Origin of the sequence: Pseudomonas libanensis, from assembly GCF_001439685.1 — a bacterium.
GTDB lineage: Bacteria > Pseudomonadota > Gammaproteobacteria > Pseudomonadales > Pseudomonadaceae > Aquipseudomonas > Aquipseudomonas libanensis.
In genome coordinates this window covers 284,352-326,504 of sequence record NZ_JYLH01000007.1, presented here as the reverse complement: position 1 = coordinate 326,504, position 42,153 = coordinate 284,352, and the positions used below count along the sequence as shown (strand labels likewise).

Annotated in this window: 35 protein-coding genes and 1 pseudogene (1 of these 36 cut by a window edge); 18 read left to right on the top strand and 18 right to left on the bottom strand. The window is 60.4% G+C overall.

The window, feature by feature from the left end:
* Positions 1-209 (top strand): annotated as a pseudogene (locus TU73_RS28340) (IS3 family transposase); the annotation flags it as partial.
* Between the two features lie 534 nt (positions 210-743).
* Here TU73_RS28340 and TU73_RS13975 read toward each other — a convergent pair.
* Both TU73_RS13975 and TU73_RS13970 read right to left on the bottom strand, forming a co-directional pair.
* Entirely contained in the window at positions 744-1,106 is a 363-nt protein-coding gene (locus TU73_RS13975) for a hypothetical protein (RefSeq protein WP_057012727.1), read from the bottom strand.
* 104 nt (positions 1,107-1,210) lie between these two features.
* Positions 1,211-2,965, bottom strand: a complete 1,755-nt coding sequence (locus TU73_RS13970) for a dermonecrotic toxin domain-containing protein (RefSeq protein ID WP_057012726.1) — start codon at positions 2,963-2,965, stop codon at positions 1,211-1,213.
* Between the two features lie 469 nt (positions 2,966-3,434).
* Between TU73_RS13970 and TU73_RS13965 the strand changes: the two genes are divergently transcribed.
* Positions 3,435-8,294, top strand: coding sequence for an NAD-glutamate dehydrogenase (locus tag TU73_RS13965; RefSeq protein WP_057012725.1), 4,860 nt, complete (start codon positions 3,435-3,437; stop codon positions 8,292-8,294).
* A gap of 94 nt (positions 8,295-8,388) precedes the next feature.
* Here TU73_RS13965 and TU73_RS13960 read toward each other — a convergent pair whose 3' ends face one another.
* The 4 genes from TU73_RS13960 to TU73_RS13945 all read right to left on the bottom strand — a co-directional run bounded on the left by TU73_RS13960 (position 8,389) and on the right by TU73_RS13945 (position 12,263).
* Positions 8,389-9,387 (bottom strand): SEL1-like repeat protein, encoded by a 999-nt coding sequence (locus tag TU73_RS13960; protein ID WP_057012724.1) that lies wholly within the window; start codon positions 9,385-9,387, stop codon positions 8,389-8,391.
* Positions 9,388-9,458: 71 nt separating this feature from the next.
* Positions 9,459-10,154, bottom strand: coding sequence for a GntR family transcriptional regulator (locus TU73_RS13955; protein ID WP_057012723.1), 696 nt, complete (start codon positions 10,152-10,154; stop codon positions 9,459-9,461).
* Between the two features lie 17 nt (positions 10,155-10,171).
* The gene (locus TU73_RS13950; protein ID WP_057012722.1) at positions 10,172-10,873 is read right to left on the bottom strand and encodes a FadR/GntR family transcriptional regulator; all 702 of its coding nucleotides are present in this window, start codon (positions 10,871-10,873) and stop codon (positions 10,172-10,174) included.
* A 79-nt stretch (positions 10,874-10,952) separates the two neighbouring features.
* Positions 10,953-12,263 (bottom strand): C4-dicarboxylate transporter DctA, encoded by a 1,311-nt coding sequence (locus TU73_RS13945; protein ID WP_057012721.1) that lies wholly within the window; start codon positions 12,261-12,263, stop codon positions 10,953-10,955.
* A 230-nt stretch (positions 12,264-12,493) separates the two neighbouring features.
* Between TU73_RS13945 and TU73_RS13940 the strand changes: the two genes are divergently transcribed.
* Entirely contained in the window at positions 12,494-13,123 is a 630-nt protein-coding gene (locus tag TU73_RS13940) for a DNA-3-methyladenine glycosylase I (RefSeq protein ID WP_057012720.1), read from the top strand.
* Between the two features lie 66 nt (positions 13,124-13,189).
* Here the strand turns inward: TU73_RS13940 and TU73_RS13935 are convergent, their stop codons facing one another.
* The 5 genes from TU73_RS13935 to TU73_RS13915 form a co-directional block, all read right to left on the bottom strand.
* The gene (locus TU73_RS13935; RefSeq protein ID WP_057012719.1) at positions 13,190-13,591 is read right to left on the bottom strand and encodes a cupin domain-containing protein; all 402 of its coding nucleotides are present in this window, start codon (positions 13,589-13,591) and stop codon (positions 13,190-13,192) included.
* Between the two features lie 84 nt (positions 13,592-13,675).
* Positions 13,676-15,109, bottom strand: a complete 1,434-nt coding sequence (gene pdxR / locus TU73_RS13930; RefSeq protein ID WP_057012718.1) for a MocR-like pyridoxine biosynthesis transcription factor PdxR — start codon at positions 15,107-15,109, stop codon at positions 13,676-13,678.
* A gap of 70 nt (positions 15,110-15,179) precedes the next feature.
* The gene (locus TU73_RS13925; protein WP_043050946.1) at positions 15,180-15,947 is read right to left on the bottom strand and encodes an SDR family oxidoreductase; all 768 of its coding nucleotides are present in this window, start codon (positions 15,945-15,947) and stop codon (positions 15,180-15,182) included.
* 21 nt (positions 15,948-15,968) lie between these two features.
* Positions 15,969-17,036: a phosphotransferase family protein gene (locus tag TU73_RS13920; RefSeq protein ID WP_057012717.1), complete on the bottom strand. Its 1,068-nt coding sequence runs from the start codon at positions 17,034-17,036 to the stop codon at positions 15,969-15,971.
* A 129-nt stretch (positions 17,037-17,165) separates the two neighbouring features.
* On the bottom strand, positions 17,166-18,119 hold the full coding sequence (locus TU73_RS13915; RefSeq protein ID WP_057012716.1) for a 2-hydroxyacid dehydrogenase: 954 nt from the start codon (positions 18,117-18,119) through the stop codon (positions 17,166-17,168).
* Positions 18,120-18,300: 181 nt separating this feature from the next.
* On the opposite strand from TU73_RS13915, the gene TU73_RS13910 reads away from it, so the two are divergent.
* The 3 genes from TU73_RS13910 to TU73_RS13900 all read left to right on the top strand — a co-directional run bounded on the left by TU73_RS13910 (position 18,301) and on the right by TU73_RS13900 (position 20,450).
* Positions 18,301-18,636: a hypothetical protein gene (locus TU73_RS13910; protein WP_156421228.1), complete on the top strand. Its 336-nt coding sequence runs from the start codon at positions 18,301-18,303 to the stop codon at positions 18,634-18,636.
* Positions 18,633-18,965: a hypothetical protein gene (locus TU73_RS13905; RefSeq protein ID WP_057012714.1), complete on the top strand. Its 333-nt coding sequence runs from the start codon at positions 18,633-18,635 to the stop codon at positions 18,963-18,965. The genes TU73_RS13910 and TU73_RS13905 overlap by 4 nt, the downstream gene beginning before the upstream one ends.
* Before the next feature lie 207 nt (positions 18,966-19,172).
* A complete protein-coding gene (locus TU73_RS13900; RefSeq protein ID WP_057012713.1) occupies positions 19,173-20,450 on the top strand; it encodes a serine/threonine transporter in 1,278 nt (425 codons plus the stop codon).
* A gap of 156 nt (positions 20,451-20,606) precedes the next feature.
* On the opposite strand, the gene acnB is transcribed toward TU73_RS13900, so the two are convergent.
* Positions 20,607-23,216, bottom strand: a complete 2,610-nt coding sequence (acnB, locus tag TU73_RS13895) for a bifunctional aconitate hydratase 2/2-methylisocitrate dehydratase (RefSeq protein ID WP_056846177.1) — start codon at positions 23,214-23,216, stop codon at positions 20,607-20,609.
* Between the two features lie 396 nt (positions 23,217-23,612).
* Between acnB and TU73_RS13890 the strand changes: the two genes are divergently transcribed.
* Positions 23,613-24,083 (top strand): DUF1289 domain-containing protein, encoded by a 471-nt coding sequence (locus TU73_RS13890; protein WP_057012712.1) that lies wholly within the window; start codon positions 23,613-23,615, stop codon positions 24,081-24,083.
* A 131-nt stretch (positions 24,084-24,214) separates the two neighbouring features.
* On the opposite strand, the gene TU73_RS13885 is transcribed toward TU73_RS13890, so the two are convergent.
* Positions 24,215-25,078 (bottom strand): universal stress protein, encoded by an 864-nt coding sequence (locus tag TU73_RS13885; protein ID WP_057012711.1) that lies wholly within the window; start codon positions 25,076-25,078, stop codon positions 24,215-24,217.
* A 147-nt stretch (positions 25,079-25,225) separates the two neighbouring features.
* Here TU73_RS13885 and TU73_RS13880 point away from each other — a divergent pair, with 147 nt between their 5' ends.
* Positions 25,226-25,828, top strand: coding sequence for a MiaE family protein (locus TU73_RS13880; protein WP_057012710.1), 603 nt, complete (start codon positions 25,226-25,228; stop codon positions 25,826-25,828).
* On the opposite strand, the gene TU73_RS13875 is transcribed toward TU73_RS13880, so the two are convergent.
* Entirely contained in the window at positions 25,784-26,983 is a 1,200-nt protein-coding gene (locus TU73_RS13875; protein ID WP_057012709.1) for an MFS transporter, read from the bottom strand. The two genes, TU73_RS13880 and TU73_RS13875, sit on opposite strands and share 45 nt — an antisense overlap.
* Before the next feature lie 157 nt (positions 26,984-27,140).
* On the opposite strand from TU73_RS13875, the gene TU73_RS13870 reads away from it, so the two are divergent.
* Complete coding sequence (locus tag TU73_RS13870; protein ID WP_057012708.1) at positions 27,141-27,848, top strand: response regulator; 708 nt, start codon at positions 27,141-27,143, stop codon at positions 27,846-27,848.
* Positions 27,849-29,126, top strand: coding sequence for an ATP-binding protein (locus TU73_RS13865; RefSeq protein WP_057012707.1), 1,278 nt, complete (start codon positions 27,849-27,851; stop codon positions 29,124-29,126). It begins immediately after the preceding gene.
* A gap of 79 nt (positions 29,127-29,205) precedes the next feature.
* Here TU73_RS13865 and TU73_RS13860 read toward each other — a convergent pair whose 3' ends face one another.
* The 3 genes from TU73_RS13860 to TU73_RS13850 form a co-directional block, all read right to left on the bottom strand.
* Positions 29,206-29,997 (bottom strand): MipA/OmpV family protein, encoded by a 792-nt coding sequence (locus TU73_RS13860; RefSeq protein ID WP_057012706.1) that lies wholly within the window; start codon positions 29,995-29,997, stop codon positions 29,206-29,208.
* Between the two features lie 16 nt (positions 29,998-30,013).
* Positions 30,014-31,837, bottom strand: a complete 1,824-nt coding sequence (locus TU73_RS13855; RefSeq protein ID WP_057012705.1) for a serine hydrolase domain-containing protein — start codon at positions 31,835-31,837, stop codon at positions 30,014-30,016.
* A 207-nt stretch (positions 31,838-32,044) separates the two neighbouring features.
* Positions 32,045-32,926 (bottom strand): LysR family transcriptional regulator, encoded by an 882-nt coding sequence (locus tag TU73_RS13850; protein ID WP_057012704.1) that lies wholly within the window; start codon positions 32,924-32,926, stop codon positions 32,045-32,047.
* Between the two features lie 243 nt (positions 32,927-33,169).
* Between TU73_RS13850 and TU73_RS13845 the strand changes: the two genes are divergently transcribed.
* From TU73_RS13845 to dctM, 8 genes are all read left to right on the top strand, one after another.
* Entirely contained in the window at positions 33,170-33,988 is an 819-nt protein-coding gene (locus TU73_RS13845; RefSeq protein WP_057012703.1) for an HTD2 family dehydratase, read from the top strand.
* A 28-nt stretch (positions 33,989-34,016) separates the two neighbouring features.
* Positions 34,017-35,180 carry an acyl-CoA dehydrogenase family protein gene (locus TU73_RS13840; protein ID WP_057012702.1) on the top strand — a complete coding sequence of 388 codons (1,164 nt, stop codon included), beginning with the start codon at positions 34,017-34,019 and terminating at the stop codon, positions 35,178-35,180.
* Positions 35,181-35,190: 10 nt separating this feature from the next.
* Entirely contained in the window at positions 35,191-36,540 is a 1,350-nt protein-coding gene (locus tag TU73_RS13835; protein WP_057012701.1) for an MmgE/PrpD family protein, read from the top strand.
* Between the two features lie 10 nt (positions 36,541-36,550).
* Entirely contained in the window at positions 36,551-37,744 is a 1,194-nt protein-coding gene (locus TU73_RS13830; protein WP_057012700.1) for a CaiB/BaiF CoA transferase family protein, read from the top strand.
* Positions 37,745-37,759: 15 nt separating this feature from the next.
* On the top strand, positions 37,760-38,575 hold the full coding sequence (locus TU73_RS13825; protein WP_057012699.1) for an HpcH/HpaI aldolase/citrate lyase family protein: 816 nt from the start codon (positions 37,760-37,762) through the stop codon (positions 38,573-38,575).
* A gap of 240 nt (positions 38,576-38,815) precedes the next feature.
* Complete coding sequence (locus TU73_RS13820; RefSeq protein WP_057012698.1) at positions 38,816-39,799, top strand: TRAP transporter substrate-binding protein; 984 nt, start codon at positions 38,816-38,818, stop codon at positions 39,797-39,799.
* Positions 39,800-39,936: 137 nt separating this feature from the next.
* Positions 39,937-40,569 carry a TRAP transporter small permease gene (locus TU73_RS13815; RefSeq protein WP_057012697.1) on the top strand — a complete coding sequence of 211 codons (633 nt, stop codon included), beginning with the start codon at positions 39,937-39,939 and terminating at the stop codon, positions 40,567-40,569.
* Positions 40,569-41,849, top strand: coding sequence for a C4-dicarboxylate TRAP transporter large permease protein DctM (gene dctM / locus TU73_RS13810; protein WP_057012696.1), 1,281 nt, complete (start codon positions 40,569-40,571; stop codon positions 41,847-41,849). The genes TU73_RS13815 and dctM overlap by 1 nt, the downstream gene beginning before the upstream one ends.
* Positions 41,850-41,958: 109 nt before the next feature.
* Here the strand turns inward: dctM and ampC are convergent, their stop codons facing one another.
* Positions 41,959-42,153 carry the 3' end of a class C beta-lactamase gene (gene ampC / locus TU73_RS13805; RefSeq protein WP_057012695.1) on the bottom strand. Its footprint extends 945 nt past the window's final position, so 195 of the gene's 1,140 nt are visible here — the last part of the coding sequence; its start codon lies off the right edge, out of view; it ends in the stop codon at positions 41,959-41,961.

The following is a 42,153-nucleotide window of genomic DNA, read 5'->3' as shown; positions in this document are numbered from 1 at the left end:
ACCGGCACAGCCGGATCCGCTTCGTCACCCCATCAGAGCGCCATGGAGGGAAAGATCATCAGATCCTGGCACTGCGCCATGAGCTGTATGAGCGGGAGCGCCGGAAAAGACCTGAACGGTGGTCAGGACAAACACGTAACTGGGAACCGGTAGGAACGGTGCTGCTGAATCCAGATCGGGAACAGCAGACCGAACAAAAAGCGGCATAGCAGAACGGTTGACGCGACAACTACCTTGAAAAACGCCGGGTGGGGCAAGAGCCCTTTGGTTACTTTGGGGCTCTTTTCCAAAGTGACCCGCTGTCAGAGCGGAACCCTAAGTGGCCGTTACCGCAGGAATGGATATGTACCCGGTATAGCTGTGTCGCCTGTCAGGCCGCCTTCGCGAGCAAGCCCGCTCCCACAGTTTGATTGCGGGGTGTCAGGTAGATTGGCATCGGCTGGCAGGCCGTCATCGCAGGCAAGCCAGCTCCCACATTTGGATCGCGGTGCGTCAGCTAGATCAGCGTCGGCTGTCAGCCCGTCACGGGAGCAAGCTCCCTCGCCACAGATTTAGCCTCGTGCCGAAGTTGTGTAGATACCTATGCCCCGATGGCGGCCTGGCTGGTTTAACGGAGCGCCTAAGATCAAAAGCAGATCAAGATCAACGGCGGCTCGCTTCGCATCGTGGTCACTGACGGTCGCTATGTCAGAGTTGTGTAAATACCCATGGCCATCCGGGGCAAGCCCCCTCCCACATTTGATCTATGGTGCAGCTTGAATCCGGATGAAAGTGCCAGTGCCCTTGAGGATGTTCTGCAAGGTTTCCTCCACTTCGGCCAGGTCGGATGCGGCCGTGGCGTGGGTGATCTCCAGATGATCCTCGCCACCCAATGCATCGGCATCGCCTGCGGCGAGATCTACCACCAAGGTCGTGTCACTCAGGGTGATCTTCAGGCCATCCAGGGTCGACGGCTGGTAATCCCAGGTCAGTTCCACTTCATCTTCATCCGGGTAACGACTGAGCATGAACATTTCGCCGTTTTTGCCGTGGCAGCAGAGCATAGCCATGTTGTCTTCTTCGTCATCGCAGGGGTTGACGAGCAGGTGGGTGGTGGTCAGTTGCATGGAAAGTCCTGTTTAAGCGCGGTAGCGCGTGATTCTGCCATTACCTGCGATCTCGTGTCGCTTTAAGTGGTTTTACGCAGGCTGACTGTTCTAGGTCTGCGGCCTCAGACCTTGAAAACAACATTTTTGATTGAATTCGTAACGGGAGTGAACGCTTTGCCGAAACCCTCGCTCACGAGGGGTTTGAGGGTGTTGGTTACGCCGCTGACTATGCGTTCAGAGGCGCCTGGCCGGTTGTTGATTTGGTCATCGATGCCGATCCCCAGCTCCGCTGCACCGAGTCCGACAGCGACTGCAGTGAGGGCCGCGCCCACAGGAGGGAAGGCCATGCCAAGGGGCGCAAGAAGGATCAAACCGTAGGAGGCCAGCTTCAACCAGCTCATTGCCGTGGCTTTTTGTTGGTCGCTATTGAGTACGAATTGCTGATCGGTCGCCGCCTTGGCCGCTTGTTCTGTGCGATGTTGCAGTTCTTCAAAGGGGTTGCCCTCGAATACTTTTCCATCGAACAAGCCGCCTTCTCTCCAATAGCCAAGGCGGGCCTGGACTTCTTCCGACATAGTCCGATCCAGATCATCGGCAACTCGATCGATGTGCTTGTCCACGCCCACACTCCAGCCTCCAAGCGGGCCTGCCATGGGGCCGGCGGTAGGGCGATCTTGTGGTCGGAACAGCAGTTTAAATGGCTCGCGCTTTTCAGGATCCCTCAATTGTTCGCCCAGCCAGCGATTCATGGGTTCAACCGAGTCAAACCCCTGCAGCGGGGGCAGGAGGCCAGGGACATACAAAAGTATTCGCCCAGTTGTCTTGTCGCGTGTGTAGAACATTCGCGATTCAAAACCGTTGAACGTGAGGAATTTGGTTTCCAAATTCGGGTCAGCTTTATACGGTTGTTTCAAATCGTCTGGCGTCGCGCTCAGGTAGGTTTTGTCAGGGGGGAGGCCGGCTACACCCATGGCAATTTTCCTGTCGTTTTCGGTCAACGATTGGTCGTGATGCTGAATATGCGCTGCCGTCAAGTACGCAACCGTCGAGGTGGCCGTAAACTGGGCGCGTGTATTGGCGTTCCAGTAATTTTTCAAATAATTGTCGTAAGGCTTTTTATAGGCGTTGTCCCAGACCATCTGCTTGAATTGGTTAGGGTCGATCGGATGGTGGTTGCTGTGGTCATAGATGTCGGGCGCGCCCGGATAAGGCTCGAGATAGATACCGTGGGCCCATTTGTTGTAGGTGAAATTTTCCGGAACTGAGTATTGGCCGTCAGGGCTTGGAGGGCCGGTGTGGCGGGACTTTGGATCTATCTTAATCAATGGAGGCCCCTCGCGGTATTCACTTCTCGAGTCAGGGCCACTGAAAAAAGGCAGTTCAATGCCTTGAATATTAAGTCGGGCCGCATCTGTTAAGGATATTTTCTGGGTGATAACGCCTTTGTTATGTTCTTTGTCACTCTTGTGATTGAAAACAATGGTCACAAGAAAGGTTTTATCGGGATCAACGTCGATGAATCCGAAGGTGTCCTCGATATGGGCTTTTACCTGTTCTGACGTGATTTCGTTGGGTGTCTTGACGGGGGTGTAGTGTCTGGCGTAATCATCCAGCGCCTCATTGCGCTTGACCGGTGCGTGGAAATAGGCGCGTGAGGCCCCCTCCGGCGTAAGTACGGCGTGATTCTGAGCCGCCTCGTTGAGTGTGTTCAAAAAGGCTGGCCGCTTATAAGGCTCAGCGTCAATCTGCTTGTTCAGCCAGTTCAACCAACCCGGCCGTTGCTGGGTAACGTCAGGTTGGGCGTTACCGGCAGAGGCGTCTGCCGGAGGAGGGGAAGGGATTTGTACTGAAGGAGGATTGATCGGAGCGATAGACATATTCGACCTCAGAATGGGGATGTAAAGAGATCTTCCTTGATTCGTCTGATGCCTGATTTGATTGGTTCGAATTTAGAGATGGTTCCAAAATGGCTGTGAGATCGATGTATTTAAGAATGTAGGAAGCTGATCCAGCGTTAACCTTTCGAGCCTGGGTTGCCCTTTGTGCAACCTTTGTCTGCCTGCTGTTGACCGAATATGTCGCAGTGCAGCAAGCACCAGTCTTCCTACACTCGTTAAGCTGCGCAACGTATGTGCCCCGCGCCAGGCGCTTGACCTGCCCGTCGTACCGTCACCCGGCAGGGACACATCTTATGGACGTTGTATGTGACCTGACTGTCTTGTCCAGCTTCACCCACCTGTCGCCCTGATTCGTTTATCGTGTCCCACGAACAGAGCCGACGGTCTCCCCGCAAGGGGATAACACGCGACGCTTCCATCAATAACAAGCCCAAGCGGAGTACCACAGATGGCGTTCTTCACCGCAGCCAGCAAGGCCGACTTCCAGCACCAACTGCAAGCGGCACTGGCCCAGCACATCAGTGAACAGGCACTGCCACAAGTGGCGCTGTTCGCTGAACAATTCTTCGGCATCATTTCCCTGGATGAACTGACCCAGCGTCGCCTTTCCGACCTGGCCGGTTGCACCCTGTCTGCCTGGCGCCTGCTTGAGCGCTTTGATCACACCCAACCGCAGGTGCGGGTCTACAACCCCGATTACGAACGTCATGGCTGGCAATCGACCCACACTGCGGTCGAAGTGCTGCACCATGACCTGCCTTTTTTGGTGGACTCGGTACGCACCGAGCTCAACCGCCGCGGCTACAGTATCCACACCCTGCAAACCACCGTGCTCAGCGTGCGTCGTGGCAGTAAGGGCGAGCTGTTGGAAATCCTGCCAAAAGGCACCCAGGGCGACGGCATCCTGCAAGAATCGCTGATGTACCTGGAAATCGACCGTTGCGCCAACGCCGCCGAATTGAACGTGCTGAGCAAAGAGCTTGAGCAGGTGCTGGGCGAAGTGCGTGTGGCCGTAGCCGATTTCGAACCGATGAAAGCCAAGGTCCAGGACCTGCTGGCCGGTATCGATGCCAGCCCGTTTGCCATCGACGGCGAAGAAAAAGCCGAGATCAAGAACTTCCTGGAGTGGTTGGTGGGCAACCACTTCACCTTCCTGGGCTACGAGGAGTTCGTGGTACGTGACGAGGCGGACGGCGGTCATATCGAATATGACGCCGATTCCTTCCTCGGTCTGACCAAGCTGCTGCGCGCCGGCCTCACTGCCGAAGACCTGCGCATCGAAGACTATGCCGTGGCCTACCTGCGCGAACCGACCGTGCTGTCGTTCGCCAAGGCTGCGCACCCAAGCCGAGTGCACCGCCCGGCTTACCCGGACTATGTGTCTATCCGTGAAATCAGCGCCGACGGCAAGGTCATCAAGGAACACCGCTTCATGGGCCTGTACACCTCCTCGGTGTACGGCGAAAGCGTGCGAGTGATTCCTTACATCCGTCGCAAGGTCGCCGAGATCGAACGCCGTTCGGGCTTCCAGGCCAAGGCGCACTTGGGCAAGGAGCTGGCCCAGGTGGTTGAAGTGCTGCCCCGTGACGACCTGTTCCAGACCCCGGTCGACGAGCTGTTCAGCACCGTGATGTCCATTGTGCAGATCCAGGAACGCAACAAGATCCGCGTGTTCCTGCGCAAAGACCCCTACGGTCGATTCTGCTACTGCCTGGCCTACGTACCGCGCGACATATACTCCACCGAAGTGCGCCAGAAGATCCAGCAAGTGCTGATGGATCGCCTCAAAGCGTCAGACTGCGAGTTCTGGACCTTCTTCTCCGAATCCGTCCTGGCCCGTGTGCAACTGATTCTGCGGGTTGACCCGAAGAACCGCCTGGACATCGACCCGCTGCAACTGGAAAAAGAAGTGGTGCAGGCCTGCCGCAGCTGGCAGGACGACTACGCCAGCCTGGTGGTGGAAAGCTTCGGCGAAGCCCACGGCACCAACGTGCTGGCGGACTTCCCGAAAGGTTTCCCGGCGGGCTACCGCGAGCGTTTTGCCGCGCATTCGGCGGTGGTCGACATGCAGCACCTGAACAGCCTCACCGAAGCCAACCCACTGGTGATGAGCTTCTATCAGCCCCTGGGCCAGGTCTCCGGCCAGCGTGAGCTGCATTGCAAACTTTACCACGCCGATACCCCGCTGGCGCTGTCGGACGTGCTGCCGATCCTGGAAAACCTCGGCCTGCGTGTGCTGGGTGAGTTCCCGTATCGCCTGCGCCATGCCAATGGCCGTGAATTCTGGATCCATGACTTCGCGTTCATCGCCGCCGAAGGCGTGAACCTGGATATCCAGCAGCTCAACGACACCCTGCAGGACGCGTTCGTGCATATCGTGCATGGCGATGCCGAGAACGATGCGTTCAACCGCCTGGTCCTCACCGCCGGCCTGCCTTGGCGCGACGTGGCGCTGCTGCGTGCCTATGCTCGCTACCTCAAGCAGATCCGCCTGGGCTTCGACCTGGGTTACATCGCCAGCACCCTGAACAACCACACTGACATTGCCCGCGAGTTGACCCGGCTGTTCAAGACCCGCTTCTACCTGGCGCGCAAGCTCACCGCCGACGACCTGGAAGACAAGCAGCAGCGCCTGGAACAAGCGATTCTCACCGCCCTGGACGACGTCCAGGTGCTCAACGAAGATCGCATCCTGCGTCGTTATCTGGACCTGATCAAGGCCACGCTGCGTACCAACTTCTACCAGACCGACGCCAACGGCCAGAACAAGCCGTACTTCAGCTTCAAGTTCAATCCGCATGCGATTCCTGAGCTGCCAAAGCCGGTACCGAAGTTTGAAATCTTCGTCTACTCGCCGCGTGTCGAAGGTGTGCACCTGCGCTTTGGCAATGTCGCCCGTGGCGGCCTGCGCTGGTCCGACCGTGAAGAAGACTTCCGTACCGAAGTATTGGGCCTGGTAAAAGCCCAGCAAGTGAAGAACTCGGTGATCGTGCCGGTGGGTGCCAAGGGCGGCTTCCTGCCGCGTCGCCTGCCATTGGGCGGCAGCCGTGACGAGATCGCGGCCGAGGGTATCGCCTGCTACCGCATCTTCATTTCCGGCCTGCTGGACATCACCGACAACCTGAAGGATGGCGCCCTGGTGCCGCCGGCCAATGTCGTGCGTCATGACAATGATGACCCGTACCTGGTGGTGGCGGCGGACAAAGGCACTGCGACCTTCTCCGACATCGCCAATGGCATTGCCATCGACTACGGCTTCTGGCTGGGCGATGCATTTGCGTCCGGCGGTTCGGCCGGTTACGACCACAAGAAAATGGGCATCACCGCCAAGGGCGCGTGGGTCGGTGTGCAGCGTCACTTCCGTGAGCGCGGCATCAACGTGCAGGAAGACAGCATCACTGTGGTGGGCGTCGGCGATATGGCCGGTGACGTGTTCGGTAACGGCTTGCTGATGTCCGATAAGCTGCAACTGGTCGCAGCCTTCAACCACCTGCATATCTTCATCGACCCGAACCCTAACCCGGCCACCAGCTTCGTCGAGCGCAAGCGTTTGTTCGAGCTGCCGCGTTCGTCGTGGACCGACTACGACACCAGCATCATGTCCGAAGGCGGCGGTATCTTCTCGCGCAGCGCCAAGAGCATCGCCATCTCGCCGCAGATGAAAGAGCGCTTTGACATCCAGGCCGACAAGCTGACCCCGACCGAACTGCTCAACGCCTTGCTCAAAGCGCCGGTGGACCTGTTGTGGAACGGCGGCATCGGCACCTACGTCAAGGCCAGCACCGAGAGCCATGCCGACGTGGGCGACAAGGCCAACGACGCGCTGCGCGTCAACGGCAACGAGCTGCGCTGCAAGGTGGTGGGCGAGGGCGGCAACCTCGGCATGACCCAGCTGGGCCGTGTGGAATTCGGCCTCAATGGCGGCGGTTCCAACACCGACTTCATCGATAACGCCGGTGGCGTGGACTGCTCCGACCACGAAGTGAACATCAAGATCCTGCTCAACGAAGTGGTGCAGGCCGGTGACATGACCGACAAGCAACGCAACCAGTTGCTGGCGAGCATGACCGACGAAGTCGGCCACCTGGTGTTGGGCAACAACTACAAGCAGACCCAGGCCTTGTCCCTGGCGGCGCGCCGTGCCTACGAGCGTGCCGCCGAGTACAAGCGCCTGATGAGCGATCTGGAAGGTCGTGGCAAGCTGGACCGCGCCATCGAGTACCTGCCGACCGAAGAGCAGCTCAGCGAGCGCGCCTCTACCGGCAAGGGCCTGACCCGTCCGGAGTTGTCGGTACTGATCTCGTACAGCAAGATCGACCTCAAGGAAGCGCTGCTCAAGTCGCTGGTGCCGGATGACGAGTACCTGACCCGTGACATGGAGACCGCGTTCCCGCCGAGCCTGGTGGCCAAGTTCGGTGAGGCCATGCGTCGTCACCGTCTCAAGCGTGAGATCGTCAGCACCCAGATCGCCAACGACCTGGTCAACCACATGGGCATCACCTTCGTGCAGCGCCTCAAGGAGTCGACCGGCATGAGCCCGGCGAACGTGGCCGGCGCCTATGTGATCGTGCGCGACATCTTCCACCTCCCGCACTGGTTCCGTCAGATTGAGGCCTTGGACCACCAGGTCTCTGCCGACGTGCAGCTGGAGCTGATGGACGAGCTGATGCGCCTGGGCCGTCGCGCTACGCGCTGGTTCCTGCGCAGCCGTCGCAACGAGCAGGACGCCGGGCGTGACACCGCGCACTTCGGTCCGCACTTGGCCGCGTTGGGTCTCAAACTCGACGAATTGCTGGAAGGTCCGACCCGCGAAGGTTGGCAGACCCGCTACCAGGCGTATACCGAAGCCGGTGTGCCGGAGTTGCTGGCGCGCATGGTGGCCGGTACGACTCACCTGTACACCTTGCTGCCGATCATCGAAGCGGCCGACGTGACCGGGCATGACGCCGCCGAAGTGGCCAAGGCCTACTTCGCGGTTGGCAGCGCCCTGGACCTGCCATGGTACCTGCAGCAGATCAGCGATCTGCCGGTAGCCAACAACTGGCAGGCCCAGGCCCGCGAAGCCTTCCGCGACGATGTGGACTGGCAGCAACGGGCAATCACCATCGCGGTCCTGCAAATGGCTGATGCGCCACAGGACATGGAAGCCCGCGTGGCCCTGTGGCTTGAGCAACACCAGGACATGGCTGATCGCTGGCGCGCGATGATGGTGGAAATCCGTGCTGCCGTGGGCACGGACTACGCCATGTATGCGGTGGCCAACCGTGAGTTGCTGGACCTGGCATTGAGCGGTCAGTCGGTGCTGTAAGTGCTGGCAGAGCGTTAAAACCGAAAAAACCTCGTGTCGTAAGACACGAGGTTTTTTTTCAGCCGCGCCAATCAGGCTCCAGGCCAAGGCACGATCAGTTGGGTGAATAACCTACTACTACCTTGGGTTCGTAGTATTTAGGCGCCGAGGCTATTTTGCTTTCCAGCTCCGACCGAATAGCTGGGGCGGCATCATGCTCAACCGGACTCATCTGATGAGCGATGAAATCGAGGGTCTCTTCCAGCCCTGGGACTGGCCTGGTAGTAGCCGTTCTATCCCACTCGAACTTCAGCGCGGCATAGGCCTTGGGCAGGTCTCTGTCCATGCCATAGGTACGAGCAGGCCTGGTTTTTTCCCGTGGAAGGGCGGCAAGTGCGTAGCCATACTCCAGTAACCCGTCCTGGTCACCTGTCCACGCCAATTGAACAAGCCTTCGCTGCTTTTCAACCATCGTGGCGGTTGAGGCCGGGGAGAACAAACGGTCCGCGAGTGCCAATGGATATCCGCTATCAGCGGCTCTTTGACACAGCACTTCAATTTCTGCCGTGCGCTCTACGGCGTTGGGCATCAGTCCCGGGTGTTTCCGATAGGTTTGGGCGAGTTTGAATAAGGCTCTGGGGTTGCCCGTTTCGGCAGCCTTGGTCAGCCAGGTGAAGTCATCCGTCAAGGTATACAAATTGAACATGCTTTGTATGTCACCCTGGGCTGCGCCCGCCGTGGACAGGGCCTTGGCCTTTGCCAGCGATTGGGTATCACCCAGCCACATCAACGCCAGGACATGATCCTGTGCCGCTGCGAGCTTGAGCCATCCCACTGTTCGCGGGAACGGGTAGCGGAATGCTCCGAGTTGGTAACCGGTACAGGTAGCCATGCCGTATTGCGCTTCGGCGTCGCCAGCCAGTCCAGGGAAGGTCAAATAGAACTCGGCTTCGTCAAAGCGTTTTTGATGGAACAATGCAGTTCCGATCTCTTTTGCCGAATGGGTCAGCTCGGTCAGTGAGGTCTTTAGCGGCTCTGCCAGAGAGGCTTTCTGCTCGTTCAATTGGCTAATCAGGGTGTAGAGGTTCTCGTAAACTCTTGTATCAATGATCATCTTCAATGCCAGTCATGAAGCACTCAATCAGTGCGCAATCCAGACTATGGAAAGATGTCGGTAAGGCGGCGCTATATATCTAGGGGTGGGGCCACGAGGCGGAATTCGAGGCGATTCAGGTGTTGGGTCATTCGTTCTGCAGCGGCTTTGCAATCACCTTGCTCCACGGCATCGGCAATCGCTGCGTGTGCTTGCCACGCACAGTTCATCCGGGCTGTTTCTTCATGTTGCGCAATGGCCAGTGCCGTCAAAGGCACCAGGCTATTGAGGAATTGCGCGAGTGGCGCATTCTTCGCCATCATTGCCAATTGCAGATGGAACTCCCCCGACAAGCGGATCGCGGCCCCGCGTTGTGCACGGGCAATGCAGTCACGTTCGCGGTTGATCAGTTCGCGCAGTTGGCGTACCTGGACAGGCGTTGACTGAGCGCACGCCAGTTGCACCACGGTCATTTCGACCATGCGCCGCGCTTCCAGGATCTGCCGGGTTTGCAAGGCGTCCGGCGCAGCCACCTGGGCGCGTTGGTTGGGGCGCTGGATGATCACTTGCTGCTGGGATAACTTTGCCAGCACGCGGCGAATCACACTTCGGCTCACACCAAAGGTCTCAGCCAGGCCTTCCTCAGTAAAACGACTGGCGGGGGCGATGCGTTGTTCCAGGATGGCGTCGAACAGTCGAGGGTAGATGTCATCCACCGAAGGCTTTTTGCCGCCGACCAGGCGCAGGGGCGTAAGGGTGGTTTCGTAGTGCAATGCGTGAGCATGCATGGCCTGCCTCCAAAAAATCAGCTGCCCAGATGGTCGTCCGGGATATTCAGGCGAATGCCCATGCGCAAGCCTTCCTGAAGGATGTGCCGACGCATTTCAGCACTGGCCAGGGCGCTGTTCTTGTTGCGGATGGCGCGCACCACGGCTTCGTTTTCCTGCAGGCGCTCAGCCAGGTGTTCAGGCGAGTTGCGCAGCACTTGTGCGCTTTGCTTGAGTGCGGTGCTGGTTTGCTGCACCACATTCTGGAAAATCGGATTGGAGGTGAGGGCGAACAGTTCTTCGTGGAAGTCAATGTAGGCATTCATGCCGGCTTCGGCGTCACCCGCATCCAGGGCTTCGCGCATGTCCATCAGGGTAAGGCGCAGTTGGCCGACTTCCTTGCTGCTGATGGACTGGGCCACCAGGCCGACGATAAAGGGTTCAAGCGTGTAGCGCAGTTGCAGGATGTCTTCGAGGCTGGCATCGGCCACGGCGTCGCTCGATTGCGGCTCGCTGACGCTGGTTTCCAGCACAACTACGCCTTTGCCGGGCATGGAGCGCACCAGGCCGAGTGTTTCCAGCACGATTACGGCTTCACGCAGGCTCGGACGGCTGATGCCCAACTGTTCAGCCAATTCACGCTGGCCGGGCAGCATTTCCCCGCGCCGCCACTGGCCGCGCTTGAGTGCGGCGCGCAGTTTTTCTACAACTGAATTGACGACGGTTGAAGTGCTGATCACGTCGTGTGCTCCTTGAAGTTGCGAATACGAGGTTCAAACTGTTGAAGATCAAAGTGTGGGAGGGGGCAAGCCCCTCACATTAAAATTCCTGATGCGCCGGCAGTACCGGTTTCTTGGCCTGGAAGGCATACCCTTGCTGGCCGTTCAGCACCTTGTTGGCGCGTTGGATATCAATGTCCTTCTCCCAGCGCGCAATCGCCACGGTAGCCACGCAGTTGCCGATCAGGTTAGTCAATGCACGGCCAATGCCCATGAACCAGTCCACCGCCAGCACCAACACCAGGCCGACCACCGGAATGGCCGGGATCGCCGTGAGCGTCGCCGCCAGGATCACCAGTGCCGAGCCCGGAATACCATGGGCACCTTTGGAGGTGATCAACGATACCAGCAGGATCGTCAGCAAGTCGGTCATCGACAAGGGTGTGCCGGTGGCATTGGCGATAAACACGATGGCCAGGGTCAGGTAGATGGAAAAACCGTCGAGGTTGAATGAATACCCTGTCGGAATCACCAGGCCCACGGTGGAACTGCCAATCCCTAAGTGTTCCAGCTTACGCATGATCTGCGGCAGCACCGCATCGGAGGAGGCGGTGCCCATCACGATCAGCAGCTCTTCACGCAGGTACTTGAGCAGCGGCAGCATGCGCAGGCCCGACAGGCGCATCACCAGGCCGAGGATCAGCGCGACGAAAGCAAAGCAGGTCAGGTAGAACAGCCCCACCAGGCTGCCTAGATGTTGCAGGGAGTCGAGGCCATAGGTGCTGGTGGTGAACGCGATCGCGCCGAATACACCAATTGGCGCCAGGCGCACGATCATGCCCATGATGCGGAAGATCACATGGCTCAGCTCGTTGATCAGCCGGGAGATGCCGCTGGCCGCTTCGCCCACCAGGTTCAGCGCACTACCGAACAGCACCGAGAACAGCAGCACTTGCAGCACGTTGTTGTCGGCGAATGCGCCGATCACCGAATTGGGGATCAGGTCCATCAGGAACTGGCTGGTGCCCTTGATGTGCTGGCCCTTGTCGGCCAATTCGTTCAAGCCAGCTGACGACAGTTGCTCCAGATGAATATTGGCGCCGCTGCCAATGCCGGTGCTGAACGCCATGATCAGCCCGAGCACCAGAGCGACGGTGGTGAGTACTTCAAAGTAGATCACCGACTTGAGGCCGATGCGCCCGACTTTCTTCAAATCGCCGGCACCGGAAATACCGCTGACCACCACGCAGAAGACGATCAGGCCAATCAGCATTTTGATCAGCTTGATAAAGCCGTCGCCCAGGGGTTTGAGTTGCGAGGAGAATTCGGGAAGGGCCAGGCCGCAGACGATGCCTAGGATCAGGCCAATCACGACTTGCAGGAAAATCGAACGCGAGCACCATCTGAGCATGGGAAGGATCTCTATTCGGTGCCCTGGTGGTTCCAGGGCTTAATTGTTGTGGTCTTACCGGTAAGTCCAGTGCGGGGCCAGTCTACGCCCGGTTTTTTTCAAATCACAAGTAAATATTTGGCGGCTGGCAGGTCCCGGTCTGACCAGTTGGTCGGTAAGTACGATGCTTGAGCGGTTGGCGGGGATTAATTTTTTTTGCGTATCATCGCCCTCGGCATACGAGGTGATGGATGGACCAATCAGGGCTGACAACCGACGAAGCAGGGCGAATGTATTGCGCCTGGCGCACTGCAGCGCCTGCGTACCTGCATTACCACGACCACGAGTGGGGTGTGCCGGTAGCGGATGACATCGCGCTGTACGAGAAAATCTGCCTGGAGGGATTTCAGGCGGGGATGGCGTGGATCACCATCCTGCGCAAGCGCGAAAACTTTCGTCAGGCGTTCGAGGGTTTTGATTTTCGCCGGGTGGCGCAGTACGGCGAGGCGGACATCGAGCGGTTGATGAGCGACCCGGGCATCGTGCGCAATCGCGCGAAGATCGTCTCGGCCGTCAACAACGCGCGCCGGGCCTGTGAACTGGTGGAGGAGACCGGTTCGCTGGCGCGCTGGCTGTGGGCGTTCGAACCCGGCGCGCAAGAGCGGCCGGCAGTGGTGGACATGGCTTACTGGACGGCCAATCCGACCTCGGCGGCTTCGGTGCGCTTGTCCAAAGCCCTGAAGAAACGCGGCTGGACCTTTGTCGGCCCGACCACGATGTATGCGTTGATGCAGGCGATGGGGATGGTCAATGATCATCTGGAAGGGTGCGTGTGCCGGCCGCGCATTGAACACCAGCGCAACCTATTCAAACGTCCCTGACCAGACACGGTTAAAACTGTGGGAGCAGGCAAGCCAGCTCCCACATGGGTTTTGTGGTGTTGCTGATTATTGGGGAAGCGGGGTGAGTACCTCAGCCTTGTCATCCAGCACCATCACCACCAGCAGCTTGGCCGGTTGGGTCTGGCTGGCATTGCTTGACTCAAAATGCCGCGAGCCGGCCGGTTCGTAGAACGACTCGCCGGCTTTGTAGGTGATCGCCTTTTCATTATTGACCCGCGAGGTGATCTCGCCTTCGAGCACATAAGCCACGGCGGTGCCGGTGTGGCTGTGGGGCACGGTGGCCTGGCCGGGGGCGTAGTCCACGGTGAGCATGATGGTTTTCTTGCCCGGCACGTTGGTCAAGGCGTGCTCTTGCAGCACCTTGAGCGTTTCCTTGTTGTAGACCGGATCGTGGGCAAATGCACTGAGGGAGGCGAGCATCAGTGTGGCAGCGAGTAAGCGTTTCATGATGAGGGTTCCATCGGGTGAAAGACCGCTTCACCCTACGCCGCCAGGGGCTTGCCACCAATGACCAATGCGCCGGAAAACCGCCTAGCCAATCTGCTGGAGTATGTCGCGGACCTTGTCCAGCGCCGGGTCGATGTCCAGAGTCTCGATGGCGCCGAACCCCAGAATCAGCCCCGAGCGCACAGGCTTGTCGTGAAAAAACACGTCCAAGGGATATAACCCCACCTCGACCTGGCGCGCCCGCTTTATCAGCAATGGAATATTCACCGGCACTTTGCACAGGGCCGCCAGGTGAAAGCCCGCCACCGTCGGTACTGCCTCGAACCACGGCGAAAGATCACCCGCCAGACGCTGCAGGATGCGTTCGCGACGCCCCGCATAGACGCCGTGACAGCGGCGAATATGCTTGAGCAGGTAACCTTCGCTGATGAACTTGGCCAGCGCCCACTGCGGCAAGGTCGCGCTGTGCTGGTCGGTCAATTGCTTGGCCTTGAGCACCGCACCATAAATGGCCGGCGGCAGCACCGCATAGCCCAGGCGTAACGCCGGCGACAGGGTTTTGGAAAAGGTGCCGACGTAGGTGACCACGCCTCGGGTATCCATGCTTTGCAGGGAGTCGGTGGGGCGGCCTTCATAGCGGAATTCGCTGTCGTAATCGTCTTCGATGATGATCGCGCCGAGCGCAATGGCGCGGTCCAGCAGGGCCTCGCGCCGCGCCTGGCTCATGGGCATGCCGAGGGGGAATTGGTGGGATGGCGTCACATAGATCAGGCGCGTGCCATCCGGGATCTGGTCGACCTGCAGGCCCTGTTCATCGACGGCAACACTGGCGACGCGGGCGCCCATCGCGACGAACAATTGGCGTGCGGGGCTATAGCCAGGGTCTTCCATCGCGACCAGGCTGCCGGGCTCAAGCACCACGCGGGCAAGCAGGTCCAGCGCCTGCTGTGCCCCGTTGGTGACCACGATATCGCGGGCGCCGCATTTGACCCCACGGGAAAACGCGATATGCCCGGCGATGGCTTCGCGCAGGGCGGGCACGCCTTCTGGCTGGCTGTAAAAGCCACTGTTCTGGGCGATTCGACGCAACGCATCCTGGGTGCAACGCCGCCATTCATCCTGGGGGAATTGGTGGCGTGTCGTCGCGCCGCCGATAAATTCGTAGCGCAGTATCTTCTCGCGGGCGGGGTGGCCCATGGGCGAGGGCAGTGCCGCCCACTTGCCCAGGTTGGCGGCGCAGGCCAGGTCGGCGGCGGTCTGCACGCGGTCGGGCTGTGGCGCCCACGCATTGACGAAGGTGCCCCGGCCAATCTTGCCGATCAGCAGGCCTTCGTAAGTCAAGGTGGCGTAGGTGTCGGAGACAGTTTTGCGCGATAGGCCCAGTTGCTCGGCGAGCAGCCGGCTGGGAGGCAGTTGTGCACCGGCCGAGAGTCGCCCGGTGGCGATAGCTTCGCGCAACTGCTGGTAAAGCTGGGCAGCCAGGTCCTTGCGGCCGGTGATGACGAGGTGCAGTTCCATGTTTCATCCTGGGGCAGATCGATCTGCGCCAAGGTTACGCGCAAACCGATCCGAAGAAACCCAGACGATGTCAGGACAGGAAGCCGCCATCCACATTCAGCGACACACCGGTGGTGTAGCTCGACGCATCACTGGCCAGGTACAACACCGCGCCGGCCATTTCGCTGGGAGCGGCCACGCGCTTGAGCGGGATCTGGGCCAGGGCCGTTTTCAGGATCGAGTCGTTCTTGACCAGCGCCGAGGCGAACTTGGTGTCGGTCAAGCCCGGCAGCAGCGCGTTGCAACGGATGCCGAACGCCGCACATTCCTTGGCAAACACCTTGGTCATATTGATCACGGCGGCCTTGGTCACCGAATAGATGCCCTGGAACACACCCGGCGAGATGCCGTTGATCGAAGCCACGTTGATGATGCTGCCGCCGCCGTTTTCGCGCATCAGCTTGCCGGCCTCCACCGACATGAAGAAGTAGCCGCGAATGTTCACGTCAACGGTCTTCTGGAATGCACCGAGGTCCGTGTCCAGCACGTTGCAGAACTGTGGGTTGGTCGCGGCATTGTTGACCAGGATATCCAGGCGCCCGAACTGCTCGCGGATGCCGGCGAACACCTGGGCGATCTGCTCCATTTCCCCAATGTGGCAGGCAATGGCGGTGGCCTTGCCGCCGTCGGCGATGATTGCATCGGCCACGTGCTGGCAACCTTCCAGTTTGCGGCTGGAAACAATCACATGGGCGCCTTGCTGGGCCAGCAACTTGGCGATGGCCTCGCCGATGCCACGGCTGGCGCCGGAAACGAAAGCAATCTTGCCGTCAAGGTCGAACAGGTTGGTCTTGGACATGAGGGTTCCTTGTGGTTGCAATCAGAGCGCGGATTTGTCGATGACATTCAGGCTCATCTGCTCAAGCAATGTGTTCATATGGATGAACTGCGCAAAGCGTTTGTCCTGGGTCTGGCCGTGGAAGAAGCGGTAGTAAATCTGCTGCACGATGCCGGCCAGGCGGAACAGGCCGTAGGTGTAATAGAAATCGAAATTGTCGATCTGGATGCCGGAGCGTTCGGCGTAGTAGTCGACGAACTGGCGGCGGGTGAGCATGCCCGGGGCGTTGCTCGGCTGGCGTCGCATCAGTTGCACCGGCGCCGGGTCGGCGGCTTCGATCCAGTAGGCGAGGGTGTTGCCCAGGTCCATCAGCGGGTCGCCCAGGGTGGTCAGTTCCCAGTCCAGCACGCCGATGATCTGCATCGGGTTGTGTGGGTCGAGGATCACGTTATCGAAGCGGTAGTCGTTGTGCACGATGCTGGAGGTCGGGTGGTCGGCGGGCATTTTGTCATTGAGCCAGGTGCGCACGGCTTCCCATTTTGGCGCGTCGGGGGTCAGGGCCTTTTCGTAGCGGTCGCTCCAACCGCGAATCTGCCTTGCCACGTAGCCTTCGGGCTTGCCCAGGTCGGCCAGGCCGCAGGCCGCATAGTCGACCTGATGCAACTCGACGAACTTGTCGATAAAGCTTTTGCACAAGGCTTCGGTCTTGGTCGCGTCCAGCCCCAGTTCGGTCGGCAGGTCGGAACGCAGGATGATGCCGTTGACCCGTTCCATCACATAGAACTCGGCGCCGATTACTGACTCATCTGTGCAGTGCACGTAAGCCTTGGGGCAGTACGGGAAGCCATCCTTAAGTTGATTGAGAATGCGGTATTCGCGGCCCATGTCGTGGGCGGACTTGGCCTTGTGGCCAAACGGAGGGCGGCGTAGCACGAATTCCTGGCCCGGGTACTCCAGCAGGTAGGTCAGGTTTGAGGCACCACCGGGGAATTGGCTGATCTTGAGCGTTCCCTGCAAGCCTGGGATATGAGCCTTGAGGTAGGGATCGATCAGGCTGGCATCAAGCTCTTCGCCGGGGCGAATCTGGGTCGATTGGTCGTTCAGCGCCATGCTTATCCCTTCTGCTTATTCTAAAGGCCTTGGATTATTTCCTAATCTAATGCGCACAACCGCCCAGCGACAAGGTTGGGGCGGTTTAATAGGTTAGCGTGTTGAAGGGTGATCAGCGTGCCTGATTGGTCATTTTGCGGGCGCTGGCAACGTGACCGGCGTCAGTACGGGGCGGCCGGCAAAGTATTCCACCAGGTTGTCGGCCACCCGTTGCACCGTATCGTGGGTAGCTTCCGGTGACAGGCCGGCCACGTGGGAGGTGAGCACGGTATTGTTCAGGCGCTTGAGGGCGTCCGGCACCTTGGGCTCATCGTCGAATACATCCAGCGCTGCGCCGCCGATACGCCGTTGTTCCAGCGCGGCCACCAGGTCGGCGGTCACCACCACGCTGCCGCGGCCGATATTCACCAGGAAGCCGTGTGGTCCAAGTGCGTCCAAGGCATGGCGGTCGATCAAGTGCCGGGTGCTGGCGCCGCCGGGTGTCGCCAGCACCAGGAAGTCGGAGTTGCGGGCCAGCTCCACGGCGGTTGCACAGTAGGTGTACTCCACGTCATCGCGGGGTTGGCGGTTGTGGTAACTGACCTCCATGCCGAAGCCGAGCGCGGCACGCTTGGCGATCTCCATGCCCACGGCGCCAAGCCCGAGAATCCCCAATTGCTTGCCCGCGAGGGAAGGGCGCATGACTTTCGGCCATTCGCTGCGCCGCACGGCCGCATCCGTCTGGGGAATGCCGCGCACCAGTGACAGCAGCAACGCCATGGCGTGGTCGGCCACCGAGGGCGCGTTCACCCCGGCGCCGTTGGTCACCACGATCCCACGGTTACTCGCCGCCTGCAGGTCTACATGCTCGTAGCCGGCACCGATCACGCAGATGATCTCAAGCAACGGCAGCGCGGCGATTTCCTCGGCGTACAGCCCCAGGGGGCCGCGGGTCAGCACGGCCTTGATCTGCCCTGCGTGGGCCTTGATCGCCTGCGCCCGTTCTGCGGGCGTCGGCGCCAGGATCACATGAAAATCACTGCTTTCAATGATTTGCAGGTATTCGTTGATGGTTTCAACCAGGACCAGAACAGTGGTGGGCATCGCAAGGCTCTTCCTGAAGGGTTTGAGAGCATGAGTATGCGGGATTTGTAAGACGCAGCGTTTTATTGGGGTGGAAAAATTTCTTCGTTCGTAAGGCCCGTCTGAATTCACAGACCGTCCATCCGCGCCCGCTTTTTTGCGCAAGACTTCAATGACTTTTCCACCAGCAGAGACGATATGGATGCCTGTTCCTGCCGCACCCGAAGAGATCGAATGGACACCGTATGGTTACAAACACTGTCCCTCAGCCCAGGTTCCCTGGAGAACAGTGATTGCCAGTACGCTGATTGGCCCCGCCAAGTACAGGCCAGGCATCGCTATTGAAAAGATTGAAAGGGAAGCTTATAAAAACGGAATACCCACCACCAATGGAAAACCCCGGAAAGTGATGGAGTTCTCCCACTGCATAGGTGCCAGCCATGGCAAACTCAGCCGCTGGGTGCGAATAGAGCTCAGCGCCGGTGCTATCCATGGTCACCCGATTTCTGAACAGGAATTCAGGAGGTTAACAAATTGATCTCGCTTAACTTTACCGGCGGTACAATCACCCATGACGACCTGTCGCACCTGCAGGATATTGCAGTGGCCAAGCAGGTCGATCTGCTGAAGGAAGATATGCTCCAGGTGGAGTTCGCCGGGGGATTGTTACTGGATGTGGGTTGGTACCCGGAATTTGATGCAGCGGGTGGTTTTCGGATAAACGTCATCAAGGACTATGACTGGGACCTTCCACTTATGGCGCTGACTGCCCACGAGACACCTGAATTGGTAGAAAAACTGGCTATTGCGCAGAACGCCATACAGGGCGAGCTGCGCAATCCAAACCTGGGAACCTCGGCTACTTAGTTGTTGCGCCAGCTACTGAACAGTCCCCGTTTGCCGCGCTTGGGGCCCCATAAGCGCTTTTTGGGGCGGTCCCGCCTAACCATTCCTCAGCTAAGTCTTTGCTTCTCCAAGAGAATCCCGGACAATCCGGCCCTTGTTATGGCCAGGGCGCTGCCTGTCAGGTTTTTCTGACTCGTCCTGGCCGTGTGAATGCGGAGATCCGACCGGATGAATGATCAGGCCAATAGCGTCGACGAACGCTATGCAACGACACCTGCAACCCTCACAAGCTGGAGCCGCCAGGACACGACCTGGATGCTTGGGCTGTTCGGTACCGCCATTGGCGCCGGTACTTTGTTCTTGCCGATCAACGCAGGCCTGGGGGGCTTCTGGCCACTGGTGATCCTCGCGCTGCTGGCCTTCCCGATGACATTCTTTGCCCACCGTGGGCTGACACGTTTTGTCCTGTCGGGCCGTGAAGGCTCCGATATCACCGATGTGGTCGAAGAGCATTTCGGTATCAAGGCCGGTGCGCTGATTACGTTGCTGTACTTCTTTGCGATCTTCCCGATCCTGCTGATCTACAGCGTGGCCCTGACCAATACCGTCAGCAGTTTCATGGAACATCAGCTGCATATCATGCCGCCACCCCGGGCGATCCTGGCGTTCGTGCTGATCCTCGGCTTGCTCGCCGTGGTGCGTTGCGGTGAGCAGGTGATCGTCAAGGCCATGAGCCTGATGGTGTATCCGTTTATCGTCGCCTTGCTGTTTCTGGCCGTGTACCTGGTTCCGCACTGGAACGGCGGCATTCTCAGCACCGCCAGCGAAGTGCCGGCCCCTTCGGCGTTGCTCAACACGCTATGGCTGGCGATTCCGGTGATGGTGTTCTCGTTCAATCATTCGCCGATCATCTCGGCCTTTGCGGTGGACCAGAAGCGCCAGTACGGCGCTCACGCCGAGGAGCGCAGCTCGCAGATCCTGTCCCGTGCGCACCTGCTGATGGTGGCGATGGTGCTGTTCTTCGTGTTCAGTTGCGTGCTGACCCTGTCGCCCGCGCAACTGGCTGAAGCCAAAGCGCAGAACCTGTCGATCCTTTCGTACCTGGCCAACCACTTCGATAACCCGACGATTGCCTTTGCCGCACCGTTGATTGCGTTCGTGGCGATTGCCAAGTCGTTCCTGGGCCACTACATCGGTGCCAGCGAGGGCCTCAAGGGCCTGGTGGCCAAGACCGGTCGTCGCCCGGCACCGAAAACCCTGGACCGCATGACTGCCGCCTTCATGCTGGTGGTGTGCTGGATCGTCGCCACGCTCAACCCGAGCATCCTCGGCATGATCGAGACCCTGGGTGGGCCGGTGATTGCGTCGATCCTGTTCCTGATGCCGATGTACGCGATCCGCAAGGTGCCGGCCATGGCCAAGTACCGTGGGCAGGCGTCGAATGTGTTTGTGACTGCAGTTGGCTTGGTTGCCATTACGGCGTTGGTGTATTCGCTGGTTGCTTGAGCCCTGATGCGGTCTATCTGACTGTCCAGAAATAAATAGGTGGGAGCTGGCTTGCCTGCTCCCACATTTGTTTTGTGGTGTGGCAGATGCCTTGTTCCAGGCATAAAAAACGCCGCGTATCTTGCGATACGCGGCGTTTTTCACATCAACACACCGTTAAGCTTGAATCACCGGGATGTTGGCGCTTGCTGCGATTTTGCGGAACTCAGCGATCTGGTCGAAGTTCAGGTAGCGGTAGACGTCGCTGGCCATGGTGTCCAGTTTCGCTGCGTAGCCCATGTACTCTTCGACGGTCGGCAGGCGACCCAGGGTGGAAGCGACTGCCGCCAGCTCGGCCGACGCCAGGTAGACGTTGGCACCGTCACCCAGGCGGTTCGGGAAGTTACGGGTCGAGGTCGACACCACGGTCGAATTCGGCTCTACCCGTGCCTGGTTACCCATGCACAGCGAGCAGCCCGGCATTTCCATGCGCGCGCCAGCCTTGCCGTAGATGCCGTAGTAGCCTTCCTCGGTCAGCTGATGTGCGTCCATCTTGGTCGGCGGCGACAGCCACAGACGGGTTGGCAGCTGGCCCTTGACCTGCTCCAGCAGCTTACCGGCAGCGCGGAAGTGACCGATGTTGGTCATGCACGAACCGATGAACACTTCGTCGATCTTCTCGCCAGCCACGCTGGACAGCAGACGGGCGTCGTCCGGGTCGTTTGGCGCGCAGAGGATCGGCTCGTTGATTTCCGACAGGTCGATTTCGATGATTTCGGCGTATTCGGCGTCGGCATCGGCTTCCATCAGTTCCGGGTTGGCAACCCACGCTTCCATCGCTTGGGCGCGACGTTCCAGGGTGCGTGCATCGCCGTAGCCTTCGCCGATCATCCAGCGCAGCAGGGTGATGTTGGAGTTCAGGTACTCGGTGACGGAGTCCTTGGACAGCTTGATGGTGCAGCCGGCAGCCGAACGTTCGGCCGAGGCGTCGGACAGCTCGAAAGCCTGTTCCAGCGTCAGGTCGTTCAGGCCTTCGATTTCCAGGATGCGCCCGGAGAAGGCGTTCTTCTTGCCTTTCTTCTCTACGGTCAGCAGGCCAGCCTGGATCGCGTAGTAAGGAATGGCATGTACCAGGTCACGCAAGGTGATGCCAGGCTTCATCTTGCCTTTGAAGCGCACCAGGATCGATTCCGGCATGTCCAGTGGCATCACGCCAGTGGCTGCGGCAAACGCGACCAGGCCAGAACCGGCCGGGAACGAGATGCCCATCGGGAAACGGGTGTGGGAGTCGCCACCGGTACCGACGGTGTCCGGCAGCAGCATGCGGTTCAGCCAGCTGTGGATGATGCCGTCGCCTGGACGCAGCGATACACCGCCACGGGTCATGATGAAGTCAGGCAGGGTGTGGTGGGTGGTCACGTCGATAGGCTTTGGATAGGCCGCGGTGTGGCAGAAGGACTGCATCACCAGGTCGGTCGAGAAGCCCAGGCACGCCAGGTCCTTGAGTTCATCACGGGTCATGGGACCTGTGGTGTCCTGGGAGCCCACGGTGGTCATCTTCGGCTCGCAGTAGGTGCCAGGACGAACGCCTTTGCCTTCTGGCAGGCCGCAGGCCTTGCCGACCATTTTCTGTGCCAGGGTGAAGCCCTTGCCGGTGTCGACAGGCGCTTCAGGCAGCTTGAACAGGTCGGTAGGGCCCAGGCCCAGTTCGGCACGGGCCTTGTCGGTCAGGCCACGACCGATGATCAGCGGGATACGGCCGCCGGCGCGAACTTCGTCCAACAGCACCGGGGTCTTCATTTCGAAGGTGGTCAGGACTTCATCGGTGCCGTGCTTGCAGACTTTGCCAGCATGAGGGTACAGGTCGATCACGTCGCCCATGTTCATGTTGGTCACGTCGAATTCGATCGGCAGTGCGCCCGCATCTTCCATGGTGTTGTAGAAGATCGGAGCGATCTTGCTGCCGAAGCAGAAACCGCCGGCACGCTTGTTCGGCACGTAAGGCACGTCGTCGCCGAAGAACCACAGTACCGAGTTGGTTGCCGACTTACGCGACGAACCGGTACCGACCACGTCACCGACGTAGGCGATCGGGAAGCCTTGGCCGCGCATCTCTTCGATCTGCTTCATCGGGCCGGTCTTGCCTTGCTCGTCCGGCACGATGCCTTCACGGGCCATTTTCAGCATGGCCAGGGCGTGCAGCGGGATATCTGGACGGGACCAGGCGTCAGGCGCAGGGGACAGGTCGTCGGTGTTGGTCTCGCCGGTGACCTTGAACACGCGCAGGCTGATCTTGTCGGCCAGGGTAGGGCGGTTACGGAACCACTCGCCGTCAGCCCAGGACTGGATCACGCCTTTGGCATGCTCGTTGCCATTGCGGGCTTTTTCAGCCACGTCGTGGAACGCATCGAACATCAGCAGGGTGTGCTTGAGCTGGGCGGCCGCGACGGGCGCCAGGGTGGCGTCGTCCAGCAGCTCGACCAACGTCACGATGTTGTAGCCGCCTTGCATGGTGCCGAGCAGTTCAACAGCGCGTTTCTTGTCGATCAGGGGGGAAGTGGCTTCGCCCTTGGCCAGGGCAGACAGGAAACCGGCCTTGACGTAGGCAGCTTCGTCAACGCCTGGTGGAATGCGGTTGGTGATCAGGTCAACGAGGAATTCTTCTTCGCCAGCCGGAGGATTTTTCAGCAGCTCGACCAGGCCTGCGGTTTGTTCGGCGTTAAGCGGCTGGGGAACGATACCCAGGGCGGCACGCTCTTCGATATGTTTGCGGTAGGCTTCAAGCACAGTTATTACCCTCATCAGTGGTCCCACGGGACGCTCATCCAGGCGTGAACGGCACGCATGCGCTCGGGGGCTTTTTGAGCCGCAAAGCCAGCGCTGCCGTCATTCCTTTACAGAAGCTGCTTTCAAAGTTTTACGCCTGCAGAACGGAGCTGATGAGGGTTGGCGCGGGTTCTGACCTACCGGGTCGAGCCCACGCCAACACCGTTCTGAAGGAACGACTGTGCTCGTGACGCTTTGAAAACAGCTTCCAGCGGATTATTGGCGCCTTACAAGGCCGGGTGATTCTACGGCAAAAAAAATCTAAAGGTAAGTTGCCTGGCCAAGTTTGCTGGGTGATCAACCTTAGACAAAGGGCTAACATGGCGCACTGTTTCGCTGATTTGCGTGTTGTTGACCATGCCCAACCAAACCATCAAGACCCCCTGCGTCGGCCTGTGCTCCACGGTCTACGGCGATCTCGTGTGCCGCGGCTGCAAGCGCTTCCACCATGAAGTGATCCAGTGGAACGGCTATAACGAAGAAGAGAAACGCGCGGTCTGGCTCAGGCTTGAGCAGCTGTTGGTGCAGGTCATGGCCGGCAAAGTGGAGGTTTTCGACCCCAAGACCCTGCGCGGGCAGTTGGAGCAACGCAAGATTCGCTTTGTGCCGCACCAGTCCGAGTATTGCTGGGCCTACCAGTTGATTGCACGCGGGGCGCGGGTGATCAATAACCTGGAGGCCTATGGCATGGTGCTGTTGCCGGAGTTTCGCGACTGGGCGCTGCCGGAACTGCGCGATGCCATTGATCGGGAGTTCTTTATCTTGTCCGAGGCGCATTACCAGCGCTATATCGCGCCGGGGTTTTTGAAAGATGCGCTGGGGCACTGACTGGCGAGATCAATGTGGGAGCTGGCTTGCCTGCGATAACGGTGTATCAGGAGCAAATGCGCCAGCTGACCCACCGCAATCGCAGGCAAGCCAGCTCCCACAGTTGATTTCCATTGCCTGAAGAGGTGGTGTCAGGGTTTGGTCGCCAGCTTTTCCAGATGATCCATGAGCGTTTTCGGCTTTAGCACCAGCACATCGCTTTGCACCGCATCCAGCACCACTTCTGCGGTATTGCCGATCAACGCCCCGGAAATCCCCGTGCGCGCCACCGTGCCGATAATGGTCACCGCCGCCTGCAGTCGATGGGCAATATGTGGGATCAGCACATCGGCGGGGCCTTCCTCGATATGCAGGTGCCTGTCGTCTACGTCGAATTCAGCCTGGAATGCCTTGCACTGCTCACGATAGCGCGCCTCGATGGTTTCCTTGAGCTGGAAGGTCGGATCCGCCGCCGACAGCATTGGCGACGGGTGGGCGCTGATCACATGCAGCTGCGCCTTGGCCAGGCTGGCGATATCAAAGCCGTGGTCGATGATCGAATTGTGCAGCGAGCGGTGTTCGCCGTCGGTGTTGCCCACATCGATGGCCGCCAGAATCACCCCGCCGGCCCATGGTGTGGCGGTCTTGACCAGCAGCACCGGCGTTGGGCAATAGCGCAGCAGTTTCCAGTCCGCCGGCGTCAGCAGGGCCTTTTTCAGCGGGCTGTCGGGAAAGTGTTGCTTGATCACCAGGCCGCAGCCCTCGGCTTGCTGCACATCGATGATGGTTTCATGCAGGCTGTCGTTCCAGGCCTGTTCGGTGGAGACGCTGTAGCCGTCGTTCCTTAAACCTTCCTTGAGCACGCTCAACAGCGCCGAATGCTCGTGGTTCTTGTCGCAGACCAGCAGGTGCAAGTGTGCGTCGGTTACCCCGGCGATCAGCTTGGCGCGCTTGAGGGCCAGGCTTTCCGAATGTTCGGGCTCGATGACCACCAGGATGCTGCGGATGGCTTGCATGATCGGGATCTCCAGGAAAGGGCGTGCAACAACTATAGTTGCTGCCCGCCAGACGTCATGTTGATACACATCAAGGCCGGTGGCTGGTGGTCTTCGACGGGGTCGGTATAATCGGCGGCCTTTTGTGACCCTTTGCCCGTGAGCCCGATGAACCTGCCCGAAATCCATGAATTCCTCGGCTGCCGCACCCCTGACGCGTGGGTGCAGGCTGCCCTGGCCGATCAGGACACCCTGCTGATCGACCACAAGAACTGCGAATTCAAAGCGGCCAGCACCGCCCTGAGCCTGATGGCCAAGTATCACGGCCATGTTGACCTGATCAACATGATGTCGCGCCTGGCCCGCGAAGAGCTGGTGCACCATGAGCAAGTCATGCGCCTGATGAAAAAACGCAAGGTCGAGCTGCGCCAACTGCACGCCGGCCGTTATGCCTCCGGCTTGCGCAAGGTGGTGCGCAGCCATGAGCCGGTCAAGCTGGTGGACACCCTGGTGGTCGGCGCTTTTATCGAAGCACGCAGTTGCGAGCGTTTCGAAGCGTTGGTGCCGCACCTGGACGAAGAACTCGGCAAGTTCTACTTCTGCTTGCTCAAAAGCGAGGCGCGGCACTTCCAGGGGTACTTGAAGCTGGCGTACCAATATGGCGACACCAAGGACATCGCCCAGGTCATCGAGCGGGTGAGGGCGGCCGAGCAGGAACTGATCGAATCACCCGACATCGAGTTCCGCTTTCACAGTGGCGTGCCAGCCTGAGGCCACGGCCACACCGAGCAAGGCGGTGATGCCGGCCAGCAGCAGGATCACCGTTCGCATGCCCAAGGGCGCTGCCAGCACAGCAATCATCAGGCCCGCCAATGGCTGGGCCAGGTTGTTGAGCAAGGTGATCACACCCACCGTCTTGCCGAAATCCTGTACTGGAATGACCCGTTGACGGGTGCTGCGCAGGTACAGGTTGAACATCTTGTCGAAGCCGGTCACCAGCAGGAACCCCACTGCGTAGGCCCACACGCCGGGACTGATCGCGGTGATCAGCGCGCCGACGGCAATCATCGAATACGACAGCCCGCCCATTACCTTCAGCGGCAATGATGAGCGCGCCAGATAAAACAGAATCATGATGGTGACCAGCGCGCCGGCGGCTTGCAGCAGGGCGTAGGCATCCTTGTCGGCGGCGTAATGACCGGTGACCATCGCGGCCGAAGTGGCCAGCGTCACCCCGACAATCAGATTCACGCCGACCGCCAGGGTGATGATGCGTTTCAACTCCACCCGGCTGCGGATGTGGCCGAACGCGGTGCGCAGGGGTTGCAGCCAGATACCCGGGTGCTGCTCATGGATCTTCAGGTTCACCGTGGTGTTGCGCTGCCAGGTCAGCATTGCCAGGTCAGCCAGCACAAACAGTGCGGCGACACCGAGCACTACCCAGGGCCACGCCCAGACTTCCAGCATCAGCGCTGCCAGCAACGGCCCGAGCACCAGGCCGCTTTGATCGGCGATCTGTGAGTAGGACAAGGTCTTGGCGTAGGTGTAATGCTGGAAGATATGCGGCATCACCACTTCCCGCGCCATGATGCCCTGGGTGGTCAATACTCCGCACACGGCGGACAGGATCACCAACCAATGGATGCCGTCGAACAGTCCATACAGCCCCACCGCCACCACACAGGCCAATGCCCGGTACACCTGGCTGATATGCAGGATGCGCACCGGTGAAAACCTGTCGCAGAGCGCTCCGCACACCGGAAACGCCAGGTAGCGCGGCAGCGACTCGACAAAGAATGCCAGGCCCGCCCATGACACGCTCTTGGTGGTCTGGAATACGATCAGCGGCACGATGAACAGCAGGATCTGGTCGGCCAGCCGTGACAGGAACAGCGAAACGAAGAACGCCAGGTAATCCTTGCGCATGGAACTCCCTGTGAATGGCGTAAAAGATTGCAGGTTATTTGTTAAAAACTCTTAAAAGCATGAAGCTTAGTCGGCACGTACTGGCCAGCGGCTTCTGTTGGCCAGCTTGCCACCTATAATGCCCACACTTCAATCCGCCTATCCACACTGAGAACTTATGGAAAACCTGGGTCTGGGCAAGGTCCTGCTCGTTGAGGACGATGAGAAGCTGGCAGGGCTGATCGCACATTTTCTATCGCAACATGGTTTTGAGGTACGGGTGGTCCACCGGGGCGATAAAGCCTTGGGGGCGTTCATTGAGTTCAAGCCGAAGATTGTCGTGCTCGACTTGATGCTGCCGGGCCAGAGCGGGTTGCATGTATGCCGTGAGATTCGCAATGTGTCGGATACGCCCATTGTGATCCTCACCGCCAAGGAAGATGACCTGGACCATATCCTCGGCCTTGAGTCCGGCGCTGACGATTACGTGATCAAGCCGATCAAACCGCCGGTGCTGCTGGCTCGCCTGCGCGCCTTGCAACGCCGTCAAGCGCCCGAACCGACGGTGCGCGGTGCCCTGGAATTCGGCCGCTTGTCGATCGATCGCAGTTGCCGGGTGGTCAGCCTGGGTGGCGAGAACATTGACCTCACCACCATGGAGTTCGAGCTGCTGTGGTTGCTGGCCAGCAGCTCGGGCAAGATTCTTTCGCGCGATGACATCCTCAATCGCATGCGCGGCATTGCCTTCGACGGCCTCAATCGCAGCGTCGACGTCTATATCAGCAAATTGCGCGGCAAGCTCAACGACAACCCCCGCGAGCCGGTGTGCATCAAGACCATCTGGGGCAAGGGTTACCTGTTCAATCCGTTCGCGTGGGAGGCCTAGATGCTGCGCTTGTATCTGCGCCTCTATGTCATCCTCGCGCTCGGCCTGGCCGGGTCGATCTGGCTGGTTAACTACGGCCTGGACGCGTACATGCCAGAGTCCAACGAGACCTATAACCGTGAAGCCCTGCGCGGCCCGGCCTGGGCGTTGGTGGAACAACTGCGACCGGTGCGGGGTGACGCGCGCCAGGCACGCCTGGCTGAGCTGCAACCGCATTATGGTTTGCGCCTGCAACTGGTGCCGCGCGACGCCCAGCACCTGAGCGAGCGCGAACAGAAGCTCCTGGCCAATGACCAGGTGGTGGTGCGCGAGGACTTCATGAAATTCCTGGCGCCCATCGACAACGGCCCGCAATTGCTTGAGATACAACTGCCGGAAGAACCCAAATGGCTGTACCTGTGGGCCTATGGCTTTCTGGGCGTGAGCCTGGCCGTTGTCCTGTATTTCTGGGTGCGCCCGCACTGGCGCGACCTGGAGCACATCCGCCTGGCCGCGCAACGCTTTGGTGACAACGACCTCGGTTCGCGCATCCTGCTGCCGCGTCGTTCCACCGTGCGCGAACTGGCCGGGCACTTCAACCAGATGGCCGAGCGCATCGAAAGCCTGATCGCCAACCAGCGCGAACTAACCAATGCCGTGTCCCATGAATTGCGCACACCGATTGCGCGTTTGTCGTTCGAGCTCGATCAGCTCAGGCAGCAAAGTGATCCACGCCAGAGCCGTGAGCTGATCAGCGACATGTACGCCGACCTGGGGGAGCTGGAGGAAATGGTTTCCGAGCTGTTGACCTATGCCAGCCTGGAGCGCGGCGCCACCCAGGTGACCCGCGAGAATATCGAGGCCCACAGCTGGCTCGACAGCGTCATTGGCAGCGTGGCCCTGGAGGCCGAGGCGGAAGGGGTGCAGTTGTCACTGCGCACCTGTGAGGTCGACTTTATCCGGATCGAGCCACGCTTTATGGCGCGCGCAGTGATCAACCTGTTGCGCAACGCCATTCGTTATGCCGACCGCCGTGTGGAGGTGTCGCTGGTCAAGTTCGGCAGCGGTTACGAAGTGCGGGTCAATGACGACGGTCCGGGCGTACCGCTGGAGGGCCGCACCAAGATCTTCGAACCCTTCCTGCGCCTCGACACCAGCCGCGACCGCCGCACCGGCGGCTTTGGCCTGGGTCTGGCACTGGTCAAGCGCGTGAGTCAATGGCATGGCGGGCAGGTGCAAGTGCTGGACTCGGAGTGGGGCGGGGCGTCATTCCGGATGACCTGGGCGTATGCCGAGTAACACTTTTTGAATACTGCGCAGGCTAAATGTGGGAGGGAGCAAGCCCCCTTCCACATTCTGATTGGGTTACCAACTTGAATCAGAAGGTGTATTCCACCATCCCCATCACCGACGTCTGCAAGCGCCGCTCCACAATCGGGCTCTTGCCCGCTTTATCCGCCAGGTACTGCACATCCAGCAAGGTGGAGAACTGAGTGTGCTCGTTGATCGGCAAGCTCCACACCAGGTTCATGCCATTGCTGATATTGCCGCCTGCGGCCTTGTATTCCTTGAAGCGGCTGCGGGCGGCCTGGCCGGTGGTCACGCCGTACCAGGTCTGCAGGTAGTCGCGGTCGCCGAAGTGGCTGTTGAGGCTGGCATCGACAGAGCCGAAGCGGCCTTCATACAGATTGGTGCCCAGGCTCAGCTCCAGGCGGGTGTAGGCCTTGCCGGTGTCTTTGTGGTCATCTTCCTTGAGCGCGTGTTCCAGGGTGGCGCCGATAATCACACCACCGAGGTTGTAGGCTGCGCTCATGCCCAATTGCGGGCGTGATTTGATTTCGCCCATGCCTTTGAGGCGTTTGGAGCCGGCATGCATGCTTTGGTTTTTATCTTTGCGAGAATCGCTTGCGCCGACGTAGGCGCTGAGGCTCAAGGCATTACCTTCATAGCCCCAGCCCAGGCCCGTGTCGGTGTCGAGGAAGATACCCCAGGGGCTGACGATTTTGCCGCCCAGCACGGGGGCTGTCATGCGTTCATCGCTGCCGCTGTAGCGGGGCGCATTGGCCACGCCGGCCTTGAGACTGTATTGCCAGTCTTCGGCCAGGGCCGTGCCGGCAGTGGCCAGCAGCCACAAGGAGGTGAATGACAGGCACAGGTTCTTTGGGTACATCAGGGGATGCTCCTGGTTAGAAATTCAGGGGGGTGTGGGGAGAGTGCGTACGTTTGAAGGAGTAGCCCGAAGCACTCAGGCCGTTGATCTGGCGGCTGACGGTGTCTCCCAGGCCGTAGCCGCTGCCGGCCAATACCGCATGGGCGTTGTCCACGGGCAGCAGGATGTAGTCGGTCAGTGGCTCGTCATGCAGTTGGCCGCGAATCACCAGGAAGCCCTCTTCCAGGCGCACGCTGATGCCGCTCAATGGCGCGTCGGGTTCATGGGTGTTAAGCACCTGGTAGGTGCCGATAGTGTCGGCCCACGCCGTGGGCAAGGGCGGTGCCTCGATGCGCTCGCCAATGGCGATGCGCTGGCCGTGACTGCGCGCAGTGAGTATCTGCCGGCCTTGAACTCTCACTACATCAAGCTGGATGCGACCCAGGTCGCCCAGGTCCTTGAGCCAGAAACCGAGCACCTTTTTCTGCGCGCGCAACCAGCCTTGGTCATCGCGCAATAACTCGAAGTCATAGCCGGCCAGTTCACCGGCCAGGCGTTCATGGTCATCCTTGATGCGGAACACCCCCCACGCGGTTGCGTAGAACCCGGCCAGGCGCTTGCGGTCAACGGCTGCCGGCACATGACGCAGCTTGAGGCCGTGGCTGGGGGCCTGGCAGTCGTCGGCGCAGACGGGGTCACCGGTCTGGGCCTCAAGCATCAGGCGCAGGCTGTCAGTGGACAGCGACACCACCATCTCTTCGGCATTGCTGTCGTTGGCCATGATGATCACGGCCAGTTGCTGGTCCGGCAGCAGGGTCAATTGCGCGGCGAAATCGTCGCCGCCACCGCTGTGCTGGTAGGTACGCACGCCCGGACCAATCGGCTCGTCACCACAGGGTGCGAGGAACCAGCCCAGGCCCATCTGGCAATCGAAATCCAAAGCGTTGCCGGTGTTCTGCTGGGTGAACATCGCGTCAATCGAGGCGCCTTCCAGCACCCGGTTGCCTTTGTAGCTGCCCTTGGCGAACAGCATCTGTACATAGTGGCTCAGATCCTTGGGGCTGGCCCACAGGCCGCCGGCGGCGAGGTCGCGCACCTGCGCGTCGGTGCTCGCGTTGCCGTCCTCATAGCCCCGGGCGCGAAAGCTCAAGTGCGCGCCGGTGCCGAGGAAACTGGACTGGTTCATCTGCAAGGGTTTGAACAGGCTGCTTTGCAGTTGCGCTTCGAAATTTTTGCCGCTGCTGCGTTCGATGGCGGCGCCCACCAGTGAATAACCGAGGTTGGAATAAGCCACCTGGGAACCTGGCAGGCTGCTCAGCCACACGCCCGATACGCGCATCGGCATTTGCCCCATGGCGTAGGTGCTGTGCACGTCGCGCAGATGTTCGCTGGGTAGACCGGATTGATGGCTGAGCAAACGCCGCAAGGTGATCGCACGGTCAGCCTCGGCCTGGTCGCTGTGAAAGCGTGAGCGTACGTAGAATTCGCGCAGGGTTTGCTGGATCGGCGCATCCAGTGCCAGGCGTTGTTGCTCTACCAGTTGCAACGCCGCGGTGGCGGTGATCAGTTTGGAGATGCCGCCGGCACGAAACGCCGTGTTGGGTGTGACCGGCACGCCCTGGGCCTTATCGGCCACGCCAAAGCCACGGGCCCAGATCAGCTCCTGGCCGTTGACCAGGGCAATCGACAAGCCAACTACATTTTCCCTCGCCATGTCCTTGGGAATGCGGGCTTGCAGGTAACGGATGATCGCGCCGTAATCGCCTTTTTGAATCGTCGGCGGGGCAGGCGGCTGCGAGTGGCAACCGATACTGCCGAGCAGGCAACCCAACAGCGGAATACCGCGCAATCTGCGAAACATGAAAGAGCACTCGATTGGTATTTGGATGCTCGAATGCTAGGGCTGCGGGGGCCAACAATCTTTGAGTGCTTTGTCGAGAAACTGTCAAAGACTGTTAACGGCCAACTGTTGGAGCGAGCTTGCTCGCGAAAATCGTAACGATGACGCGTGCTTGCTGAATGAACGTGGCGCCTTTGGTTTTTCGCGAGCAAGCTCGCTCCTACAATATCAGGGCATCAAGGTAGCGATCAGTGCGCGAATGGTCCCCGGCAGCGCCTCCAATTCGCGCACCAGGATGCTGCGCTCGCGAATCGCCCAGGGCTCGTCCAGCTTCACGGTCACCAACTGCATGGTGCGGCTGTGGCGCAGGGCAGCGGACTCGGGAATGATGCCAATGCCCACCCCGGCCTCGACCATCCGGCAGATCGCTTCGAAGCTCGAAACCTGGATGCGCAGCGACAACTGCTTGCCCAGGCGCTCAACGTGTTCGCGTAAAAAGCTCAACAGCGTGCTGCCTTCATGCAGGCCGATATGCTGGTACGCCAGGGTCTGCTCCAGGGTGACCGACGGCTGGTCTGCCAAGGGATGCCCGACCGGCACCATCAGCACCAGTTCATCGGTGCTGAAATGCAGCACCTGCAAACCCGATGCTTCTACGGGACCGGCAATGATGCCCATGTCACTGGTGCCATCGAGCACGCCGCGCACGATATCCCGGGACAGGCGCTCCTGCAGGTCGACGGTCACCCCCGGCCGCTGGGACAAAAAGCCCGCCAGCACTTCCGGCAAGAACTCGGTGACCGCCGTGGTGTTGGCGAAGATGCGGATATGCCCGGCCGAATCCACGCCGTATTGGGTGAACTCGCTTTTCAGGTAATCGACTTGGCGCATGATCAACCGTGCGTGGTGCAACAGGCGTTCGCCTGCCGGGGTGATCTCCACTCCACGGCTGTCGCGGTACAACAGGCGGGTGTCGAGCTGGCCTTCCAGGGCCTTGATCCGCGCACTGGCGGCGGCCGGCGAGAGGAACGCCCGCTTGGCGCCCTGGGTCAGGCTGGGGGATTCGGCGATATGGATAAACAGGCGCAGGTCGGCGAGATCAAAATGCATGGTGGCTCCGGGATGAGCACGGTTCCTGTGGGAGCTGGCTTGCCTGCGATAATGGTGTGTCAGTAACGGAAATGCTCACTGACATACCGCTATCGCAGGCAAGCCAGCTCCCACATTGGTTCACGGTGTGGCTGTAAGCGTTCAGCATAACCGAACGCTGGTTTATTGAAATGCAAATTCTCAGAACGGCCAGACCCTTGCATGATCCGCAGCAGACACCCACTGCCTGAGGATCTGCACCCGATGAGTGCCACTGATTGGATCGGCCGAAGTGAAACTGCCCACGACCACCTGAGCCATAACCTGCTCAAGCGTATCGCCGCTACGTTCGGCGAAAGCGTGCCCGCTGAGGGCGAAGCCGTTGCGCCACTGTGGCAATGGTGCTTCTTCCAGGACCCACTGCCGGAATCGGCCTTGGGCAGCGACGGTCACCCGGCCCGTGGCGGCTTCCTGCCGCCGGCCGATAATCGCAATCGCATGTGGGCCGGTGGGCGTATTGAATTCCTGCACCCGCTGCGTGCCGGCGAGGTGGCCACCCGTGTGTCGACCATCACCCAAGTCGAAGAAAAGGCCGGGCGCACCGGCTCCTTGCTGTTTGTCACTGTGCGCCATGACTACTCCCAGGACGGCCGCCTGGCGATCCGCGAGGAACAGGACATCGTTTACCGCGAACCGACACCGCCCAAGCCCGGCAGCGGCGATGCCCTGGCCCAGGGCGAGTGGACGGAGACGGTCGAGCCGACGCCCACCTTGTTGTTCCGCTACAGCGCCGTGACCTTCAACGGCCACCGCATCCACTACGACTACCCCTATGTCACCGGTACCGAAGGTTATGCCGGCCTGGTGGTGCATGGCCCGCTGATCGCCACCATGAGCCTGCGCGCATTCTGCCGGGCGCATCCCGACGCGACGCTGCGTCGTTTCAGTTATCGCGGCATACGCCCGTTGATTGCACCGCAGCCATTTGAGGTGGGCGGGCGCCTCACCGCAACCGGGGTCGCAGAACTCTGGGCCGGCAATGCCGAAGGCCTGGCGCAGACCGCCCAGGTGCATTTCGAATAATCCAAGAACAACAGGCGGAGAGCCGTTAATGAACCCAAATGACAACGAAGAACTCAATGCCATCCGCGAAGGCGTGCGTGCCTTGTGCGCCGAGTTCGATGCCGCCTATTGGCGCAGCATCGATGAACAAAAGGGCTTTCCCGAAGCCTTCGTCAAGGCGTTGACCGACGCCGGTTGGCTGTCGGCGATGATCCCCGAAGAATACGGCGGCTCAGGCCTGGGGCTGGCCGAAGCCTCGGTGATCCTCGAGGAGGTCAACCGCTGCGGCGGCAACTCCGGCACCGTACACGGCCAGATGTACAACATGTTTACCCTGTTGCGTCACGGCAGTGAGGCGCAGAAACGCTTCTACCTGCCCAAGCTGGCCAGCGGTGAGCTGCGCCTGCAATCGATGGGCGTCACCGAGCCCACCACCGGCACCGACACCACTAAGATCAAGACCACCGCGATCAAGCGTGGCGACAAGTACGTGATCAACGGTCAGAAAGTCTGGATCTCGCGGGTGCAGCATTCCGACCTGATGATCCTGCTGGCGCGCACCACGCCCTTGGCCGAGGTGAAGAAAAAGTCCGAAGGCATGTCGATCTTCCTGGTTGACCTGCGCGACGCCATCGGTAACGGCCTGACCGTGCAGCCCATCGCCAATATGGTCAACCACGAGACCAACGAGCTGTTCTTCGACAACCTCGAGTTGCCCGCTGACAGCCTGATTGGCGAGGAGGGCAAGGGCTTCAAGTACATCCTCGATGGCCTGAATGCCGAGCGCACCCTGATCGCCGCCGAATGCATCGGTGACGGTCGCTGGTTTATCGAAAAGGCCAGCGCCTACGCCCGCGACCGCGTGGTGTTTGGCCGGCCCATCGGGCAGAACCAGGGCGTGCAATTCCCGATTGCCGAGGCCCATATCGAGATCGAAGCGGCCGACCTGATGCGCTGGCGCGCCTGTGAGGAATACGACAGCGGCAAGCACGCCGGGGCCAGCGCCAACATGGCCAAGTACCTGGCGGCCAAGGCGTCCTGGGAAGCGGCCAACGCCTGCCTGCAAACCCACGGCGGTTTTGGCTTTGCCTGCGAATACGACGTGGAGCGCAAATTCCGCGAGACCCGCCTGTACCAGGTGGCGCCGATCTCCACCAACCTGATCCTGTCCTACGTGGCCGAGCATTTGCTCGAACTGCCACGTAGCTTCTGAGGGCCTGAGCATGCGCGATACCCAGGCCCTGTGCCGTTTCCTCGCCGATCTGACTTACCAACAGGTGCCCGAGCCGGTACTGGCGCGCATCGAAGAGCTGTATCTGGATTGGCTCGCTTCGGCGCTGGCCAGCCAGGGCGCCCATCCGATTCCACTGTTCGAACGTTATGCGCAGAAGATGGGGCCGAGCAGCGGCCCGGCCCAGGTGATCGTCAACGGCACCGGCACCAGCGCGTATTTTGCCGCGCTGGTCAACGCGGCCTCATCCCATCTGGTGGAGCAGGATGACCTGCACAACAGCTCGGTGCTGCACCCGGCCACGGTGGTGTTTCCTGCCGCCTTGGCCGCTGCCCAGGACCTCAATAAATCAGGCCGCGAGTTGTTGTTGGCCTCGGTGGCCGGTTATGAGGCTGGGATTCGCATCGGTGAATTCATGGGCCGCTCCCATTACCGCATCTTCCACACCACGGCCACGGTCGGCACCCTGGCGGCGGCGGTCGCGGTGGGCAAGTTGTTCGATTTCAACCAGGAACAGTTCATCAACCTGCTCGGCAGCGCCGGCACCCAGGCGGCCGGGTTGTGGGAGTTCTTGCGCGATGCCGCCGACTCCAAGCAACTGCATACGGCCAAGGCCGCGGCGGACGGCTTGCTGGCGGCCTATCTCACCGCCGATGGCTTGACCGGCGCACGCAATATCCTGGAAGGCGACCAGGGCCTGGCGGCGGGCATGTCCACTGATGCCGAACCCGGCAAATTATCCGCCGGCCTGGGCAGCCGTTGGGCGCTGGTGGAAACCTCGTTCAAATTCCACGCCTCCTGCCGCCACACCCATCCAGCCGCCGATGCGCTGCTGGCGGTGATGCAGTGCGAAGGCTTGGGCGCCGCACAGATTGCTCGAGTACAGACCCGCGTGCATCAAGGCGCCATCGATGTGCTCGGTCGAGTGACGGTGCCGACCACGGTGCACCAAGCCAAATTCTCCATGGGCACCGTGCTCGGCCTGATCGCCGTGCATGGCAAGGCTGGACTGCCTGAATTTCATGAACTGGCGTTGAACGACCCCGCCGTCGCGGCCTTTCGCGACAAGGTCAGCATGACTCTCGACCCCGAGGTCGATGCTGCCTACCCGCAACGCTGGCTGGGCCGCGTCACCGTCACCACCACCGATGGCCGCACGCTGCATGGCGCCATCGACGAGCCCAAGGGTGACCCGGGCAACACCCTGAGCCGCGCCGAACTGGCGGATAAGTTCCAGCGCCTGACCCACTTCAGCGGTGCCCGCACACCGGCCCAGGCCAATGGCCTGATCGAGCAGGTGTGGAACCTGCGTCACACCGCGTCCATGGCCCATTGGCTTTGAGGGATTTGTCATGAGTAATCAACGACCGCTGGACGGCATTACCGTCGTCAGCCTGGAACACGCGATTGCCGCGCCATTCTGCACCCGTCAATTGGCCGATCTCGGCGCCCGGGTGATCAAGGTCGAGCGTCCCGGTGCCGGTGACTTTGCCCGGGGCTATGACGAGCGCGTGCGTGGCCTGGCGTCGCATTTCGTCTGGACCAACCGTTCCAAGGAGAGCCTCACCCTGGACCTCAAGCAGGACGAGGCGGGCGCCATACTCGAGGCGCTGCTCGCCGATGCCGATGTGCTGGTGCAGAACCTGGCCCCCGGCGCGGCGGCGCGCATGGGCTTGTCGTTCGAGGCACTGCATGAGCGTTTCCCGCGGCTGATCGTCTGTGATATTTCCGGCTACGGCGAAGGCGGGCCCTACGAGAAAAAGAAAGCCTACGACCTGTTGATCCAGAGTGAAGGCGGCTTTCTCTCGGTGACCGGCGGCCGGGGTGACGAGCAAATGGCCAAGGCCGGTTGCTCGATCGCCGATATCTCCGCCGGCATGTACGCCTACAGCGGCATTCTGTCGGCACTGCTGCTGCGCGGCAAAACCGGCCAGGGCAGCCGCATCGACGTGAGCATGCTCGAAAGCCTGGTGGAGTGGATGGGTTACCCGATGTACTACGCCTTCGACGGCGCGCCACCGCCACCTCGTGCCGGCGCGGCGCATTCGACGATTTACCCGTATGGGCCATTTCCTACCGGTGACGGCGGTACGGTGATGCTCGGGTTGCAGAACGAGCGTGAGTGGGCGGCGTTCTGCAACAAAGTACTGCTCACCCCGATGCTGGCGACGGACGAACGTTTCAGCGCCAATTTCAAGCGCTCGGCCAACCGCGACGCGTTGCGCAAGATCATTGTCGCAAGCTTTGCCCAGTTGGACGCCGAGGCGGTGATCCAGCGCCTGGAGGACGCGCAGATCGCCAGCGCCCTGGTCAACGATATGCAAGGCGTATGGGACCACCCGCAACTCAAGGCCCGTGACAGCTGGCGCGAAGTCGACAGCCCGGCCGGGCCGTTGCCGTCGCTGTTGCCACCGGCACGCAATGCCGCGTTCACCCCGCGCATGGATGGCGTGCCGGCATTGGGACAACACAGCCAGGGTATCCTTGACCAGCTGGGTTATTGCGCCGACACCATCGACAGCCTGCGTGCACGCGGCGTTATCTAACCAGGAATTTCAGCGATGCCAAAGCCCTTAGTACGTTCAGCGTTATTTGTGCCGGGCAGCCGCCCGGAGCGGTTTGCCAAGGCCCTGGCCAGCGGCGCCGACGCGGTGATCGTGGATTTTGAAGACGCAGTGGAAGAACCGCTCAAGCGCCAGGCCCGGGACAACCTGGGGGTGTTTTTGCACGCCCATCCCGGAGCCCAGGTGTGGGTGCGTATCAATGCGCCGGAGCACGCCGAGCATTTTGAAGATGTGGCGTTCTGCAAGGCCCATGCAAATGTCGCGGGTGTACTGCTACCCAAGGTTGAGAGCGCAGCCCAGGTCGCCGTAGTAGCTGCCACCGGCAAACCCATCTGGCCGATCATCGAAAGCGCTCGCGGCTTGTTGGCGGTGGCCGACATTGCCCATGCTCCGCTGGTGGAGCGGCTGTCGTTCGGTGGCTTGGACCTGGCCCTGGACCTCAACCTGAGCAGCCATTCGCGCGCCGCTGAGTTCGCCCTCGACCAGGCGCGCCTGGCGCTGATCGTGCATTCGCGCGCCGCTGGGCTGGTCGCACCGCTGGACGGCGTACACCCCGCCATCGACGACCCCGAGGGCCTGCGCCGCTCGATCCGGCATGCCTATGAAATGGGCTTTGCCGGGGCGTTGTGTATCCATCCCAAGCAAGTTGCGGTGATCCATGCAGCGCTGGCGCCGAGCGCCGAAGAGCTGGCCTGGGCCAGGCGGGTGGTGGAGGCGGGTGCCCATGGGGCAGGGGCTTATCAGATTGATGGGCAGATGGTGGATGCGCCGGTGTTGCTGCGCGCGCAACGGCTGCTGGCCGCCCAGCCCTGACTGCCGGAACCGTGAACAAAATGTGGGAGCTGGCTTGCCTGCGATAGCGGTAAAACAGTCAATGTCTGTGTTGCCTGACACACCGCTATCGCAGGCAAGCCAGCTCCCACACTGAATCGCGGTAAGGCTTCAGGTCTGCGTTCGGCCAGGCCGAACGCAGGTATCTAAAATTCGAAATTCTCAACACGCATCACATCAGGCACCTTGCCTGACAACACAACAATAAGAAGGTGATTTCCCATGCTCAAGCTTTCCCGGGCGCTGCTGTGCGCCGCCACCTTGTTTACCGCAGGCCTGGCCCATGCGGCAGACCCGATTGTGATCAAGTTTGCCCACGTGGTCGCCGAAAACACCCCCAAGGGCCAGGGCGCGCTGCTGTTCAAGAAACTCGCCGAAGAGCGCCTGCCCGGCAAGGTCAAGGTCGAGGTGTACCCCAACTCGTCGCTGTTCGGCGATGGCAAGGAAATGGAAGCGCTGCTGCTGGGCGATGTGCAGATGCTGGCGCCGTCCCTGGCCAAGTTCGAGCAGTACACCAAGCAAGTGCAGATCTACGACCTACCGTTCCTGTTCAACGACCTGGCCGCGGTCGACCGTTTCCAGGCCGCCGAGGGCAAGCAGCTGCTGACCTCGATGCAGGACAAGAACATCCTCGGCCTGGCCTATTGGCACAACGGCCTCAAGCAGCTCTCCGCCAACAAGGCCCTGCATGAACCCAAGGACGCCCGTGGCCTGAAGTTCCGCGTGCAAGCCTCCAGCGTGCTCGAGGAGCAGTTCAAGGCAATCCGCGCCAACCCGCGCAAGATGAGCTTCGCCGAGGTCTATCAAGGGCTGCAGACCGGCACCGTGAATGGCACCGAGAACACCTGGTCGAACTATGAAAGCCAGAAGGTCAACGAGGTGCAGAAGTACTTCACCGAGTCCAACCATGGCCTGATCGACTACATGGTGATCACCAACGCCAAGTTCTGGAATGGCCTGCCGCCGGATATCCGCAGCACCCTGGAGCAGGTCATGGTTGAGGTCACCGTCGAGGTGAACAAACAGGCCGAAGCGCTGAACCAGTCGGCCAGGCAGAAAATCATCGACGCCAAGACCAGCGAAATCATTGAACTGTCTCCAGAGCAACGTTCCCTTTGGCGCGAGGCCATGCGCCCGGTGTGGCAGAAGTTCGAAGGCGAGATCGGGGCTGATCTGATCAAGGCGGCGGACGCATCCAACCAGTAATCCCCTGTGGGAGCGGGCTTGCCCGCGATTGCGGTGTGTCAGTTGATACAACTGGCGGCTGGTCCACCGCTATCGCAGGCAAGCCACACACAGGTTGACCTGGCTTTTTACCTATCTCTGCCTCGCGAGGTTTTGCCATGCAAACGCTAAGGCGCGTCTGGGAGCACCTGGAGGAAGGCTTTATCGCTTTCCTGCTGGCCGCCATGACCCTGGTGACATTCGTCTACGTCATGCTCAACAACATCTACACCCTGTTCTTCGCCCTGGCGGATAAATGGGCCTGGAGCAGCAATTTCTTCAACGTCCTGGGCGACGGCACCATGACCTGGGCCCAGGACATGACCTGGAGCGTGGCGCTGACCAAGGCCATGTTCGGCTGGCTGATTTTCTTCGGCATTTCCTACGGTGTACGCACCGCCGGCCACCTCGGCGTGGACGCGTTGGTCAGGCTCACCAAGCGCCCGGTGCAACGCCTGCTCGGCATGCTCGCTTGCTTGTGCTGCCTGGCCTATGCCGGGTTGTTCATGGTGGCCAGCTACAAGTGGGTGAGCGCAGTGATGACCGCGCATATCGGCGCCGAAGACCTCGACCAGTTCGGCATCGATGTCGGCGACATCGTGGTGATCGTGCCCATTGGTTTTGCCTTGGTATTGATCCGCTACCTGGAAATTTTCTACCGCATCTTTACCCACCGCCAGGTCGGGTTGGGGTTGGCCGACGAGGCCGGTGAGGCCAGCAAGTTGGCCGGCAGCCATGAGGAGCGTCACTGATGGCCGTGCTCTGTCTGTTTCTGCTGTTGTTCGTGTTCATGTTCCTGGGCGTGCCGATTGCGATTGCCTTGGGGCTGTCCGGTGCGGTGTCGATTTTGATGTTCAGCCAGGACTCGGTGAGTTCCCTGGCGATCAAACTGTTTGAAACCAGCGATGCCTACACCTTCCTGGCGATTCCGTTTTTCCTGTTGTCCGGCGCGTTCATGACCACCGGCGGCGTGGCCCAGCGGCTGATCGACTTTGCCAATGCTTGTGTGGGCCACATTCGTGGCGGCCTGGCGATTGCGGCGGTGCTGGCCTGCATGTTGTTTGCGGCGCTGTCCGGGTCGTCACCGGCCACGGTGGCAGCAGTGGGTTCGATTGCCGTGGCGGGCATGGTACGTTCCGGTTATCCGAAGGAATTTGGTGCGGGCATCATCTGCAATGCCGGGACCTTGGGCATTCTGATTCCGCCGTCGATTGTGATGGTGGTGTATTCGGCGGCGACCGAAACCTCGGTGGGCAAGCTGTTCATGGCCGGGGTGATCCCGGGATTGTTGCTGGGCCTGATGCTGATGATCGCGATCTATATCGTCGCACGCATCAAGAAATTGCCGGCGCAACCACGGGCGACGTTCCGTGAGTGGCTGAGTTGCGCACGCCGGGCGTTCTGGGGCCTGTTGTTGTTGGTGATCATCCTCGGCGGCATTTACAGCGGCATGTTCACCCCGACCGAAGCGGCGGCAGTGGCAGCAGTGTATTCGGCATTTGTCGCGCTGTTCGTCTACAAGGACATGAAGCTGCGCGACTGCCCCAAGGTGTTGCTGGAGTCGGGGCGGCTGTCGATCATGCTGATGTTCATCATCGCCAACGCCATGCTGTTTGCCCATGTGCTGACCACTGAGCAGATCCCCCAGGAAATCACTGCGTGGGTGATCTCCGAAGGGCTGACGCCGATTGGTTTTCTGATTATGGTCAACGTGGTGCTGCTGATTGCCGGCAGCTTCATGGAACCGTCGGCCATCGTGCTGATCCTGGCGCCGATCTTCTTCCCGATTGCGATGAAGCTCGGCATTGATCCGATTCACTTGGGCATTGTGATGGTGGTGAACATGGAAATCGGCCTGGTGCACCCGCCGGTGGGGCTGAACCTGTTCGTGACCTCGGCGGTGACGGGGCTGACCCTGGGGCAGACCATCCGCGCGGCGATGCCGTGGCTGATGATTCTGTTGGTGTTCCTGATCATGGTCACTTATTTGCCGTTTATTTCCCTCGCACTGCCGCAGTGGCTGGGAATGTAATGGAGGAGGGGGCTTGTCCCCGATGGCGGTGGGTCAGTTACAGATGCATTACTGACACGCCCTCATCGGGGGCAAGCCCCCTCCCACATTTTTTGTACTGTGTTCGGCCTTATTGGCCCAGTGCACTCAAGATCGCGTGCGCCACCTTCACCCGCTCGGCATTCGGGTAGTTGCGGTTCGCCAGGATCACCACGCCCATGTCCTTGCTTGGCACATACGCCACATACGCACCAAAGCCGCCAGTGGAGCCAGTCTTGTTGTACAGCACGTTGGCCGGTTGCGCCTGGGCCGGGCTCAGCCAGTT

Coding starts and splice junctions, on each gene's coding strand:
- TU73_RS13975 (WP_057012727.1), bottom strand. CDS start 1,106: ATGCAACTGACCACCACCCACCTGCTCGTCAACCCCTGCGATGACGAA.
- TU73_RS13970 (WP_057012726.1), bottom strand. CDS start 2,965: ATGTCTATCGCTCCGATCAATCCTCCTTCAGTACAAATCCCTTCCCCT.
- TU73_RS13965 (WP_057012725.1), top strand. CDS start 3,435: ATGGCGTTCTTCACCGCAGCCAGCAAGGCCGACTTCCAGCACCAACTG.
- TU73_RS13960 (WP_057012724.1), bottom strand. CDS start 9,387: ATGATCATTGATACAAGAGTTTACGAGAACCTCTACACCCTGATTAGC.
- TU73_RS13955 (WP_057012723.1), bottom strand. CDS start 10,154: ATGCATGCTCACGCATTGCACTACGAAACCACCCTTACGCCCCTGCGC.
- TU73_RS13945 (WP_057012721.1), bottom strand. CDS start 12,263: ATGCTCAGATGGTGCTCGCGTTCGATTTTCCTGCAAGTCGTGATTGGC.
- TU73_RS13940 (WP_057012720.1), top strand. CDS start 12,494: ATGGACCAATCAGGGCTGACAACCGACGAAGCAGGGCGAATGTATTGC.
- TU73_RS13935 (WP_057012719.1), bottom strand. CDS start 13,591: ATGAAACGCTTACTCGCTGCCACACTGATGCTCGCCTCCCTCAGTGCA.
- pdxR (WP_057012718.1), bottom strand. CDS start 15,109: ATGGAACTGCACCTCGTCATCACCGGCCGCAAGGACCTGGCTGCCCAG.
- TU73_RS13925 (WP_043050946.1), bottom strand. CDS start 15,947: ATGTCCAAGACCAACCTGTTCGACCTTGACGGCAAGATTGCTTTCGTT.
- TU73_RS13920 (WP_057012717.1), bottom strand. CDS start 17,036: ATGGCGCTGAACGACCAATCGACCCAGATTCGCCCCGGCGAAGAGCTT.
- TU73_RS13915 (WP_057012716.1), bottom strand. CDS start 18,119: ATGCCCACCACTGTTCTGGTCCTGGTTGAAACCATCAACGAATACCTG.
- TU73_RS13910 (WP_156421228.1), top strand. CDS start 18,301: ATGCCTGTTCCTGCCGCACCCGAAGAGATCGAATGGACACCGTATGGT.
- TU73_RS13900 (WP_057012713.1), top strand. CDS start 19,173: ATGAATGATCAGGCCAATAGCGTCGACGAACGCTATGCAACGACACCT.
- TU73_RS13890 (WP_057012712.1), top strand. CDS start 23,613: ATGCCCAACCAAACCATCAAGACCCCCTGCGTCGGCCTGTGCTCCACG.
- TU73_RS13885 (WP_057012711.1), bottom strand. CDS start 25,078: ATGCAAGCCATCCGCAGCATCCTGGTGGTCATCGAGCCCGAACATTCG.
- TU73_RS13880 (WP_057012710.1), top strand. CDS start 25,226: ATGAACCTGCCCGAAATCCATGAATTCCTCGGCTGCCGCACCCCTGAC.
- TU73_RS13875 (WP_057012709.1), bottom strand. CDS start 26,983: ATGCGCAAGGATTACCTGGCGTTCTTCGTTTCGCTGTTCCTGTCACGG.
- TU73_RS13870 (WP_057012708.1), top strand. CDS start 27,141: ATGGAAAACCTGGGTCTGGGCAAGGTCCTGCTCGTTGAGGACGATGAG.
- TU73_RS13865 (WP_057012707.1), top strand. CDS start 27,849: ATGCTGCGCTTGTATCTGCGCCTCTATGTCATCCTCGCGCTCGGCCTG.
- TU73_RS13860 (WP_057012706.1), bottom strand. CDS start 29,997: ATGTACCCAAAGAACCTGTGCCTGTCATTCACCTCCTTGTGGCTGCTG.
- TU73_RS13855 (WP_057012705.1), bottom strand. CDS start 31,837: ATGTTTCGCAGATTGCGCGGTATTCCGCTGTTGGGTTGCCTGCTCGGC.
- TU73_RS13850 (WP_057012704.1), bottom strand. CDS start 32,926: ATGCATTTTGATCTCGCCGACCTGCGCCTGTTTATCCATATCGCCGAA.
- TU73_RS13845 (WP_057012703.1), top strand. CDS start 33,170: ATGAGTGCCACTGATTGGATCGGCCGAAGTGAAACTGCCCACGACCAC.
- TU73_RS13840 (WP_057012702.1), top strand. CDS start 34,017: ATGAACCCAAATGACAACGAAGAACTCAATGCCATCCGCGAAGGCGTG.
- TU73_RS13835 (WP_057012701.1), top strand. CDS start 35,191: ATGCGCGATACCCAGGCCCTGTGCCGTTTCCTCGCCGATCTGACTTAC.
- TU73_RS13830 (WP_057012700.1), top strand. CDS start 36,551: ATGAGTAATCAACGACCGCTGGACGGCATTACCGTCGTCAGCCTGGAA.
- TU73_RS13825 (WP_057012699.1), top strand. CDS start 37,760: ATGCCAAAGCCCTTAGTACGTTCAGCGTTATTTGTGCCGGGCAGCCGC.
- TU73_RS13820 (WP_057012698.1), top strand. CDS start 38,816: ATGCTCAAGCTTTCCCGGGCGCTGCTGTGCGCCGCCACCTTGTTTACC.
- TU73_RS13815 (WP_057012697.1), top strand. CDS start 39,937: ATGCAAACGCTAAGGCGCGTCTGGGAGCACCTGGAGGAAGGCTTTATC.
- dctM (WP_057012696.1), top strand. CDS start 40,569: ATGGCCGTGCTCTGTCTGTTTCTGCTGTTGTTCGTGTTCATGTTCCTG.